Annotated in this window: 44 protein-coding genes, 1 tRNA gene and 2 pseudogenes (2 of these 47 only partly in view); 15 read left to right on the top strand and 32 right to left on the bottom strand. The window is 61.5% G+C overall.

Annotated elements, in window-relative coordinates; genetic code table 11:
- From ACEN2T_RS02655 to ACEN2T_RS02570, 18 genes and pseudogenes are all read right to left on the bottom strand, one after another.
- Nucleotides 1–614 carry the 5' portion of a glycosyltransferase gene (locus ACEN2T_RS02655; RefSeq protein ID WP_095184653.1) on the bottom strand. Its footprint begins 46 nt before the window's first position, so only the first 614 of its 660 coding nucleotides appear in the window; the start codon lies at nucleotides 612–614; its stop codon lies off the left edge, out of view.
- Nucleotides 611–1,210, bottom strand: a complete 600-nt coding sequence (locus ACEN2T_RS02650; protein ID WP_442116253.1) for an SAM-dependent methyltransferase — start codon at nucleotides 1,208–1,210, stop codon at nucleotides 611–613. Before ACEN2T_RS02650 ends, ACEN2T_RS02655 begins: the two co-directional genes overlap by 4 nt.
- Nucleotides 1,207–1,965 carry a PIG-L deacetylase family protein gene (locus tag ACEN2T_RS02645; protein WP_122753467.1) on the bottom strand — a complete coding sequence of 253 codons (759 nt, stop codon included), beginning with the start codon at nucleotides 1,963–1,965 and terminating at the stop codon, nucleotides 1,207–1,209. Before ACEN2T_RS02645 ends, ACEN2T_RS02650 begins: the two co-directional genes overlap by 4 nt.
- Nucleotides 1,962–2,960, bottom strand: a complete 999-nt coding sequence (locus ACEN2T_RS02640) for an acyl-CoA dehydrogenase family protein (protein WP_442116252.1) — start codon at nucleotides 2,958–2,960, stop codon at nucleotides 1,962–1,964. The genes ACEN2T_RS02645 and ACEN2T_RS02640 overlap by 4 nt, the downstream gene beginning before the upstream one ends.
- A gap of 1 nt (nucleotide 2,961) precedes the next feature.
- Nucleotides 2,962–5,121: a glycogen debranching protein GlgX gene (glgX, locus tag ACEN2T_RS02635; protein ID WP_032885261.1), complete on the bottom strand. Its 2,160-nt coding sequence runs from the start codon at nucleotides 5,119–5,121 to the stop codon at nucleotides 2,962–2,964.
- A 122-nt stretch (nucleotides 5,122–5,243) separates the two neighbouring features.
- On the bottom strand, nucleotides 5,244–5,513 hold the full coding sequence (locus ACEN2T_RS02630) for a DUF2934 domain-containing protein (protein ID WP_095184657.1): 270 nt from the start codon (nucleotides 5,511–5,513) through the stop codon (nucleotides 5,244–5,246).
- Nucleotides 5,514–5,537: 24 nt separating this feature from the next.
- The gene (locus ACEN2T_RS02625) at nucleotides 5,538–8,288 is read right to left on the bottom strand and encodes a malto-oligosyltrehalose synthase (protein WP_032885258.1); all 2,751 of its coding nucleotides are present in this window, start codon (nucleotides 8,286–8,288) and stop codon (nucleotides 5,538–5,540) included.
- Entirely contained in the window at nucleotides 8,285–10,369 is a 2,085-nt protein-coding gene (gene malQ, locus ACEN2T_RS02620) for a 4-alpha-glucanotransferase (RefSeq protein ID WP_032885256.1), read from the bottom strand. Before malQ ends, ACEN2T_RS02625 begins: the two co-directional genes overlap by 4 nt.
- A complete protein-coding gene (gene treZ / locus ACEN2T_RS02615; protein ID WP_442116251.1) occupies nucleotides 10,366–12,111 on the bottom strand; it encodes a malto-oligosyltrehalose trehalohydrolase in 1,746 nt (581 codons plus the stop codon). Before treZ ends, malQ begins: the two co-directional genes overlap by 4 nt.
- A gap of 19 nt (nucleotides 12,112–12,130) precedes the next feature.
- Complete coding sequence (glgA, locus tag ACEN2T_RS02610) at nucleotides 12,131–13,687, bottom strand: glycogen synthase GlgA (protein WP_081797612.1); 1,557 nt, start codon at nucleotides 13,685–13,687, stop codon at nucleotides 12,131–12,133.
- A 1,352-nt stretch (nucleotides 13,688–15,039) separates the two neighbouring features.
- The gene (locus ACEN2T_RS02605) at nucleotides 15,040–15,993 is read right to left on the bottom strand and encodes a D-2-hydroxyacid dehydrogenase family protein (protein ID WP_442116250.1); all 954 of its coding nucleotides are present in this window, start codon (nucleotides 15,991–15,993) and stop codon (nucleotides 15,040–15,042) included.
- 26 nt (nucleotides 15,994–16,019) lie between these two features.
- On the bottom strand, nucleotides 16,020–17,021 hold the full coding sequence (locus ACEN2T_RS02600) for an alpha/beta fold hydrolase (protein ID WP_122753460.1): 1,002 nt from the start codon (nucleotides 17,019–17,021) through the stop codon (nucleotides 16,020–16,022).
- A 44-nt stretch (nucleotides 17,022–17,065) separates the two neighbouring features.
- A complete protein-coding gene (locus ACEN2T_RS02595) occupies nucleotides 17,066–17,509 on the bottom strand; it encodes a YqaA family protein (RefSeq protein WP_179178922.1) in 444 nt (147 codons plus the stop codon).
- A 3-nt stretch (nucleotides 17,510–17,512) separates the two neighbouring features.
- Nucleotides 17,513–17,959, bottom strand: coding sequence for a DUF411 domain-containing protein (locus tag ACEN2T_RS02590; protein WP_442116249.1), 447 nt, complete (start codon nucleotides 17,957–17,959; stop codon nucleotides 17,513–17,515).
- Nucleotides 17,960–18,040: 81 nt separating this feature from the next.
- Nucleotides 18,041–18,499 (bottom strand): SRPBCC family protein, encoded by a 459-nt coding sequence (locus ACEN2T_RS02585; RefSeq protein WP_181639575.1) that lies wholly within the window; start codon nucleotides 18,497–18,499, stop codon nucleotides 18,041–18,043.
- A gap of 90 nt (nucleotides 18,500–18,589) precedes the next feature.
- Nucleotides 18,590–19,105: pseudogene (locus ACEN2T_RS02580) on the bottom strand (methyl-accepting chemotaxis protein); the annotation flags it as partial.
- 345 nt (nucleotides 19,106–19,450) lie between these two features.
- Nucleotides 19,451–20,575 (bottom strand): annotated as a pseudogene (locus ACEN2T_RS02575) (HAMP domain-containing protein); the annotation flags it as partial.
- 283 nt (nucleotides 20,576–20,858) lie between these two features.
- On the bottom strand, nucleotides 20,859–24,221 hold the full coding sequence (locus ACEN2T_RS02570) for a membrane-targeted effector domain-containing toxin (protein ID WP_442116248.1): 3,363 nt from the start codon (nucleotides 24,219–24,221) through the stop codon (nucleotides 20,859–20,861).
- Between the two features lie 537 nt (nucleotides 24,222–24,758).
- Between ACEN2T_RS02570 and ACEN2T_RS02565 the strand changes: the two genes are divergently transcribed.
- Nucleotides 24,759–24,947 carry a hypothetical protein gene (locus ACEN2T_RS02565; RefSeq protein WP_032885243.1) on the top strand — a complete coding sequence of 63 codons (189 nt, stop codon included), beginning with the start codon at nucleotides 24,759–24,761 and terminating at the stop codon, nucleotides 24,945–24,947.
- 30 nt (nucleotides 24,948–24,977) lie between these two features.
- Here the strand turns inward: ACEN2T_RS02565 and ACEN2T_RS02560 are convergent, their stop codons facing one another.
- Complete coding sequence (locus ACEN2T_RS02560; protein WP_032885241.1) at nucleotides 24,978–25,358, bottom strand: hypothetical protein; 381 nt, start codon at nucleotides 25,356–25,358, stop codon at nucleotides 24,978–24,980.
- Between the two features lie 237 nt (nucleotides 25,359–25,595).
- Here ACEN2T_RS02560 and pvdQ point away from each other — a divergent pair, with 237 nt between their 5' ends.
- The 3 genes from pvdQ to ACEN2T_RS02545 all read left to right on the top strand — a co-directional run bounded on the left by pvdQ (nucleotide 25,596) and on the right by ACEN2T_RS02545 (nucleotide 28,486).
- Nucleotides 25,596–27,884: a bifunctional acylase PvdQ gene (pvdQ, locus tag ACEN2T_RS02555; RefSeq protein WP_442116247.1), complete on the top strand. Its 2,289-nt coding sequence runs from the start codon at nucleotides 25,596–25,598 to the stop codon at nucleotides 27,882–27,884.
- A gap of 212 nt (nucleotides 27,885–28,096) precedes the next feature.
- Nucleotides 28,097–28,170 (top strand) — tRNA-Cys (locus ACEN2T_RS02550).
- Nucleotides 28,171–28,279: 109 nt separating this feature from the next.
- The gene (locus ACEN2T_RS02545; protein ID WP_442116246.1) at nucleotides 28,280–28,486 is read left to right on the top strand and encodes a hypothetical protein; all 207 of its coding nucleotides are present in this window, start codon (nucleotides 28,280–28,282) and stop codon (nucleotides 28,484–28,486) included.
- A 2-nt stretch (nucleotides 28,487–28,488) separates the two neighbouring features.
- Here the strand turns inward: ACEN2T_RS02545 and ACEN2T_RS02540 are convergent, their stop codons facing one another.
- On the bottom strand, nucleotides 28,489–28,734 hold the full coding sequence (locus tag ACEN2T_RS02540; RefSeq protein ID WP_032885235.1) for a hypothetical protein: 246 nt from the start codon (nucleotides 28,732–28,734) through the stop codon (nucleotides 28,489–28,491).
- Nucleotides 28,735–29,271, bottom strand: coding sequence for a GNAT family N-acetyltransferase (locus ACEN2T_RS02535; protein ID WP_442116245.1), 537 nt, complete (start codon nucleotides 29,269–29,271; stop codon nucleotides 28,735–28,737).
- Between the two features lie 153 nt (nucleotides 29,272–29,424).
- Here ACEN2T_RS02535 and ACEN2T_RS02530 point away from each other — a divergent pair, with 153 nt between their 5' ends.
- The 4 genes from ACEN2T_RS02530 to treS all read left to right on the top strand — a co-directional run bounded on the left by ACEN2T_RS02530 (nucleotide 29,425) and on the right by treS (nucleotide 33,992).
- Nucleotides 29,425–29,589 carry a hypothetical protein gene (locus ACEN2T_RS02530; RefSeq protein WP_163033204.1) on the top strand — a complete coding sequence of 55 codons (165 nt, stop codon included), beginning with the start codon at nucleotides 29,425–29,427 and terminating at the stop codon, nucleotides 29,587–29,589.
- Between the two features lie 257 nt (nucleotides 29,590–29,846).
- On the top strand, nucleotides 29,847–30,455 hold the full coding sequence (locus tag ACEN2T_RS02525; protein ID WP_032885232.1) for a LysE family translocator: 609 nt from the start codon (nucleotides 29,847–29,849) through the stop codon (nucleotides 30,453–30,455).
- 342 nt (nucleotides 30,456–30,797) lie between these two features.
- Nucleotides 30,798–31,778, top strand: coding sequence for a GlxA family transcriptional regulator (locus ACEN2T_RS02520; protein ID WP_442116282.1), 981 nt, complete (start codon nucleotides 30,798–30,800; stop codon nucleotides 31,776–31,778).
- 150 nt (nucleotides 31,779–31,928) lie between these two features.
- Nucleotides 31,929–33,992: a maltose alpha-D-glucosyltransferase gene (treS, locus tag ACEN2T_RS02515; RefSeq protein WP_442116244.1), complete on the top strand. Its 2,064-nt coding sequence runs from the start codon at nucleotides 31,929–31,931 to the stop codon at nucleotides 33,990–33,992.
- Between the two features lie 158 nt (nucleotides 33,993–34,150).
- Here the strand turns inward: treS and ACEN2T_RS02510 are convergent, their stop codons facing one another.
- Together ACEN2T_RS02510 and baeS are read right to left on the bottom strand one after the other, a co-directional pair.
- Nucleotides 34,151–34,846 (bottom strand): response regulator, encoded by a 696-nt coding sequence (locus ACEN2T_RS02510; protein WP_122753445.1) that lies wholly within the window; start codon nucleotides 34,844–34,846, stop codon nucleotides 34,151–34,153.
- Between the two features lie 3 nt (nucleotides 34,847–34,849).
- Nucleotides 34,850–36,235 (bottom strand): sensor histidine kinase efflux regulator BaeS, encoded by a 1,386-nt coding sequence (gene baeS, locus ACEN2T_RS02505; protein WP_339481476.1) that lies wholly within the window; start codon nucleotides 36,233–36,235, stop codon nucleotides 34,850–34,852.
- A 147-nt stretch (nucleotides 36,236–36,382) separates the two neighbouring features.
- Between baeS and ACEN2T_RS02500 the strand changes: the two genes are divergently transcribed.
- Genes ACEN2T_RS02500 through ACEN2T_RS02490 form a run of 3 tightly spaced genes read left to right on the top strand, consistent with a single transcriptional unit; the run spans nucleotide 36,383 to nucleotide 42,050 of the window.
- Entirely contained in the window at nucleotides 36,383–37,552 is a 1,170-nt protein-coding gene (locus tag ACEN2T_RS02500) for an efflux RND transporter periplasmic adaptor subunit (RefSeq protein ID WP_442116243.1), read from the top strand.
- 2 nt (nucleotides 37,553–37,554) lie between these two features.
- Nucleotides 37,555–40,668, top strand: a complete 3,114-nt coding sequence (locus ACEN2T_RS02495; protein WP_442116242.1) for an efflux RND transporter permease subunit — start codon at nucleotides 37,555–37,557, stop codon at nucleotides 40,666–40,668.
- Nucleotides 40,665–42,050: an efflux transporter outer membrane subunit gene (locus tag ACEN2T_RS02490; protein ID WP_442116241.1), complete on the top strand. Its 1,386-nt coding sequence runs from the start codon at nucleotides 40,665–40,667 to the stop codon at nucleotides 42,048–42,050. The genes ACEN2T_RS02495 and ACEN2T_RS02490 overlap by 4 nt, the downstream gene beginning before the upstream one ends.
- A 7-nt stretch (nucleotides 42,051–42,057) precedes the next feature.
- Here the strand turns inward: ACEN2T_RS02490 and ACEN2T_RS02485 are convergent, their stop codons facing one another.
- From ACEN2T_RS02485 to ACEN2T_RS02445, 9 genes are all read right to left on the bottom strand, one after another.
- Nucleotides 42,058–43,251 (bottom strand): dipeptidase, encoded by a 1,194-nt coding sequence (locus ACEN2T_RS02485; protein WP_442116240.1) that lies wholly within the window; start codon nucleotides 43,249–43,251, stop codon nucleotides 42,058–42,060.
- A gap of 2 nt (nucleotides 43,252–43,253) precedes the next feature.
- Nucleotides 43,254–45,542 carry a TonB-dependent receptor gene (locus ACEN2T_RS02480; protein WP_442116239.1) on the bottom strand — a complete coding sequence of 763 codons (2,289 nt, stop codon included), beginning with the start codon at nucleotides 45,540–45,542 and terminating at the stop codon, nucleotides 43,254–43,256.
- 21 nt (nucleotides 45,543–45,563) lie between these two features.
- Entirely contained in the window at nucleotides 45,564–46,598 is a 1,035-nt protein-coding gene (locus ACEN2T_RS02475; RefSeq protein WP_442116238.1) for an ABC transporter substrate-binding protein, read from the bottom strand.
- A complete protein-coding gene (metC, locus tag ACEN2T_RS02470) occupies nucleotides 46,595–47,809 on the bottom strand; it encodes a cystathionine beta-lyase (protein ID WP_241089473.1) in 1,215 nt (404 codons plus the stop codon). The genes ACEN2T_RS02475 and metC overlap by 4 nt, the downstream gene beginning before the upstream one ends.
- Nucleotides 47,806–48,483, bottom strand: coding sequence for an amino acid ABC transporter permease (locus ACEN2T_RS02465; protein WP_032885213.1), 678 nt, complete (start codon nucleotides 48,481–48,483; stop codon nucleotides 47,806–47,808). The genes metC and ACEN2T_RS02465 overlap by 4 nt, the downstream gene beginning before the upstream one ends.
- Complete coding sequence (locus ACEN2T_RS02460) at nucleotides 48,473–49,210, bottom strand: amino acid ABC transporter permease (RefSeq protein WP_442116237.1); 738 nt, start codon at nucleotides 49,208–49,210, stop codon at nucleotides 48,473–48,475. The genes ACEN2T_RS02465 and ACEN2T_RS02460 overlap by 11 nt, the downstream gene beginning before the upstream one ends.
- Nucleotides 49,203–49,994 (bottom strand): transporter substrate-binding domain-containing protein, encoded by a 792-nt coding sequence (locus tag ACEN2T_RS02455; RefSeq protein ID WP_339481465.1) that lies wholly within the window; start codon nucleotides 49,992–49,994, stop codon nucleotides 49,203–49,205. The genes ACEN2T_RS02460 and ACEN2T_RS02455 overlap by 8 nt, the downstream gene beginning before the upstream one ends.
- A gap of 329 nt (nucleotides 49,995–50,323) precedes the next feature.
- Nucleotides 50,324–50,983 carry a class II aldolase/adducin family protein gene (locus ACEN2T_RS02450; protein WP_095184690.1) on the bottom strand — a complete coding sequence of 220 codons (660 nt, stop codon included), beginning with the start codon at nucleotides 50,981–50,983 and terminating at the stop codon, nucleotides 50,324–50,326.
- Nucleotides 50,984–51,002: 19 nt separating this feature from the next.
- Complete coding sequence (locus ACEN2T_RS02445) at nucleotides 51,003–53,696, bottom strand: TonB-dependent receptor (RefSeq protein WP_260366789.1); 2,694 nt, start codon at nucleotides 53,694–53,696, stop codon at nucleotides 51,003–51,005.
- 277 nt (nucleotides 53,697–53,973) lie between these two features.
- Here ACEN2T_RS02445 and ACEN2T_RS02440 point away from each other — a divergent pair, with 277 nt between their 5' ends.
- The 4 genes in view from ACEN2T_RS02440 to ACEN2T_RS02425 are tightly spaced (at most 14 nt apart) and all read left to right on the top strand, a layout consistent with a single transcriptional unit that may run on beyond the window.
- Complete coding sequence (locus tag ACEN2T_RS02440; RefSeq protein WP_181643497.1) at nucleotides 53,974–55,011, top strand: ScbA/BarX family gamma-butyrolactone biosynthesis protein; 1,038 nt, start codon at nucleotides 53,974–53,976, stop codon at nucleotides 55,009–55,011.
- Nucleotides 55,008–55,685 (top strand): HAD family hydrolase, encoded by a 678-nt coding sequence (locus tag ACEN2T_RS02435; protein WP_032885206.1) that lies wholly within the window; start codon nucleotides 55,008–55,010, stop codon nucleotides 55,683–55,685. Before ACEN2T_RS02440 ends, ACEN2T_RS02435 begins: the two co-directional genes overlap by 4 nt.
- Nucleotides 55,685–56,902 (top strand): cytochrome P450, encoded by a 1,218-nt coding sequence (locus ACEN2T_RS02430; protein ID WP_095184694.1) that lies wholly within the window; start codon nucleotides 55,685–55,687, stop codon nucleotides 56,900–56,902. Before ACEN2T_RS02435 ends, ACEN2T_RS02430 begins: the two co-directional genes overlap by 1 nt.
- A 14-nt stretch (nucleotides 56,903–56,916) precedes the next feature.
- Nucleotides 56,917–57,671: the 5' portion of an MFS transporter gene (locus tag ACEN2T_RS02425; protein ID WP_442116236.1), read on the top strand. It continues 793 nt past the right edge of the window; the window shows 755 of its 1,548 coding nt (coding positions 1–755); its start codon is at nucleotides 56,917–56,919; its stop codon lies beyond the right edge, outside the window.

Below are 57,671 nucleotides of genomic sequence, written 5' to 3'. Positions count from 1 at the left end.
TGGGCGCGGGATTCCAGGCGCGCACTGGTGATCACCTGCGGGGTATTGCTCCAGGCGATAGAGGCGCCACAGCGTTCCAGGTTGCGCACCAATTGCACGTCCTCATGGCAGGCCAAGGGTTCGAAGCCGCCTGCGCGAATGTAAGCACCCGCGCTCACCCCCAGGTTGGCGCCGTGGATGTGCCGATGCCCGTCCTGCGCCTGATAGCCCTGGAGGTAGCGGATCTGCGCGGCCGGGTCGAAGCCCTCGCTCCACGCGTCCACCGTCACCGTGCCGCATACCGCATCGGCGTTCAGCGCCAACTGCGCTACCAGCCAATCAGGCGCGACGCGGCTGTCGGCGTCGGTGCAGGAGATCCAGCGTGCGCCCTGATTGAGCAGATGCCGCGCACCCAGCCCGCGCACATGCCCAACATTGCGCGCCTGTACTTCGAAGTGCTGCACCGGGTAGCTCTGGACGATGGCTGCGCTGTCATCGCTGCAACTGTCGAGCACCAGCAGGATCTGCACCGCTTCGCCTTGCAGGCCAGGGTGGCGGGCCGCGATCAACGCGGCGTCCAGGCAGTCGGGTAACAGCGCTTGTTCGTTATGCACCGGGATCAGAACGCCGATCATCGCAGGCCCTCATGGCGAGCAACCGAGGTGCCATCGCGGCACCACAGGTCGAGGAGAAAATCCTGTTCGTGGTAGCTGGCGATGCGCGGCATTGCCAGTCGTTCATGGAGCAGGGCATGCACCTGCTCAGCTGTCTGCGGACAGCCTTCAATCCGTACGCGCCAGTGGCACGCCAGCAGTTGGCCGTCGTCGGTCAGGCTGGCGAGGGCGCGGTCGATCACGCGACCTAAATCGTCTGCGTCGAGGTAGTAACACAGCTCGCTGAGCACGATCAGCTCGAAGCGCTCGGTCGGCCATTGTTCCGGCAGGCGGCTCTGTTGCACCTCGGCATGGGTGAACCCCAACAAACGGCTGCGCGCCAGGCTGACGGCGGCGGCGGCGGTGTCACAGCACAGCAGGCGATCACAGCGAGGCGCCAGTTCGAAACTCAGCTCGCCATTGGCACAGCCCGGCTCAAAAATGGCGGCATAGCGTGGACGCGTCAGCACTGCAAGGGTCAATGCTCGTTTGCGTCGCTCATACCAGCGTTGACGAAACGCCCAAGGGTCATCATTTTCGGCGAACAGTTGGTCGAAATACGGCGTAGCCACACTCATACGAATACCACTTCAAACGGTTGCAGCAAGCGCTCCACCACATAGGGCGCGAGCACCGGGGGCAGGCCGATCTGCGGGTCACCTTCCAATTGGCTGGCGAACGCGTGAATAGCGTGGCGCTTACGGGCCACCGACTCGCAGCTCAGAGGGATTTTGCGCGCGCGGTGCCACGGCACTTGGCTGTCTTCGGCGGTTGCCCAGTGCCACGTCCACACCGGCAGCTCGTACAGCGTAGCGCCCACCGCTAGGGCGGCCTTGGCACTGGCGCGGCCTACGGCTTCGTGGTCGCAGTGGCCGTCTTCTCGCCAGGTTGTAAACAGCACATCCGTGGGCTTGAGGTAGCGTTGGATAAAGGCGCTCAATTCGTCCTCTCGCGCCGCTACCTTGCTGTCGGTAAACCCGGCGCGCAGCCATTTCAAACTGTGCAATGGCAAACCCAGCCGATGCAGGGCTTGCGCTGATTCCTGGGGCCGCACCACGCTCAGGCGCTCAACCGGCCAGCGCCGAGAGCCGGGGTGACTGGCGCTGCCGTCGGTCACCGAAATCAGCTGTATGGGCCGACCGAGCGCCGCCAGACCTTGCAACAGACCACCACAGCCCAGCACTTCATCATCCGGATGGGGCGCGATGATCACGGCGCGATGCCCTTCAGGTACTAACTGTTCGACGCTGATCTGCGGCAACTCGGCCATCCGCGGCGAGGCCTGCCAGTGATGCAGTGGGGTGCCTTGGCCGACAATCGGGTTGGGTTTCATAACTGCCACCTCCCTGTGGGTTCGCCTGCGATCAGCTCACCCAGGCCGGCCAAGTCACGTTCGGCGTGACTCTGGCGCAGGTACACCGGCAAATCCGCCATCAACTGCGCAAAGTGCGGGTCCTTGCAATAGGGGCCTGCACCGACGGCACGCCCCACGTGGTGCATCACTTGCTCGACCGTGTCTTCAATGCAAGCCCGCGTCTGCTGGGCCAGCACTCGGGCATCAGCCTTAGGTTCAAGGTCGATGTGCTCGGCGCTGGCGCGCAGCACGCAGGCGGCTCCGTTCAGCGCACTGTCCACTGAACCCAAGTGGGCGAGGGCATGGGGTTCCGGGCGTTTGGCGCATTGCTCACGCAAGACTTCCGCCAGGCGTTGCGCGGCGCCATACCAGCACGCCGCAATACCAATCCCGCCTTGCCAGAAGCCGGGGCGGGTGAGGTACTCACCGGGGTGGCCGACGGCAATGCCGCGCACCCCCTCGAAGAGCACTTCAACGCTGCCCGTCGCCGCCATGCCGACCGCTTGCCAGCCGTCCTTCGTCACAGTTACGCCCGGCTGCTGCATCTCGACCGCGACCAGTTGCTGCCGCTCTTCTTCATCCCAGGCCGTCAGCAACCCATGGCTGACCACGGCCGCGCCGGAACACCAGGCTTTACGACCGTCCACCATCAGTCGATGGCCGTCGCGCCGCACGCGTACCTTGGCACTCGGCGGTTCGGCGGCCCACATGCCCCACGTGCTACCCAAGGGCGGCAGGGGGCTGTCCAGTTCTGCAATGATCGCCAACGCGTCGGTATGACCCTCAAACAACTTGCACAGGCGCAAGTCATGCCCGGCGACCTGGGCCAGGCGACTGAAGCGTGCCAAGGTCTGCCCGCTGCCGGGCAGCGGCAGTTGGTCAAGGCCTTCTTCCTGAAGCGCCTTCAGGGCATCCCCCAGGGCTTGCGTGTCCGCATAACCTCGGTAGCCTTGAAGGAATCCGTGCAAAGCCATCTCACACCTCGTCTTCGCGCTGCAGTTCGAACAACAACAGCGAGCGGCCGGTCACCGCGTATTCATGTTCAAAATCAAAGCGTTCCTGACCGCGTACTGCGGTGTCATTGGTATCGAGCATGCAGGTCCAGAACTCACCCTCGGGCACTGGCGGCAGGCGGAAATTGACCATGTCGTGGTGCGCGTTGACCACCAGCAACAAGGTCGCATCGGCACCGGCGCGACGAATCCCGGTTTCCTGGGCGCGGCCGTCCATCAACATGCCGAGGCAGCGACCGTGGCTGTCTTCCCACTGTTCGGTGGTCATTTCGTTGCCATCGGGTGCTAGCCAGGTTACGTCCTTCACGCCGATGTCTTCGTTATAGTCGCCCACCAGGAAGCGTCCACGCCGCAGGATCGGGTAGGCCAAGCGTAGCTTGATCAAGCGTTTAACGAACTTGAGCAGCGACTTGCCGTCATCGTCCAATTCCCAGTTGACCCAGCCGATCTCGCTGTCCTGGCAATAGGCATTGTTGTTGCCGTGCTGAGTGCGGGCGAATTCGTCACCGGCGACGATCATCGGCGTACCTTGGGCCAGCAGCAGGGTGGCGAAGAAGTTACGCATCTGGCGCAGGCGCAGCGCGTTGATTTCCGGATCGTCGGTGGGGCCTTCAACGCCGTGGTTCCAGGACAGGTTGTTGTTGCTGCCGTCCTGATTGTTCTCGTCGTTGTCTTCGTTGTGCTTGTCGTTGTACGACACGAGATCATGCAGGGTGAAACCGTCGTGGGCGGTGATGAAATTCACCGAGCTGTACGGGCGGCGACCGCGATGATTGAACATCTCGCCCGAGGCGGTCATGCGCCCGGCGAAGTCCGCGAGCTGGCCGTCGTCGCCTTTCCAGAATGCGCGCACGGTATCGCGGAAACGGTCGTTCCATTCCACCCAGCCCGGTGGGAAATTGCCCACTTGATAGCCGCCCGGGCCGCAGTCCCAAGGCTCGGCGATCAGTTTGAGCTGACGCAGTACCGGGTCCTGGCGGCAGGCCACGAGGAAACTGTGGCGCTCGTCGAAACCATCGCGATAGCGGCCAAGGATCGTTGCCAGGTCGAAGCGGAAACCGTCGACATGCATCTCGTTGGCCCAGTACCGCAATGAGTCAGTGACCATTTGCAGCACGCACGGGTGACTCAGGTCCAGGGTGTTACCGGTGCCGGAATCGTTGATGTAGAAGCGCTTGTCGTCAGGCATCAACCGGTAGTACGAGGCATTGTCGATGCCGCGCATGGACAGAGTCGGACCGCGCTCGTTGCCTTCGGCGGTGTGGTTGTAGACCACGTCGAGGATCACTTCCAGCTTCTGTTCGTGCAGGTGCGCGACCATCTCCTTGAACTCGGCGATCTTGCCGCTGGCCAGGTAGCGCGGGTCGGGGGCAAAGAACGCGATGCTGTTGTAGCCCCAGTAGTTGGTCATGCCTTTTTCCAGCAGGTGCTGGTCGTTGACGAAGGCGTGCACCGGCAGCAGCTCCACCGACGAGATACCCAACTGGCGAATGTGCTTGAGCACATCGTCTTCCATCAACCCGGCGCACGTGCCGCGCACGGATTCACCCACCGAGGGGTGACGCATGCTGATGCCGCGCAGGTGGGTTTCATAAATGATCGTACGGTCCCATGGCACCCGCACCGGCTGGTCGTTACCCCAGGTGTGTGCCGGATCGATGACCTTGCACTTAGGCACGAACGGCGCGCTGTCACGCTCGTCGAAACTGAGGTCGTCGTCGGGATGGCCGATGGTGTAGCCGAACAGCGCTTCGGACCATTTGAGCTCACCTACCAACTGTTTGGCGTAGGGGTCGATCAGCAATTTGTGGTGGTTGAAACGATGACCATTGGCCGGATCGTAGGCGCCGTATACCCGATAACCGTAAATCAGTCCTGGATGGGCATCGGGCAAGTAACCGTGGAAGATTTCGTCGGTGTATTCCGGCAGCTCGATGCGCTCCAGCTCTACTTCGCCAGCGTCGTCGAACAGGCACAGTTCCACCTTGGTGGCGTTGGCCGAAAACAGCGCAAAGTTGACACCCAGGCCGTCCCAGGTGGCACCGAGCGGGAAGGGCAAACCTTCGCGAATCCGCGACGGTTCATGTTCCTGCGTCGCTTGGTTTTTGTCGGGTTTGCTCATTCAAGTTGCTCCTGCAAGGGTCTTTTTTCAGGCCGAACGCCGCCAGGCTGACGAACGTTCAGCTCACAATCAGTGTGATGAAGTAACCGCCTGCCGAACGCGTCGGCAGGCGGTTGATAGGATTAAGGCTTTGGCTTTTTCGGAGCCGAGGGCTTTTTCGCCGCAGGAGGTGTCGGCTTGCTGGCAACCGGAGCCGGCGGTTTGGCTTTGGCGGGCGGCTTGGGCGCGGCCTTCGGCTTGGCGCCAGCCTTGGGTTTACTCGGCGTCAGCGCTTCGGCTTCGGCCAGCTTGCGCGCCATCTCCCAGTGGCGCGCATCTTCACCATGGGGCTTACCTTCAGACTCCCAGATCTGATGCGCCAGTTCGCGTATGCGTTTGTCTTCAGTACTCATCACAATGCTCCTCACAGAAAATTTTCAGCTTTCTTGATCATCAGGATTGATAAAGACATTGACCGGGAAATCCCCCAGGGCAGTGCTGATCAACAGCTCCTTGTCTGGTGTGACTGCGCCTGTATGAAAAAGTCCCTTCCAGTTTTGAGTTGGTGCGGCGAACGGTAATTTCAGCCGCGTATCGCCCCAAACCTGCGCATTGATCTGGGGATACACACCGTTCTCCAGCAAGTGATGTGACCAGCGTGGAACCACTACCAGCAGGCGTTTGCCCTGGTGTTCGCGACAGAATGCGACCACCCGCTCGGCATGCTGGCCGACCACTTCCAGCGGTGTGTAAGTACCGTTGCGAAACAGCTCAGGCTGGGCCTTGCGCAAGGCCAGCACCTGGGCAATCACCGCCTGTTTGATGCGCCCGTCACGCCAGTTGAACAACAGTTCGCCGATGTCCGTTGGGGTCTCGAGTGCCCGTTGTCGTGCACTGAAATCCACCGGACGACGGTTGTCCGGATCCACCAGGCTGAAGTCCCAGAACTCCGCGCCCTGGTATAGGTCTGGTACACCCGGCACAGTCATGCGAAGCAAGGATTGCGCCAGCCCGTTGAGCGCCCCGGCCGGGGCAATCGCCTGGGCAGCCGCCGCAATTGCGGTGCGCAACGTGCGACCTTCTTCACTGAGCAATAGACGCGACAGAAACGCTTCCACGCCTTGTTCGTAGGCGTCGTTGGGCGCACTCCAACTGCTGTTCAATTTGGCTTCGCGCAGGGCCTTTTGTTGCCACTGCCAGAGGCGTTGTTGATAGCCGTCGAAGTCATCACCCTGGTCCAGCGGCCAACTGCCCAGCAGCACTTGGTAGAGGATCAGCTCATCACCGGCCGACGGCGTGTCGGCATCGCTGCGTAACGGTGCTGCCAGGGTGCGCCACTGCTCAACCTGTTCCACGTACCAGTCGGCGCACTCGCTGAGCACTGCCAGTCGAGCGCGGGTGTCTTCGCCGCGTTTGTGGTCGTGGGTGGCGGTGGCCAGCAGGTTATCCGGGAAGGCTTCCAAGCGCTGTTGGTTGATCGAATGGAATTCGGTCAACGGTGCGCTGAACTGCTCAGTACTGAAGCCCACATCATTACGCGACAGCAGCACCGCTGAGCGATAGAACGCGGTGTCTTCCACGGCTTTGGCGGCCGCGGGCGAGGTCAGTTGCTGGAAGCGTACGCAGGCATGCTTGAGTATCTTGCGCTCACGGCCCACCGGACGTTGGCGCCAAGGCTGGCCGCCGAGGGATTTTTCGAGGTGATCCAGCACCGGCCAGTCGCCCTCACTCAAGGTGGTGCGGGCACCGTCCATGGCCTGCTGGAACACCGCGTCGTCGGCGGCGCTGCGGCCCAAGGCGCTGATGTAAGTGCGGTACACCGGGAAGTGCACGATCAGTTCCTGCAGGGCGCGGCGAATCGCACCCAGGGTCAGGTCGCGGGTCATCACATCGTCGCGGGCCACTTGCAGGAGCGCTTGGGCGACGCTTTCAAAGTCCCCGCCCAACGAGCCGTTGAGGATCTGCTGGCGGGCCAGACGGGCTTCTTCGATAAACGCTGAGGGCCGTTCGGTATGGCGTGTCCACAGCTCGGCCAGCGGTGCAAAGCCGTCCGGCTGGTGTTGCAGCAAGGACAGTTGGTCCATGAATTCATAGCCGGTGGTGCCGTCCACACACCAATCCTCACGCAGGGTTTCGCCTTCACCGAGGATCTTCTCGACAAAGATCGGCAAGTGCCGCCCAGGTGCCAGGGCGTCCACTCGGCGACGCAGCTTGCGGCAATAACCCCGCGGGTCGGCCAGGCCGTCGATATGGTCGATACGTAACCCATCCACCAAACCTTCGCTGATCAGTTCGAAAATCTTGCCGTGGGTGGCCTCAAACACCGCCGTGCGTTCTACGCGCAGGCCACCCAGCTCATTGACGTCGAAGAAGCGCCGCCAGTTGATATCGTCTGCCGCCGTGCGCCAGCTCGCCAGGCGGTAGGCCTGTTGTTCGAGCAACTGATGCAGGCGATTGAAACCCTCGGGTTGGCGCCCATCGAACTGGGTCAAGCGGTCTTCGATAGCCGCCAGGACTTCAGTCGCCCGCTCGGCCAGCGCCTGCTTGAGCCAGGCGGCTTCGGCGTAGGTGTCGTCCTGATAGGCGAGGGCGGCGAAACGGTCAGCCAGGGGTTTGAGCGTTTCATCGCTGCCCAGGATCAACGCGTAATCCCGTGGGCAGATCGGGAAGCGATGCTCGTAATGCTCGACATAAAATGCGCCGTGGACCGCATCGAAATGCAATGTCAGGGTGCCGGTCTGTAACGCTTCGCCGTAGTCGCTGCCCAGAAACGGCATCAACAGTTGGCCCTTGAGCAGCGGGTCGGGCGAGTGCCACTGGATGTCGAAGAACTCGCTGTACGGGCTCAGGCGGCCCCACTCCAGCAGGTCCAGCCACCACGGGTTATCGGCACCGCCAACGGCCATATGGTTGGAGACGATATCGAGGATCAGCCCCATGTCGTGTTCACGCAGGGCGGCGACCAGGCGGCGCAAGGCGGGTTCACCGCCCAGTTCCGGGTTGACGCGGGTCGGGTCGACCACGTCGTAACCGTGCATGGACCCGGCGCGGGCGCTGAGCAGGGGCGAGGCGTAAAGATGGCTGATGCCTAACTCGGCGAAATACGGCACCAGCGGCACCGCATCGTCCAACGTAAAGCCTTTATGAAATTGAAGGCGCTGGGTGGCGCGCAGGGGCAGTGTCTTCATCGGTCACGCTCATAGGCCTGGTTGCGCGCGACGGCCAATAGTTCAAGGCGGCGCGCGGCTCCGGCATTGTCCAGCAAACTTGAAGCCTCACCCGCCAGGCGTCGGCGCCAATTGGGATGGGTATCGGTGGTGCCGGGCAGGTTGGCTTGTTCTTCGACGCCCAGGGCGTCTTCCAGTGGCAACAGCACCAACGGCGCACGGGTATGGCCGAGGTAGCGCACGCTGGCGTCGATCATGTGGTCGGTTTCGTTACGGATCTCGTCAACGAAGTTCTGCGGGTCCTGGCTCAAGGCCTGGCGCAGGGCCTGGCGTTCGCGCAGGCGGTGTTCGCTCCATTGCTCCACGGTGGGCGCATCGATCAGGCCGAGTTGGATGTTCCAATCGATGTCGCGGCTGTGCCACCAACCATTGAGCGTGGGCAAATCGTGGGTGCTGGTAGTGGCCAGGGCGTTGTTCGGCCAGTCGAGAATCGGCGTGAACTGACCATCGTGGCCTTGCTCGAAGAGCAGCACACGCATCCCCAGAATAGAGCGGCTGCTGAGTTTTTCGCGCAGGCCGTCGGGCACAGTGCCGAGGTCTTCACCGAGGACGATGGCTTGATGGCGGTGAGATTCCAGCGCCAACAGACGCAACAGGTCGTCCACCGGGTAATACAGGTAAGCGCCTTCGCGAGGGGATGCGTCCATGGGGATGACCCACAGGCGTTGCAGGCCCATCACATGGTCGATGCGTAAACCACCGGCATGGGCGAAGTTGGCGCGCAGCATCTCGATAAATGCGCGGAACCCATTGCGCTGGAGGCCTTCCGGCGAGAACGCGGAAATGCCCCAGCCCTGGCCCGCACGGTTGAGGATGTCCGGCGGCGCGCCCACGGTCAGGTTGGCCAGCAGTTCATCCTGGCGGCTCCAGGCCTGGCTGCCACCGCCGTCAGCTCCCACCGCCAGGTCGGCGATCAAGCCAACGCCCATGCCACTGCCCTTGGCGGCTTGTTGCGCGCGCTCAAGGCAGCGGGCGATCAGCCATTGGGTGAAGGCGAAGTAGCCGATCTCTTCTCGGTTGTCCTCGGCAAACTTCGCCAGCGCCGGGCTCTGCGGGGTACGCCACTCCTGCGGCCAGTGGCGCCAGTCGAGCGCTTCGCCGGCAGCCGCGCGCACAGCTTGCACCGCTTCAAAGCGACAGTGATTTTCCAGGGCTTCACCGCCGGCCTGGCGGAAACTCAGGAAATCGGCATGTTGCGGATGCTGGCCGTGGCGGAAGTCTTCGTACAGCGCGCGCAACAGGCGTTGCTTGGCTTTGGCGGCGGCGGGCCAGTCGATCAGGGTGTGTTGCTCCAGTGCGTGCAGCTCATCCTCCAGACCAAGGGCGTCGATGGCGTTGCGCACTTCACGTTCGCCAAGGATGCAGCCGGGCGAGGCATACAAGCTGTTGAGGAACAAACGGCTGGACGGCGAATAGGGGCTGTAGCGCCCTGTGTCGGCGCTGAACATCGCGTGCATCGGGCTGATTGCCAGGGCATCGGCGCCGCGCTCGGCGGCAGAACGGGCGAGGTGTTCCAGGGCCAGGGTGTCGCCGAAGCCACCATCGCCCAGACGGCGCAGCGAGTACAGCTGCGCACTCAGGCCCCAGGCGCGGGCAGGCTGGCTGTCGACCGAGTCGGCGACGCTGTAGCAGTGAGTGGGGGCGACGGCCAGCGTGAAGGTCTGGTCGTTGATGTGCACCTGGTGGTAGCCCAGGGCGATGATGCCCGGCAGCACGGCGGCGCCGTCCAGGCGCAGGTCCAGGGTTTCGCCGTCTTCCAGGCTGACACGGCACAGGGTGTCGGGTTCGAAGTAGTGCGCCAAGTCAAGGCCGTCGCCGCTGTCGACCGTCATCAAGGGCGGCAGGTGTTTGTCTTGTTGCGCCCGCTCCAGTTCCAGCAGGCTGGTATTGATCTCTGCGTCGCTGTCGGCCGGGTGACCGAGGCCTTTGAGGACAGCGCGAAGGGCATCGGGTGTCACGCGTTGCGGGCGGCCGTTGGCGTCGATCCAATCGACGGCCAGGCCTGCGCGGCTGGCGAGGATTTCCAGGTTCGCTTCACTCAAGGGTGTTCTCCAACAGGGGAAAGGCTGACGCGCGCGCTGTACGGCGGCAGTTGCGCGCCTTGCTCAGCAGGCGTGGCAAAAAGTAGGTGCTCCGGCGCCGGATGATTCACGGGCGTGGCACTGAGGTTCAGGTCGATCTGCAACAGGCTGCCATTGCCCAATCGCCAGCGGGCTGTTACAGCGCCGTCCGCCAGCACTTGGGCGCCCAGCGCCACACTGCCGGGCAAGTGCGGCACGAGGTGGCGATGGCGCAGGCTCAGCAGTTGGCGGTAGAGCTGCGCCTGTTCGCTGTCGCTAAATGTCGGGTTTGATTGCTGGAAGGTAGGCAGGGCGTTGGGGTCAGGGATGCGTTCGCGTCGCTCGGGATCCTGGAACGCGGCGAAGTCGGCAAACTCGTTGCGCCGGCCTTCACGTACCGCTTCGGCCAGTTCGCCGTGGTGGTCGGTGAAGAATAGAAAGGGCTCTTTGGCGTTGACTTCATCGCCCATGAACATCAGCGGGATCATCGGCGACAGCAGCAGCAACGTGGTCGCGGCCTTGAGTGCCTGAGGCGAGCACAGTTGATGCAGGCGCTCGCCCAAGGCGCGGTTGCCGATCTGGTCGTGGTTCTGCAAAAACAGCACAAAGGCACTGGGTGGAAGGTGCGCGCTGGGTTCGCCACGGATGTGGCCATGGCGTGTGGTCTCGCCTTGGTAGATGAACCCTTCGCCCAGGCAGCGCGCCAGCTTGGCTGTGGTGTCTGCGGCGAAGTCGCTGTAATAGGCGTCGGTTTCACCGGTGAGCAGCACGTGCAGCGCGTTATGGCCGTCGTCATTCCACTGTGCATCGAAATCATGCTCCAGCAGGCTGGCCTGGTTGAATTCGTTCTCCAGCACCAGCCAAACGTGGCGACCGGTGTCGACCTGCTGGCGCACACGCTGCGCCAGTTGTTGCAGGAAACCGGGATTGTCGATGGCGTGCACGGCATCCAGGCGCAGGCCGTCGAAGCGGTACTCCATCAGCCACATCAGTGCGTTGTCGAGGAAAAAGTGGCGCACCTCGCGGCGCTCGAAATCGATCCCCGCGCCCCAGGGGGTGTGCACGTCTTCGCGAAAGAAGCCTTGGGCGTATTGACCCAAGTAGTTGCCGTCAGGACCGAAGTGGTTGTAGACCACGTCGAGGATCACCGCCAGGCCGTGCTCGTGAGCGCTGTCGATCAAGTGCTTGAGCTGCTCAGGCGTGCCGTACGAGGAATGGGGCGCGTAGGGTAGAACCCCGTCGTAGCCCCAGTTGCGTTCGCCGGGGAACTGCGCCAAGGGCATCAACTCAATGGCCGTGACGCCCAGCTCGGCCAGGCGTGGCAGGTGTTTCTCCACGCCGGCGTAGCCTCCCATTGCGCCGACATGCAGCTCGTAGATCACCGCCTCATGCCACGGGCGACCTTGCCATTGGCTGTGCCGCCATTTATAGGCGAGGGGGTCAACCACCCGGCTCCAACCGTGCACATCGCACGCTTGGGCCCGGGATGCGGGGTCGGGCACGTCTTTTTCCCCGTCGATGTTGTAGCGGTAGCGCGTGCCCGCCGGGCACTTTATTTCTACTTCAAACCAACCCTCTGCCTGCGGCAGCATGGCAACTGATTTGCCGTCTTCCAATTCAACGCTGACATAAAACGCGTCTGGCGCCCACAAGGCAAAACGCGTGTGTTGCGCGTCCAGCATGATTGCGCCGTGGGGCCAGGTTTCTAGAGTCCGTAACGGCATCTATAGAGGCCTCCCTTGATTACTTGACTGATTTCCCCAGGGCCTTGGCCACAAGTTGTTCGTAGAGTTCGGCGTAGGGTTCGACTGCCTGGCACCAATTGAACGGTTGGGTCATGGCACGGCAACGCATGGCGTTGAGCAGGCCTGGGAAAGCGAAGACCTTGAACGCGCGGCTCAGGGCTTCTTCATAACTTTCCACCGTGGATTCATTGAACAGGAACCCGGTGACGCCATTTTCGATAGTGTCTGCCAGCCCGCCGGTATTGCGTGCCACCGGCAGTGAGCCGAAGCGCTGGGCGTACATCTGGCTCAGGCCGCAGGGCTCGTAGCGCGATGGCATCAGCAGGAAGTCGCTGCCGGCAAACATACGGCGCGCGTCGGTTTCGTTGAAGCCGATGCGCACGCCGACTTGGCCCGGGAAGCGCAGGGCCAGTTCACGCATGGCCTGTTCTTCTTCCGGTTCGCCGCGCCCGATGATTGCGATCTGGCCGCCGTTCTCAACGATGAAGCCAGCCACCGCTTCGGTCAGGTCCAGGCCTTTTTGGTAGACAAGACGCGAGACCACGGCGAACAGCGGGCCGGTGGAATCGTGCAGACCGAACAATTCGCGCACGTGGGCGGCATTGATTGCCTTGCCTTCCCAGTCGCCGATATTGAAGTTGTGCGTCAGGTGCTCGTCGGTGGAGGTTTCCCAGCTTTCATCAATACCGTTGGGGATACCACTGAGCAGGCCTTGCTGGGTCTTGGCGGCGAGAAAACCGTCGAGGCCGCAGCCAAATTCCGGGGTGGTGATTTCCTGGGCGTAGGTGGCGCTCACCGTGGTGATATGGCTGGAATAAGCCATGCCGGCCTTGAGGAACGACATCTTGCCGTAGAACTCCATGCCTTCCTGCTGCAGGGCGTGGGGCGGGATACCCAGCTCTGGCGTCGAGGCCAGGCTGACCACACCTTGATAGGCCAAGTTATGAATGGTGAACAGGGTCGGCGTACGTGACCCACGCCAGTGCATATACGCCGGGGCCAGGCCAGCAGGCCAGTCGTGGGCGTGCACCAAGTCCGGGCACCAGTGGATCTGTGCGAGGTTGGCGGCGATGTCGGCGGCGGCCAGGCCCAGGCGGGCGAAGCGGATATGGTTGTCCGGCCAGTCGCGGCCGTTGTTGGCACCGTAAGGCGTGCCTTCACGCTCGTAGAGCTCGGGGCAGATCAACACATAAATGACAAGGCCGTCCTTGAGGTCCATACGCCCGATCTTGCATGGCGGCAGCGCGGCGTGGCCGCCCAGTTCACCGATGATGTGGATCGGGTTGTCGCTTTCCATGACCTGCGGGTAGCCGGGGATCAACACGCGCACATCATGCAGGTGAGCCATGGCACGGGGCAGGGCCGCGGAGACGTCGCCCAGGCCACCGGTTTTCACCAGGTCAGCAAACTCGGACGTGACAAACAGCACTTTCTTTCGATTCGGGTTGTGACTCACGATCGGCCGCACAGAGCTTGGCAGGTCGGCCAACGACGTAGGCCCCCCTGCAGGCTGACTGAAACGCTCTCCCTGAGTATCTACTGCGGCACTGATCATAATGCACTCCCATTTTGTTGGTCGGCTAATGGCCCGCTGCCACTAGCTCCGATTGGCCGCATCCTGCGGCCAGGCGCACAAGCACTGTACAAACTGGCAAGGCGTATGCCAGTTGCACGGATTGCGAAAAAAGATTGGATGGACGGGCATGTGCTGTGAAGCGTGTGTGCTCGCCTTACCTTAAAACTGGACCAATGGCAGAGTCGGAAAGTTTAGATTTTTTGCGGGGTTTTTATTTTGGAACGGACCCATCGGTCATCAGTCTAGGACAGATCCTCATAGCCTGTAGGGTTTCTGTGAAGATTTTGTAGGACAAAAAACTTTTAACCTGAGAGTCGGTGGTTATTAGCCAATTGTCTGTGGGGCAGTGGTGTATTTCGAGGTAATGCGGTTTGACCTGGGTTTTGTAGTGAGCAGGCTTGCCCTGCGCTGGGCTGCGAAGCGGCCCCATTAGGGGCACCGCTTATGTACCTGGTGCAGCAAGGTGAACCATTTGGGAGCGCTTCGCACTCCGTCGCAGGGCAAGCCTGCTCACCACAGGGGTTGTGGCGCCTGTGGGCAGGAGGTTGTGAGCTTATTTCTGAGCAAACCTCTCACCACAGCGTTGTTTGCGACTGTGGAGTGGGGCTGAGCCGTATTTTGTAGTGAGCAGGCTTGCCCTGCGCTGGGCTGCGAAGCAGCCCCATTGGGAGCACCGCCTATGTACCTGGTGCAACAAGGTGAACCATTTGGGAGCGCCTCGCACTCCGGCGCAGGGCAAGCCTGCTCACCACAGAGGTTGTGGCGCCCGTGGGCAGGAGGTTGTGAGCTTATTTCTGAGCAAACCTCTCACCACAGCGTTGTTTGCGACTGTGCAGTAGGGGCTGAGCTGCAATTTGTAGTGAGCAGGCTTGCCCTGCGCTGGGCTGCGAAGCGGCCCCATTAGGAGCACCGCCTATGTACCTGATGCAGCAAGGTGAACCATTTGGGAGCGCTTCGCACTCCGGCGCAGGGCAAGCCTGCTCACCACATAGGTCGTGGCGCCTGTGGCAGGAGGTTGTGAGCTTATTTCTGAGCAAACCTCTCACCAAAGGATTGTTTGCGACTGTGGAGTAGGGCTGAGCCGTATTTTGTAGTGAGCAGGCTTGCCCTGCGCTGGGCTGCGAAGCAGCCCCATTAGGGGCACCGCCCATGTACCTGATGCAGCAAGGTGAACCATTTGGGAGCGCTTCGCACTCCGTCGCAGGGCAAGCCTGCTCACCACAGAGGTTGTGGCGCCTGTCGCAGCAGGATGTGAGCTTATTTTCTGAGCAAACCTCTCACCACTGGGGCGGCGTGCGCCTCTGCGGTGAGAGGCGCCCTGTATTGGTGCGTCAGACGAGCGGGCGGATGGGCGCGTTGTTCGCCCAGGCTTGGATATCCTCGATCATCTGCTGGTAGAACTGCCGGTAATTCTGCTCGCTCACATAGCCTACATGGGGCGTGGCCAGCACATTGGGCAAGTGGCGGAACGGATGATCCAGCGGCAACGGCTCCTCGGCATACACATCCAGTGCAGCCCCCGCCAGGCGACCACGGCTCAATGCCTCAACCAATGCCTGCTCATCCACAATCGGCCCACGCGCGGTATTCACCAGACGCGCCGTCGGTTTCATCCAGCCCAGCGCCTCGGCATCCACCAGGCCGCGGGTGCGGTCGCTGAGTACCAGGTGGATGGTCAGGATATCGGCCTGTTTGAACAGGTCCTTCTTGCTGACCCAGGTCACACCGGCTTGCGTCGCACGCTCCGGCGTGAGGTTTTCACTCCAGGCAATCACGCGCATGCCGAAGACTTGGGCAAATTGCGCGACCTTCTGGCCGATGCTGCCCAGACCAAGGATGCCCAGCGTCTTCCCGTACAGGTCGCCGCCAAGGCCAACCTGCCAGTGCCCGGCGCGCACGGAGTTGGCCTCGGCCAGCAGGTTGCGGGTGGAGGCCATGATCAACGCCCACGTCAATTCCGGCGCTGCCTGTTTATAGCTGTCGGTGCCGCAGACGTGAATGCCCAGGGCCTTGGCGGCGGGAATATCGATGGCCGCGTTGCGCATGCCGCCGGTCACCAGCAACTTGAGGTTGGGCAGCCCCTGCAACAGCGCGGCGTCGAATGGGGTGCGTTCACGCATCACGCAAATCACTTCGAACGCTTGCAGACGTTCGATCATTACGGCGGTATCGGCCGGGTAATCGTGCAGGAAGTGCACCTGGCCGACCGACTCCAGCACCGACCAATCCACCACGTCACGGGCCACATTCTGCCAATCATCAATGACTGCGATCTGTACCGACATTCACGAGTGCCTCGAAAAAGGTTGGATTAAAGCGCGTTCAAACCCTGCAACAGCGCCTGGTGAAACTTCGCCGGTTCTTCCATCTGCGGCGCGTGGCCCAGGCCGGGAAACTCCACCAGCGTTGCGTGGGGGATCAGCTTGGCCACGGTTTTGCCCAACACCGCGTAGTTGCCGAGCTTAGCTTTGACCTCGGGCGGCGCGACGTCCTTGCCGATGGCGGTGTTGTCGGAGGTGCCGATCAGCAAGAGGGTAGGCATCTGCAGGTTCTTGAATTCGTAGTACACCGGCTGGGTGAAGATCATGTCGTAAATCAACGCCGAGTTCCATGCGACCCGCGTATGCCCCGGGCCGTTGCTCAGGCCGGCATACATATCCACCCACCGCTCGTATTCCGGCTTCCAACGGCCGACGTAGTACGTGTTGAGCTGGTATTGGCGAATCCCATCGGCGCTGACTTTCAGTTCACGGGCATACCACTGGTCGACGCTGAGCGCAGGCACGCCCAGGGCTTTCCAGTCTTCCAGGCCGATGGGGTTGACCAGCGCCAACTGCTCAGTCTGCTCGGGGTACATCAGCGCGTAACGCGTGGCGAGCATGCCGCCGGTGGAGTGGCCGAGCAGGGTGACCTTTTGAATGCCGAGCTTTTCCAGCAGTTGGTGGGTGTTGAGGGCCAACTGCTGGAAGCTGTACTGGTAGTGCTCGGGTTTGCTGGAGCTGCAAAAACCGACCTGGTCCGGTGCGATCACTCGGTAACCGGCATCACTCAGGGCCTTGATCGAGCTTTCCCACGTTGCACCACAGAAATTTTTGCCGTGCATCAGCACGACGGCGCGACCATTGGCGGTGCCTTTGGCCGGCACGTCCATGTAGCCCATTTGCAGGGATTCGCCTTGGGATTGGAATTGGAAATGTTCAAGGGGGTAGGGGTACTGGAAACCTTGCAGCTCAGGACCGTAGGTGGCCGCGAGCGCAGGCGCTGTGCTGGCCGTCAGCAGGCCGGCGATGCAAAAAGCGCGGAATAGAGGCATGGGCGGGGCTCCAGGAAGGGTGTCCGGATGCTCTTTGCAAGGGATTAAGTGGGGATTAACACCCATTGCAAGGTCACGGCGGCCAGCACGGCATAGCGCAGGCCTTTAGCCAGGGTCACCAGCAGCAGAAACCGCCACAAGGGCTCACGCATTACCCCGGCCACCAACGTCAGCGGGTCGCCAATGATCGGTACCCAACTGAGCAGCAGCGTCCAGTGTCCCCAGCGCTGGTAATGGGTGCGCGCTTTTTCCAGTTGCCTGTCGCTGACCGGAAACCAGCGCCGACCCTTGAAGTGCTCCACCCAGCGGCCCAGCCACCAGTTGACCAGCGACCCGAGAACATTGCCCAGGGTCGCGATACCCAGCAGCCACCACAGGCCGTAATGCCCGCTGACCAGCAGGCCTACCAGCACCGCTTCGGATTGCAATGGGAGTAAGGTCGCCGCACCAAAGGCGGCGAAGAACAGCCCGAGGTAACCCATCAGCATCGATCAGTGCGCCGGGTACTCAGCCACCACGACATCGTTGCCGTCCCGGGTCAGCCCGATGACTTGATAGGCCTCGCTGCGCCCGTCCATTTCCATGCCGGGCGAACCCATCGGCATGCCCGATGCGGCAATGCCCAGCAGGTCGTCGCGCTTGCGCAAAGCCAGCACTTGATCGGCGGGCACGTGGCCCTCGACGAATTTGCCGTCGATCACGGCGGTGTGGCAGGAGCCCAGGCGCGGGGCCACGCCCAGGCGTTGCTTGACGGCACTCATGTCGGCTTCGACATGGTCGTTGACCTTGAAGCCGTTGCTTTCCAGGTGGCTGATCCACTTTTTGCAGCAGCCGCAGTTAGCGTCACGGTGCACGTCGATGGGGATGGGGTCAGCGGCCTGGGCCAGGGTAGTGGTGAAGAGGGCTGAAAGCAGGGCCAATCGCAATGGGGTTTTCATCAGGTTTTCGTCCAAGACCAGGCAGTAAGCCGGGCATTCTCCGCGCTTTTTTGAAGGGGGCGCCGTTGTAATGTTTCAAAGTTATACAAGGTTGGCGTTTTCCAGGCGGTGCCTGAGCTGGTCCAGCGCAATCGCTGATAGTTCGATCATGCGTTCGTGCAGGCTGGCCAACTGCAATTCGGTTTCATAGGTCAGCACACGCTTGAACAGCGTGCCGTCGTGAAAGGGCAGCAGGAAATAGTGGATGGAACCATCGACGGCGAGGGATGTGAACACCGTCTTGAACTCGTCGGGACGATGGGCGATCTGCACGCGGTAGCTCATGGGCACGCGTACACCCAGCAGGTCGATCATTTCGGTAAAGCGTGCACCGGCGGGGAGCGATCCGGTGGTGCCGGTGTCGGCCCCGAGGGATGTGGGGTGCCATTCATGCCAGCGATCCGGTTGGGTCACGTAGTCGTAAACAGCGTCAATGGGGGCTTGGATAAAGCGTTCCTGACTGATCCGCTCCAAGCGGAACGACTGCTCGACAGCGCGCATGGCACACCTCCTGTGTGGCGGGGCTTAACACTTGGAACTGTCAGAATAGTCCGACTCCCGCGCTTTGCACGGGAGCCTTCAGAGAATTGATCAGCGCACTTTAAAGCGGCCCATCAAGGCGATCACCCGGCCATTGGCATCCAGCAGGCTCTGGGTATTGGTTTCGGTGGCATGGCCGCTTTGTACCAACTCTTCGACCATGTGTCGGATTTGCACCATGCTGCGGTTGATCTCCTCGGTCACCGCGCTTTGCTGCTCGGCGGCTGTGGCGATCTGCGTGCTGAGGTTGTTGATATGGCTCACGGAACCCGCCATTTCATCCAACCCGGTGTTGACCCGCGCCGTTGCATCCGCTGCCGATTGGCAGCTGGCCTGGGTATTTTCCATGGCCGCGACCGAGGAACTCACCCCGGCAGTCAGGCGTGCCAGCATCTCGTTGATCTGCGAGGTGCTTGCCTGAGTGCGCGCAGCCAAGGCGCGCACTTCGTCGGCAACCACTGCAAAGCCTCGACCTTGCTCACCGGCCCGCGCGGCTTCAATGGCGGCGTTGAGGGCCAACAGGTTGGTCTGGCCAGCAATGGCGCCGATCACCCCGAGGGTCTCGGTGATGCGTGCGGCGTCCTGGCGCATGTTTTCCACGGTGTGGGTGGCGCTGGCAACTTCGCCGATCAAGGCGCTGACACTGGTGGATGCTTCCCCAACGACCACGCGGGAGCGATCGGCGTGCTCATTGGCGCGCTGAGTGAACGAGGCGGTTTCGGCCGCGTTTTGCGCGACGTTGTCGGCGGTGGAGCTCATCTCGGTGATGGCGGTGACGGTCTGGTCGGTTTCCGAGGCGTGACGCACCAGGATCTGGTTGGTGTGGGCCGAGGTCCGTTGCAATTGCTCAAGGCCTGACGACATCGCGCCAGTGGCCTGGGTGACTTCGCCGATCATGTTTTGCAGGTAGACGATGAAATGGTTCACCGAGTGACCGATGGCGCCGAGTTCGTCTTCGGCGCGGATGGTGATACGTCGCGTGAGGTCGGCATCGCCAGCGGACAGCGCGTCGATATTGGTTTTGAGGATCTTCATGCGCTGCACCAGTTGGCGGATCGCATACGCCGCCAGCAGCACCAGCAGCAACACCATTGGGATCTGCAACAGCGCCAGACTGCCGAGCACGTCATCGCGTTGGGCAGTGATCAGTGAAGTGGGCAGGGCGGTGGCGAGGAACCATGGCGTGCCTTCGATGGGGCGCAGATAGAAGGTGCTGGCCACGCCGCCATTGTCGAACTCGCTGCGTTGCAGTGCCTGGTCGCGATGGGCCAGGGCTTTGCTGACCTGGGTGGCAAATGCCGAGGTGGAGGTCAGTTCGCTGATGTTCTTCAACACCACGGGGCTGCTCAGGCGCGAGCTGTTGCTGATGATCTTGCCATCGCCCTCGACGATCAGCATTTGCCCGCCGATGTCTTTTTCCTTGCTGGCCACCAGGTCATTGAAGAAACCCAGGGTCACGTCGATGGTGGCCACGCCATAGGCGGCGCCGTCACGCTGTATCGCCATGGCGCAGTTGGTGCGCGGCTCCTGGCTGGCGTCGTCTTTGTAGGCAGCCGCCCAGGCGCATTGCCCGCGCGGCGAAGCGAGGCCGCCTTTGTACCAGCTCTGGTCGTAATAGTTGGGCGCGGGGTCGCTGTTCCAGAACGTGTTCACCGCCAGCTTGCCCGACGCATCGCGGTGCCAGAACGTGCTGTGCTTGTTGCGGCCCGGCGTGCGCTGGTTGGGCAGCGGCCAGATACCACCACCAAATACCTTCAGTTCACCATATTGGTCGACCAGGCCTGGCAGGACCTTGTCGATGGCATCGCTGTCGAGCAGTGGAATAGTTTGGGTGATGGTGCGTTGCTGGGCCTGAACCTTGTTCAGTTCGCCCTGAATTTGTTCTGCCACCTCACTGATGCGGTTGAGCACCACCTGTTCTTCGGTCTGTCGCAGCTTGGGTGCGACCAACTGGCCGATACCCACGACGGTCAACACGAATAGCACCAGGACGAACAGCACCAGAAACAGGGTATAGCGGGCTTGGATAGAGCGCATTGGGGGCATGGGGTCGTCCTTACGAAGCGTTTATTATCGACGCGGCTTTTTTAGAGCTTCGTTGGGCTATCGGCTTGGCAACGCTTAGCTTTAGGTACGCTCGTGCAAATAAAGTGAAGGGCTAAACGGTTGGGATTGGCAATTCAACTGGGAGCCCATGGACAGTTGTCTCGGTAAACCGTGCCGATAATGGGTTGAGCGGCGCGCCCCACCTGGCACGGGGTTGCAGCGCTAGGGGTCGGCCATGCGCTGTGACCGCTAGTGTGCCGGGTGGGATTTGGGTTTACGGCTTGATGTAAATCTGGAGATCGCCGGGGATACCGCCGCTGCCGACCGGTTTGGTGGGATCCTGTGGATGGCCCAGGACTCTGGTTCCGAAATGGTTCGTGGCGCTGGGCCTGTCAAACACACCAATGCCGATGCTGCCGGTCAACTCAGCGAGGCCGGGCACACCTTCGGAGGTGTTCATATGTGAATGCCCAACCAATGCAGCCCACTTATCAGCACCTGAGGTGGCCTGGATGGTTTCAGCGGCGTAATAGTTGAACTCTTCAAGCCGCGTGATCGACGCGGAGCCAGTAGTGGTCGGCTTCTTTAAGCCGCGTAGGTCTTTGTGGCGGGTGAGGTAGTAGTGATCAAGAGGCAAGACCTCTATGCCGTTATCCTCCAGCTTTTTGCGTAACTCTTGGAATGTCGGGCCGCTTCGAAGCTGCTTGCTTTGACCAAGGGTGCCAATTCCGTCGTCGACAAGCCCTTGGGGCATATCTATCAACCCTTCGAAGTAAACTCTTTTAACGCCCTCGTTCTTTAGTGTGGCGACGTTATCGAACAGCGCCCGGAAGCTTGCCATCTGCTTGTGGGATTCTCCAAATACCACGCCTTGCGAGGCTTTCAACGCTGTTTCGATCAGGTCAGGGACAGGGACGTTGCCGGCGATGTGCGGGATGGTCGGTCGCGTCGGGAGGCCCGCCTGCTGGATGGCGTCAAAATAGTCCTTCATTTCATCTTTGAACTTTTGAATGGTCACCATCTTGGTGTCGGGTTTGAAATGATCCGGTTCCAGTTTCCCGCGCATACTTTCTGCGTAGTCGCCGACGGGCAACGGCTTTCTGACTCGCACTGGGCGCGCGATGGAGGCCATAGGGTTGTATCGATGACGCTGCTGTGCAGGGGACGGGGAGTGGGTATGGGGGGAGCCGGGCGCCAAGGTGTCGAGCGGGTTGAAGTTTGCCAAAGGCGTGCCGTAGGGCTTCATCGCCGCGGGGTCGTAGGCATACCGTTGGCCGTTGGATAGGATGGTGTCGGCCCGGAAGGTCTGGTCGGCGATCTTGAAGGTGCCGTGAGTAATGGGCCCATGCTCGTTGGCGATGACCCTTGCCATATTAAAGGCCCCACTGGTTTTCTTGATGGTGTCGATGCCTTTGCCGATCAGCTTGGCGCCTCCCTTCACCAGATCACCCAGCCCGCTCGCTGGGTTGAGCTCACCGATGAGCGTGGTTCCCAGAATTTTTGCCACCCGAACCGCCTTGGTTGTCGCGCTGAAGCCCTTGACCGCGACGTTCCCAATTTTCGCTGCTGCGCCTGCGCCGGCCGTGACGAATCCGAAAATATCCATCCCCAGATCGACAACACCGTCCAGGACGTTGCCGTTCTTGAAGTTGACGATGGCCGATCTCAAGGGAATCAGGTCGAGAAAGAAATCCGCCAGTTTCTCCTCGACGTCCATCTGTTGATCGTAGGTGGTGGTTCCCCTGGCCTGCTTGACCACGTCCTTGTTATCAATATCCAGGTGTTCGATAAACGCATCGGCAATGGATTGCGTTCGGTTGCTTGAAAAGCTGTCGGGAACTGGCAGTGGATTCCCCGCAGTGTTGTTTGGCTGCCAAACGGTGTCATCGGCGTTGGTTGGGAGGAACTGCTCTATTGGATAGACGAGGTTCGACTCGCGATCACGCTCTTTGGTCAATACGGTGCCTGGGACCGTGGTGATGGAACCCTGCTTAAGGTCGATCGCGTAAACCGTTTCGCCGCTGCCCCCGGTGGCTTTAACCAGCAGTTGTTCGTTTTTCTCTACAAGGGTTCTGCCAGTGAACCCCATACCCAACTGGTACGTATTGTTTTGATAGAACTCCAGCTTCCCATATTCCAGGTTTTGCCTGTCTGCCAGTGGTAGCTGAGCGATCAAGTGTTTGACCGTCGTACCAATGCCTTGTTTGCGTGAGTTGATCGCTTGGGAAAGTTGAGAGTTAAAGACGGCGTTTACATCGAATGCCAGGGACTTACCTTCCAGTGCATCAAGGATGCGCGGGTCTTTGGTTTCCCACGAAAACTGATCCAGCCCGCTCATGGCGATATCCAAGAGCGAATGGTGGCCTGCTGGCGCTCGATTGGGGTCGTAGAGCGGTTGCGCGTAGGGTTGGCTGGTGTCCTTGACCGTTAGCAGCTTCTCTTCAAACGGGACATCCTCGCCAAAACGTTCTTTTAGTTTGGCCAACGCGATGTCTTTACGGCTGGGCATGTCGGTTTGGATCTGGCTGGTGGCTTCTAGCCGTAAATTCGCTTGTTGATTGAAAGCGGTTTTGACCTTGTCGATGTCGGCACCGTTGTACCGATCGGCTTCGGCCTGGCTGATAACGCCGTTTACGACGCCCCAGACCCGCAGGGCCGCACTCTGCGCTTTTTGGGTGATGGACAGGTCTTGCAGGCTGGCGCCTTCAGCGGCCGACATGACCTGGGCAAAGGTCATGTTCGGCACCTTTCCCGGTGTTTGCGCTTCTATCGTCGCGGCGGCGATCGACAGGTTGAGCCACGCGGTGCTGCCATACGTCACGCTGGCAGGCAGGTCCTTGATCAGTAATTCGGGGGCTTTCCTTGCCAGAAGCACGTACGCGCCAACGCTGGCCATTGCGGCGGATGTTTTGCGTTTTTTTATCAGGTGTTGGCTCAGGCTGGTCACCACGGCCGAGGCGGGTTTGCCCCAGTGTGCGTCCTGTGCGAGGTTGAAACTGGCGATTGCGCTGGGGTGGGCGTGGTCAATCGATTCTGGATCCAGCGCCAGGTTGATAGCGGTCAGCGTGTATTCGTTGACGCTGGTGTCAGTTGCAACGCCGTTCAATTTGGTCTGAATGGCTTGCCCCAGCGCCTGTGCCCGTGGGGTGGTCAGGATAGCGACCAAGGCTTTCGCCGGATCGGTGGCGGCTTCGCCGGAAGGTGGCTGGTTGCTGTTCAGGTATTCCAAAACGCCAAGGCTTACGCCTATCTGCGCTGGGTTCGGATGCTGCGCCACGTAGTGCCTCAGCGTACCAAGTAGCGCCTCTTCGTTGCGCATGCTCATTGGTATCGGCCAGGACAGCCCACCGCCTAAATTGCCCAGTGGATGCTTTAACGCCCGGTTGGAGACGGCGTCTGCCAAGGCAATCAGGCCGAAATGGTTATTGGGGAGCATCAGGTTGTTGGACGTGATGTAGGCGTCGAGCGTGACGGCCTCGTCTGCTTCTATCGGGTAGGACGAACCCGGTTGAATATCCATCGGCGTCGCCTTCAACGCGGCGAGGATCGCTTGCGGTGTGGCATTCACACCTAAGCGTGTTGCCGTTTCGCTGAGTTTTTGTCCTAGGCTCCTGAGGTTCTGGTTGTCCGCCATCATCTGTTTCAAGCCAGTGCTGGCACGTGAGAGGCGGGGGGAGGACGCAGCGGTTTGGAGGTTTGCTGAAGGATTGCTGGCGTGTAAACCAGGCGATTGATTATTGATAGGCGGGGGCGGTAGGTGAGGCTGAGATGGGGTTTGAGTGGGTGTGTGAACATTCAACATGGGGTGGGCACCTTTTCAGACAAGCTGTAATAAGCGTCTTTCATGAGGAGGTTCCCTTTTCCTCAGACGTCCCCGATTGGGTGTAGAAAACACCCTGCGAGGTTCCTTGCGGAAATACTGAGGTCTGTAAAATTAAGTGTTGGCAACGGCGTGAAAAGTCTTTTATGAAACCGGTAAATCAGCCCTGTGTCTCGATGTGATGGCTCAGATTGCCGTAAGGCGTTTGCAGGTCAATCCGGCGCAGGGCGAGCCAAAGCTTTTCATCGCCTGTAATATGAGCGCCTGTCGGCCCGGCCTATGCCTGCCCCAGGGCCGGTGTTGGCAGGGAAGGCTTCAAACAATGGATACACTCTTCAAGTTCAGGAACTTGTCATGACCCAAAAGCAACGTTTGAAATATTCACTTCTGATTGCCCTGGCTGTATTGGGGACGATGTTTGGCCTGTCCTACTTGCAGAACACCGGGGTCATCAGTGAGAAAACGTTCCAGACCATCGCCATTGCCGTCGCGGTGATCGTGGTGGTGATCAACGGCGTCATGCGTCGCAAGGTCAAGCTCTGAGCGTGAAGGCATGGGCATGAAGCTCTGACTTCAGGCGCGTCCTTCGAGCACCTTGGCAGCCTCTTCGTGGAGGCTGTAACTCTTATCGGCATTGAGGGTGATCACGCCCTCGCTGCACAGACGCTTGAGCACTTCGCGCACGCTGAGAAACGACAGCGGGATGCCAAGGTTCAGCAAGTGGCTGTGCACGCCGCGCACCCCGAGGGTGCGCTGGCTGTCGGCAGCCGTGAGCAGCGCGTCGATGACCTTCAGCCGAATCAGGCTGGTGCGCAAACCGAAACACTTAAGTAAGTGGCGAATACGCTGGTTGCCATGCTGTTCGGGCGCTTTGCCGAACACTTGCGTGCCGCCGCCAAAGTTGGCATCGGCAACCGATGAATGTCCGTCCGTGGGCACTTGCGGGTTGTACATGCAAAAAACTCCTTATCAGAGCCTGATCAGGAAAATGATGGCGCTCTTACTAATAAGACGAACGAGCGAGCGAAATCATGAAGTGTTGGATGTAGAAATTTCGTCAGTGTCGGTTTTGTCACAACCAGCGTCCTTCAGATAAAGCGGCCGCGTCGCTAAATTTCTCCCGGTTTTGTGCGTTCTTACGGTGGGGTAACTGCCCCCGGTGAGGGTGTTCAATTTGACTGTGGAGTCTGCGTGATTATTTCCAACGGGTTGTCCAGGATGGGTGTGGCAGGGCTATTGCTGGGGTTGAGCCTGGCCGCATCGGCGCGCGAGCAGGTGGCGCAGGCGTCGGCAGATATCCGCCGTACCAGTTATGGGGTGCCGCATATTCGTGCCAACGATGAGCGTGGCCTGGGGTTCGGCATTGGTTATGCCTATGCCCAGGACAACCTGTGCCTGCTGGCCAATGAGGTGGTCACGGTAAATGGCGAGCGGGCAAAGTTTTTCGGCCCCGATCAGTCAACCCTGGAAGAGCGCAACAATCTGGCCAGTGATGTGTTTTTTTCCTGGCTGAATACGCCAGAGACGGTGGCGGCCTTTTGGACAGCCCAGAGCCCCGAGATAAAAGACCGTATCGAAGGTTACGTCGCTGGCTACAACCGTTACTTGAAAGAGCAGGGTGCTCCCGCGCAGTGTCAGGCGGCCTGGGTACGCCCGTTGGTCGCTGAAGACGTGGTGAAATTGACCCGCAGGCTGCTGGTGGAAGGCGGTGTCGGCCAATTCGCCGAAGCGCTGGTTGGCGCGGCGCCGCCTCAAGCCACTGCCAGCGTGCAGCCCAGCGCCAGGGCATTTGAATTGGCTGCGGCCAACCAGCAGCGTTTCACCCTTGATCGTGGCAGCAACGCGGTGGCTGTGGGCCGTGAGCGCTCGTTCAATGGGCGTGGGATGTTGCTGGCCAACCCGCACTTTCCGTGGGTGGGTGGCATGCGCTTTTATGAGATGCACCTGACCATTCCAGGCCAATTGGACGTGATGGGCGCCGCGTTGCCGGGCTTGCCAGTGGTCAACATTGGCTTTAACCAGCATGTGGCATGGACCCATACGGTCGACACGTCCAAGCATTTCACCTTGTACCGCCTCACCCTGGATCCGAAGGACTCGACGCGCTACATGCTCGATGGCAAGTCCGTCCCCCTGGAAAAAACCTCGGTAACGGTGCAGGTCAAGCAAGCGGACGGCAGTGTTAAACCCGTGGTTCATCCGGTCTATAGCTCTCAGTTCGGCCCCGTCGTGCAATGGCCTGGCAAACTGGACTGGGACAGCCATTACGCGTTCAGCCTGCGCGACGCCAACCTCGGCAACGATCGCGTCCTGCAACAGTGGTACGCGATGAACCGCGCCGGCAGCCTCAACGAGCTGCAAACTTCGGTGCACACCCTGCAAGGCATCCCATGGGTCAACACCCTGGCCGCCGACGATCAGGGTCAGAGCCTGTACATGAACCTCTCGGTGGTGCCCAACGTCAGCGCGGCCAAGCTTGCCCAGTGCAGCGATCCACGTGCCGGCCTGCAAATGATCATGCTCGACGGCGCCCACAGCGCCTGCGCCTGGGACGTCGACCCACGCTCAGCCCAGCCCGGCATCTTTCCGGCTGATCAACTGCCGCAACTGCAGCGCACTGACTATGTGCAGCACTCCAACGATTCGGCCTGGATGGTCAACCCCAAGGCGCCGCTGGCAGGTTTCTCACCGGTGATCAGCCAGGACAACATCGGCCTGGGCCCGCGAGCGCGGTTTGCCCTGCAGCGCCTGCAATCCCTGGATAAGCAACCGATCAGCGTTGCCGACTTGCAAAACATGGTGATGGACAACGAGGTGTACCTGGCCGGCCAGGTCATGCCGGATTTGCTGGCGTTCTGCGCCAAACAACTCGGCACCGATGCGGCTGCACTGAAGCCGCTGTGCACCAGCCTTAAAGACTGGGACCGGCACGCCAACCTCGACAGCGGCCTGGGTCTGGTGCACTTCATCAACCTGGTGGAACAGCTGGAGCAAATCCCTGATGCCTGGCGCGTTGCCTTCGACCCGGTCCAACCGCTGACCACACCGCGCGGCCTGGCCATCGACCGTGCACCGGTCGCCAAGGCCCTGCGCGAAGCCATGCTGGCCTCTGCCGCAGACGTCGCCAAGCTCGGCCTCAAGCCCGGCAGTAAATGGGGCGATGTCCAAGTCTCCGGCCAAACCCCGATCCACGGCGGCCCGCAGGAACTGGGGATCTACAACGCCATGCAAACCGTGCCCCGTGCCGATGGCAAGCGCGAAGTAGTCAGCGGCAGCAGCTACCTGCAAATCGTCACCTTCGACGACCAAGGCCCACACGCCCAGGGCGTACTGGCGTTCTCCCTGTCCAGCAACCCCGCATCGAAATACGCCAAGGACCAGACCCGCGCGTTCTCCGAGAAAAAACTGCGCTCACTGCCGTTCACCGACGCCCAGATCAAGGCCGACCCGCAATACCAGTCGCAGCGCATCAAGGAGTAGGGCAGGCACGCAACCCCTTGATGCCAATGCGAAATATTTTTGAAATCAAGGGGTTGCAGGCATTGGCAAATGAGTACATAATGGCGCCCATCGAACGCAACGAAGCATTAAAAATTTCAATGTATTCAATGAGTTAGAGTAGAGGCATGGCTTTGTAGCCCACTCAAGTTTTTATGCGGTGAATGTTAGCAACCAGGGCATTGATCGTTTGAGGCCGAGTAGCAAAATGGTTATGCAGTGGATTGCAAATCCACCTACGCCGGTTCGATTCCGACCTCGGCCTCCACTCTTGAAAACCCCGTAGATTAACGTCTACGGGGTTTTTTATTGTCTGGTGAAAAGTTGGAGTCGTTCACTCGGTTAGAATCATTCTTTGCCCAGTCAGGAGTCTTCTTATGAAATGGATCAGATACTTCAACAGCGCCGCTGAGCGATACGGCAGCAGATTTTCAAACCTGCAAATCCGCCTCTTGGCTGCACTCCTGCTGGTCGTTCACTGTTTGATGCTTTGGGCTATTCCCAGCTACACCTCGACGTTTCTCGGCGCGTTTGCAGTCACGCTTGGCGCGCTGACGGTGTTCCGGCCAGACCCGCCGCGTTGAATTCACGACCGGTTGATGCGCAGCCCCTTAACCTCATCCGCATACGCCGCTAGTTTTGCCTGTTGATTTGCCAACAGTGCGCACATTCTCATCAATGCTGCCGCCTCATCCGGCGTTCTACCTTTGGACGCCAGGGTGGTCAACTCCATGACTGACCATCCAATAACAGCCGCGGCATCTTCAAGGTCGTAGAACAATTCCTGCTGGGCGGTTCTGGGCCCGTCGAGGCCCTGTATCAAGTCTTCCATTTATTTCTCCGTTTGGTGCCGATTCAGCTCAAGGCCCATGACTACCATCCCGACTTCCGCCAAATCCGTATCGAAGGGGATTTCACCGATCTGCCGGAACCCAAACGCTTCGTAAAACCGTCGGGCGTTTGAATTGCTCTTGAGCACATCCAGCCACAGTAAGTGCTCTCCACGCTGCACTGCCTGATCGCAGATAAACTGCAAAAGTTGCTTGCCGTAGCCAAGTCCGGCCGCGGTTTTGAGGAAATAGATCTTTTGCAGCTCTGCGCCCAGCTCACCGGTTATTGGCGTTGGTGTTGACCAGTTGACCTTGGAAAACCCAATGGGTGTGCCCCGTTCATCTGAGGCGATAAGCCATGACTGACGCTTGGGCAGGTCGAGTGATCGGCTCAACGCGTCGCGTGAGAAATCCTTATCCAGGAAATCCCGCATGCCATCAGGGGACCACAAGGTCGAGAAATGCTGTTGATAGGTCTCGCAGCCCAATGCTCGTAGGCTATCGAGATCGGCTTCAGTCGCTGCACGAATATTGATCATCTAAATCGCCCCGGTTAACTCAAACCCACTGCTCATACGTGTATCCACTACAACACAAACCCTACCAAGACGTTACACGAAAGCCGTGACGGACTTCATTTACAGCGGTCTTACTTTACGTACACCAAACCTTGTAAAGCAGAGAGCGTTGTCATGAAGTTGAATTACCTTACCAAGGCGGCTGTTGTTGTCGCGCTGTTGTCTACCTTGTCGGGCTGCTGGATGTTTATGCCTCCGGGCGGTGGTGGTGGCGGCGGCCATGGCGGTGGTGGTCATGGTCAAGGCGGCGGCCCTGGCGGCGGTGGTGGTCAGCGTTAACCGTTAGTCAACGAGAGCAGGTCATGAACAATGACCTGCCTTTTTTTTGCCTGGAATAAATCGCGGACAAAGAAAAGCCCGCGATGGGGAGTGCGGGCTAAAAGGGATGTTCATTAGGAGCTGGGTCTACCCTATTCGGTCGTCTGTGAAAGGTTTGTGAAAAGTGTACGCCTCAATCCGCGCATGGCTGTATGGGGCAGTGGAGGCAATAACCCACTACTGTCGCTGGCATACAACCCCTGTTTGGATGCTGCCTCATGTTCATGTCCACCAGCCTGCTCTCAGCCTTTGTGCTGTTCGCTTTCGTGTCCTCGATCACCCCTGGGCCCAATAACACCATGTTGCTCGCCTCGGGGGTTAACTTCGGGTTTCGCCGCTCGATGCCCCATGCGCTGGGGATCAGTATCGGCTTCATGCTGCTGGTGATTTCGGTCGGCCTGGGATTGGGCGAAGTGTTCAAGGTGTTTCCTTGGGCCTACACCGTATTGCGCTATGTCGGCGCCGCGTACCTATTGTACCTGGCGTGGAAGATTGCGACGGCAGGCGGCATGTCCGACAGCAATGACGAACACGGCAAGCCCATGACATTCCTCGGCGCCGCTGCGTTTCAGTGGGTGAACCCCAAGGCGTGGATCATGGCGCTGGGAGCCATCACCACGTACACGCCGGCCGAGGGTTATGTCACCAATGTGCTGGTGATTGCGTTGGTGTTTGCGGTAGTGAACCTGCCCAGCGTGTGCGTGTGGGTGGGCTGTGGTAGCGGCCTGCGCAATGTGTTGCGTGAGCCGCGTTGGCTGAGGCTGTTCAACTGGTCCATGGCCGCGTTGCTGGTGCTGTCGCTGTACCCGATGTTGTTTGCCAGTTAAGCGCTAGACCGGTGAGATCGTCGCCAGCAGGCCGATGCCGATGGTCAGCACTAAAAAACCGAACAGGAAAATCGCCATCTTGGTCATAAGGCCTCCGAAGGGAAGGGAATAAGGATTGGGGATATTGTCCGCCTTGAGCGCATTTCAATACAGGCGCAGATAACAAAGAAAAAACCGTATCAGATGGGCCTTGTACTGTTCTGCCACGGGCTTCCGGGGGCTGTGCTTTTTACAAGATCAGCGCCTGAGACAGCCAACGCATTTCCCCCTAAGATGGCGCCCACGGCATCAACAATAACAGTGGGCCAACCCTCGATGGAAAGACGTCAATTCAGCGGCGGCATGAAAGGCAAGAACCTGCGCTACCTCGATGAAACCCCGCAACCGGCATCGGTCACCCGTGTCGGCTTCCTGTTGCTCGAACACTTCTCCCTGCCGGCATTCACTCAGACCCTCGACACCTTCGTCACCGCCAACCTGCTGCGTCCCGATCTGTTCGCTTCGCGCACGTTTGGTTGGGGCGACGGCGAAGTGATCAGCGACCTGGGCCTGGTCATCCGCCCCGATGCGTGCCTTGATGCTGCTGCGCTGCATGATTTGGACTTGCTGGTGATCTGCGGCGGTTTTCGCACTGAACTCAAGGCCGGCGAGGATTTCATCCAACTGCTGCGCAGCGCCTGCGAGCGCGGCGTGCACCTCGCGGGGTTGTGGAACGGCGCTTGGTTTCTTGGCCGCGCAGGGCTGTTGCAGGGCTACCGTTGCGCCATCCACCCCGAACACCGCCCGGCGCTGGCGGAAGTGTCCAAAGCCACCGACGTCACCAGTGAACCCTACGTGATCGACCGCGACCGCCTGACCGCCTCCAGCCCTTCAGGCGCGTTCCATATGGCCCTGGACTGGATCAAGAGCCTGCACGGCAAGGCTTTGGTCGAAGGTATCGAAGACATCCTGGCGTTCGAGGAGTCCCGCTACCGGCGTATCAAACCCACTGAAAATGTCAGCGTCAGCGCGCCGTTGCGTGAAGTGGTAAAGCTGATGGACGCCAACCTTGAAGAGCCTTTGGAACTGGACCAGCTCGCCGTCTACGCGGGTCGTTCCCGCCGCCAGCTTGAGCGGTTGTTCAAGGAACAGCTGGGCACCACGCCGCAGCGCTACTACATGGAATTGCGAGTGACGGAAGCGCGTCGGTTGTTGCAACACACCGAGTTGTCACAAGTGGAAGTGCTGGTGGCGTGCGGATTTGTGTCGCCGAGCCATTTCAGCAAGTGCTACAGCTCGTATTTCGGCTATCGCCCCTCGAAGGAGAAGCGGTTGGTCAAATAGCCGACGCCGATCCGTTGTGGGAGCGGTCGCTCTGTTCAGAATCGATCCTGTCGCTCCACGGCGTAATGACGGCCATTGCAATGCAACGAATGGGCTCCGTACCCCTCATATGTCTACGAGTAACGTTTCACGACGACAGGTACCGAGCTTATGACCGCTGCTGAAAACAACCATGTGAACTGGCTGGTAGAACAATCGATGCTGCATGCGGCCCGCCAGCGCGCCAAGCTCTATTCGGGGCAAGGCCGGTTGTGGCAGCAGCCCTTTGCACAGACACGGCCGCGGGACGCCACGGCGCTCTCGTCAGTGTGGTTCACCGCCTATCCGGCCTCGATCGTGACCCGCGAGGGCGGTACGGTGCTGGAGGCGCTGGGGGATGAAACCCTATGGCATACCTTGTCGAAGATCGGCATCCAAGGCATTCATAACGGCCCGCTGAAAAAGTCCGGTGGCCTGAGCGGCACACGGCACACGCCGACCATCGACGGCAACTTCGACCGCATCAGCTTCGAGATCGACCCGCAGTTGGGCACTGAGGCGCAGTTGCAGGCGTTGACGCGCATGGCGGCGGCGCACAACGCGGTGATCATTGACGATGTGATCCCGTCCCACACCGGCAAGGGCGCGGATTTCCGCCTGGCCGAAATGGCGTACGAGGATTACCCCGGCCTCTACCACATGGTGGAAATTCGTGAGGAAGACTGGCCGTTGCTGCCCGACGTGGCCGAGGGCCGCGATGCGCATAACCTCAGCCCGCTGCAAGTGGACGCCCTGCGCGACAAGCACTACATCGTCGGCCAGTTGCAGCGGGTGATCTTCTTTGAGCCTGGCGTGAAGGAAACCGACTGGAGCACCACGCCCGTGGTCATCGGCGTGGATGGCAAGCCGCGTCGCTGGGTGTACCTGCATTACTTCAAGGAAGGTCAGCCGTCACTCAACTGGCTGGACCCGACCTTCGCCGCGCAGCAGATGATCATCGGCGACGCCCTGCACGCCATCGACGTGATGGGTGCCAAGATCCTGCGCCTGGACGCCAACGGCTTCCTTGGTGTGGAACGAAAGCTCGATGGCACGGCCTGGTCGGAGAGCCATCCCCTGTCGATCACCGGCAACCAACTGCTCGGCGGGGCGATTCGCAAGGCGGGAGGGTTCAGTTTTCAGGAACTGAACCTCACCGTCGATGATATCGCCTCCATGTCCCACGGCGGCGCCGACCTGTCCTATGACTTCATCACCCGTCCCGCGTACCAGCATGCACTGCTGATGGGCGATGCCGAGTTCCTGCGCCTGATGCTGCGTGAAATGCACCGTCAAGGCATCGACCCTGGCTCGCTGATCCATGCCTTGCAGAATCACGACGAGTTGACCCTTGAACTGGTGCATTTCTGGACCCTGCACGCCAACGACAGCTTCCTTTACCAAGGCCAGACCTTCCCGGGCAATATCCTGCGCGAGCACATTCGCGAACAGATGTACGAACGCCTGACGGGCGAGCATGCGCCGTACAACCTTAAGTTCGTCACCAATGGCGTGTCCTGCACCACGGCGAGCATCATCACGGCGGCGCTGGGCATTCGTGACCTGGACGCGATTACGCCTGCGGATATCGAACAGATCCGCCAGATCCATTTACTGCTGGTGATGTACAACGCCATGCAGCCAGGGGTGTTTGCCCTGTCCGGCTGGGATTTGGTCGGGGCGCTGCCGTTGGCGGCCGACGACGTTGAGCACTTGATGCAGGACGGCGACACCCGCTGGATTCATCGCGGCGCCTACGACCTGGTAGACCTGAACCCGGACGCCGAACTGTCTGCCGGCCAGATGCCGCGCTCGAAAAGCCTGTACGGCAGCCTGAACAGCCAGTTGTTGGACCCCGAATCATTTGCCTCGCAGCTGCAAAAAATCTTAGCCGTACGCCGCGCCTACGACATCGCCGCCAGCCGTCAGATCCTGGTGCCAGACGTGGAAAACCCGGCGCTGCTGATCATGGTTCACGACTTGCCGGCCGGTAAGGGCACGCAAATCACCGCGCTGAACTTCGGCGCGACGCCGATCACCGAAACCCTCAACCTGCCGGGTATCGCGGCGGGGATGGTGGTGGACATCATCAACGAACGGGTTGAAGGGGACCTGACGGCGGAGGGTGAGTTCACCATTACCCTGGATGCGTACGAGGGCCTGGCGTTGCGGGTTATCAGCAGCACGCCGATGTAACCCCAATCCTCCAAGCACCAAATGTGGGAGGGGGCTTGCCCCCGACCCCCGACCCCCGATAGCAGTGGGTCAGTTAATAAATCAGTGACTGACACACCGCTATCGGGGGCAAGTCGAATCGTCGCACCGCCCCTCCCACATTTGAACCCGCAGTGTTTTCAGGCATGTGGCCGCTTTTCAGCCAACTGAAACCGATACCCCACCCCATACAACGACTCTATCGGCGTTTCCCCAGGGCACACCTGTTCCAGCTTTCGCCGCAGGTTGCGGATATGGCTGTCCACCGTGCGGTCGGTCACCACGCGGTGGTCGGAATAGATGTGATCCAACAATTGGTCGCGGGAAAATACGCGGCCGGCGGCGCGGGCGAAGGTGTTGAGCAGGCGCAATTCAAGGGGCGTGAGGTCCAGCGTGATGCCGTCCAGCGAGGCCTGGTAGCGAGCCTCGTCGATCAGCAGGCGTGGCGCGCTGGTGTCCAGTAACTGCGGGCTGCGGCGCAGGATGGCCTTGACCCGGGCCACCACTTCACGGGGGCTGAAGGGCTTGCAGATGTAATCGTCGGCGCCCAGTTCCAGGCCGAGCAGGCGGTCCACTTCTTCGACGCGGGCGGTGATCATGATGATCGGGACCGCGCTGAAACCACGCAGGTCCTGGCACAGCTGCATGCCGTCACGGCCGGGCAGCATCAGGTCGAGCAGGACCAATCTGGGTTCGTGGGCGCGCACGGCGGGCACCACGTGCAGGCCATTGTCCAGGCACAGGGTGGTGTAGCCGGCTGCCTCGAGGTAGTCCCGCATCAGGGCGGCGAGCTTGGGTTCGTCTTCGACGATCAGGATCGGCTGTTCATCGCTCATGGTTCACAGGCTCCGGGGCAGGCGCAGGATCAGCCACAGGCCGCCATAGGGCGAGTGGTCGGCAACCAGGCTGCCATCGTGGGCGTTGGCGATGCTGCGGCAGATTGCCAGGCCCAGGCCAGCGCCGCCATGCTCGCGGTTGCGCGATGACTCGCCGCGATAGAACCGCTCGAACAAGCGCGGCAACTGGTCTGCGGACACGCCCGGCCCGGAGTCGAGAAAGTCGATACGCACCGTGTCGCGGTCGACACCGACACTGATGCGCAACGTGCCGTTGACGTCGGTGTAGCGCACGGCATTTTCCAGCAGGTTGGAAAACAATTGCTGCAAGCGACTGGCATCCGCCAGCAACTCCACGGGCTGGCGCGGCAACTCCAGGTCGATCTGCAACTGGCGGGCGGTGAAGCGGTCCCGGTACATCGCCAGGCTGTTTTCGAGCAGGTCGTTCAGCAGGCATGGGGCCTTGCGGTAGGTCAGGGCACCTACGTCCGCCAGTGACAGTTCATAGAGGTCATCCACCAGCTTGCTGAGCATGCTGACTTCGCCTTGCAGCGACTTCATTGAGCTTTGGTCAAGGCTGCGCACACCGTCCTCGATCGCCTCCAGTTCGCCACGCAGTACCGACAGCGGGGTGCGCAGTTCATGGGAGACATCGGCCATAAATTCTCGGCGCATTTTCTCGTTGCGCTCCAGGGTGTAGGCCAATTGGTTGAAGTCGCGGGACAGTTGGCCGACTTCGTCGTCGGAAGCCACGGCCACGCGACTGCTGTAGTCGCCGCTGGCCAGACGGTGGGTGGCGGCGGCCACGCGCTTGACCGGCTCCAGCAGTGTGCGGGCGATCCACCAGGCTATCAGCATCGCCAGCAGCAACGAGAACACGCCCATCACCAGGCTGGTGCGCAGTTGGTACTGCTGGAAGCGTTCGCCGCCGGCTTCGGTCACGCTCTGGAATGGCGTGACGGCCAGCCAGCCGACGGTTTCACTGTTCACCACCACGGGCTGTACCAGCGCATCTTCGCCAATGGCTGGGTAACCGGTGACGCGTTTCTTGTCTTTATCGAGGAGGGCGATGCGAAACAGTGCACCGGTCAAGTCCGAGGCCAGCGGGGGGCGCAAATCATCCGTCGCACGCGCGGCATCCGGGTCGGGCCGCATGACGTCAAACCAGCGATCCGGCCGATTGCGCAGAAAGTCCCAATTGCCCTCACGTTGGTAAGCCGTGGCCAGGCGCGGCACCACCTGGGCCATGCGCTCCATTGCCTGCTCATTGATAAAGCCCAGGAACCCGCGACCAAAACTCCAACTGGTGGCCAGGCCCATGCTCAGGATGACCAGCAACACACCGGCCAGCACCGCGACAAACAACTTGGTGGAGATACTCAACTTCATGAATGGGGGCCGTAACAAAAGGGACGCGTCCATTTAGGCCCCCACGGACGAAAGATTCAACCCAGGTCGGCAATCTTCAATTTTCCTGCACATTTGCCTTGCAGCATGAGGGTAAGGCTTGCACTACCCCGTCTTGCAGAGGCAACTATGTCGACCAAATTCTTCGCCAAATACCTGGTAACCGCCGCGGTTCTCCTGTCCCTCATCATTATGGTGCTGCTCGGCGGCTGCTCGGCTGGCGACCCCGCGCCCGAAGTCGCTGCCCCCAAAGTCTCGGTGATAACCGTGGAACCCAAGAGCCAGGTGCGAACCACTGAACTGGCCGGGCGTACCCAGGCCTTTATGGTCGCCGAGATTCGCCCGCAGGTCGGCGGGATCGTGCAACAGCGCCTGTTTGTCGAAGGCGCCGAGGTGAAAGCCGGGCAGGCGCTGTACCAACTGGATGCGGCACCGTACAAGGCGGCGCTGGCTGAGGCCCAGGCGAGCCTGGCCAAGGCGCGCGCCACGTTGAAGTCGGCACAGACCACCGCTGCGCGTAACGCCCAGCTGGTGAAGATCGACGCCATCAGCCAGCAAACCAACGAAGACTCACAGGCCACCCTGCTGACCGCCGCCGCTGACGTGCAGGTGGCCCAGGCCGACCTCGACACCGCCCGCATCAACCTGGCCTATACCCGCATCACGTCGCCGGTCGCGGGGCGCATCGAAACGTCTACCGTGACACCCGGTGCGCTGGTGGTGGCCAACCAGGACACCGCACTCACGACCGTGCAGCAACTCGACCCGATCTATGTGGATGTGACCCAGTCCACCACCGAATTGCTGGCCCTCAAGCGCGACCTGGCTAGTGGCGTGTTGCAGGCCAACGGTGACGGCGAGGCCCGCATCAGCCTCAAGCTGGATGACGGCAGCGCCTACAACCACGACGGCTGCCTCAAGTTCAGCGGGGTCAGTGTCAACCAGGGCACCGGCACCGTGACCTTGCGCGCGGTATTCGATAACCCGGAGCATTTGCTGATGCCCGGCATGTACGTGCGCGGCGTGTTGGAGCAGGCCCGCGATGACCAGGCGATCCTGATCCCGCAAAAAGCCGTGAGCCGCAGCGCCAGCGGCGTGACCTCGGTGTTGCTGGTGGTTGACGGCAAGGTCGAGCAACGCGTGCTCACCGTTGACCGCGCCGTGGGCAACCAGTGGTGGGTGACCGCCGGTTTGAAGGCCGGTGACCAGGTGATCGTCGAGGGTGGGCAAAAAGTCCGCATCGGCGCCGTGGTCCAGACCCAGGCCGCAGATGCCGGCGCCCTGGCGCAGGAGGGTTGAACATGGCGCGTTTCTTTATTGATCGACCGATTTTCGCCTGGGTCATCGCCATCGTCATCATGCTCGGCGGTGCGTTATCCATCAGCCAGTTGCCGCTGGAGCAGTACCCGGACATCGCGCCGCCCACCGTGCGTATTTCCGCCACCTACACCGGCGCGTCGGCCAAGACCGTCGAAGACTCGGTGACCCAGGTCATCGAGCAGCAAATGAAAGACCTGGACAATCTGACCTACATGTCCGCCTCCAGCAGTTCGGCGGGCAGCGCCAGTATCAGCCTGACCTTTGGCGCCGGCACCGACCCGGATGTGGCGCAGATGCAGGTGCAGAACAAGCTGCAACAGGCCGAGTCGCGCTTGCCGCAGTCGGTGCAGAGCGAAGGCCTGACCGTGACCAAGGGCGGTTCGGACTTTTTGATGATTGCCGCCCTGGCCTCGGATAATCCCAGCGTCACCGGGACCCAGATTGGTGACTACATCTCCAGCACCTTGCTCGATTCCATCAGCCGTATCGACGGCGTGGGCGACGTACAGACCCTCGGTTCTGGCTACGCCATGCGCATCTGGCTGGACCCGGCGCTACTGGAAAAATACGCGCTGATGCCCTCGGATGTGAGCTCTGCGCTGGAGGCGCAAAACACCGAAGTGTCAGCCGGCCAACTCGGCGCACTGCCGGCGGTGAAGGGGCAGCAACTCAATGCCACCATCAGCGCGCGCAGCAAACTGCAAACGGCCGAAGCGTTCCGCAACGTGGTGATCAAGTCCAGCAGCGACGGCGCGGTAGTGCTGCTCGGCGACGTGGCGACCGTGGAGTTGGGCAGCGAGAGCTATGACATCAACTCGGCCCTCAACGGCAAGCCGGCCGCCGCCATGGGCGTGCAACTGGCGGCGGGCGCCAATGCGCTGGACGTGGGCGAGGCAGTCAAGGCCAAGCTCAAGGAGCTGGCGCCGTTCTACCCCACTGAAATGCAATTGAAGAACGTGATCGCCTACGACACCACGCCCTTTGTGAGCCTGTCCATCGAGGAAGTGGTCAAGTCCCTGGGCGAGGCCATCGTGCTGGTGGTGCTGATCATGTTCCTGTTCCTGCAAAACCTGCGCGCTACGCTGATCCCGGCGATCACGGTGCCGGTGGTTCTGTTGGGCACGTTTGGCGTATTGGCGTTGTTCGGGTACTCGATCAATACCCTGACCATGTTTGCCATGGTCCTGGCCATTGGGTTGCTGGTCGACGATGCGATTGTGGTGGTGGAAAACGTCGAACGGGTGATGGCCGAGCAGGGCTTGTCGGCCCTGGCGGCCACGCGGCAATCGATGGATGAAATCACCAGCGCGCTGGTCGGCATCGCCCTGGTGTTGAGTGCGGTGTTTATTCCCATGGCGTTTTTTGGGGGCTCCACCGGGATTATCTATCGGCAGTTTTCGGTGACCATCGTCTCGGCCATGGTGCTTTCGGTGGTGGTCGCGATGACCCTCACGCCAGCACTGTGCGCCACGCTGCTCAAGCCAGGGCACGCCGTTCAACGGGGCTTTTTCGGCTGGTTCAATCGTTCCTTTGATCGTTGCTCCCGCGCGTATGAAGCGTTGGTTGGCGGTGTCCTGCAACGCTCACGCCGCAGCCTGGTGGTGTACGCGCTGATCGCCGCAGCCATGGCGGCGGGTTACGCCAGCTTGCCCACCTCGTTCCTGCCGGATGAGGATCAGGGCATTCTCATGGCGCAAATCCAGCTGCCGGTGGGGGCCACCGACAGCCGTACCCAGGCGGTGTTGCACCAGTTCGAGCAGTACATGCTCAAGCAGCCGGAAGTCGAGGCGATGATCAGCATCAGCGGGCTGGGCATGGGCGGCAACAGCCAGAACACCGCGCGCGCGTTTATTCGCTTGAAGGACTGGAGTGAGCGCTCAGACGATGCCGCCACGATTGCCCAACGCGCCACGTTGGCACTGGCAAGCATTGGCGATGCCGATGTGTTCGTGATGCAACCGCCCGCCGTGCGCGGCCTGGGCCAGAGTTCAGGGTTTGATTTGCAGCTCAAGGACCTCGCCGGTCTTGGCCACGATGCGTTGGTGGCGGCGCGCGAGCAGTTTATTGCGCTGGCCAGGCAAGACCCGCGCCTGCTGGGCGTACGCAGCAATGGCCTGGACGACGCACCGCAACTCAAAATCAGTATCGATGACCGCAAGGCGGGGGCCTTGAGTCTGAGCACCAGCGACATCAACAGCACCTTGTCCACGGCGTTGGGCGGCACGTATGTGAACGACTTCCTCAACCAGGGCCGCGTGAAGAAGGTCTACGTGCAGGGCGACGCCAGCACCCGCATGCAAGCGGCGGATCTGGATCACTGGTTCGTGCGCAACAGCAACGGTGAAATGGTGCCGTTTTCGTCATTTGCCAGCAGTGCCTGGAGCTATGGCTCGCCTTTGCTGGAACGCTACAACGGCACATCCTCCCTGGAAGTGGTCGGCGACCCGGCGCCCGGCGTGAGCTCCGGCGCTGCGATGGACGCGGTGGAAGCGATTGCTCGGCAACTGCCCGATGGCATCGGCTACGAGTGGACCGGCCAGTCCTACCAACTGCGTCTTTCCGGATCCCAGGCGCCGTTGCTGTATGCGGTGTCCATCCTGTTTGTATTCCTGTGCCTGGCCGCGCTGTACGAGAGCTGGTCGGTGCCGTTCTCGGTGATTCTGGTGGTGCCGCTGGGCATCGTCGGCGCGGTGTTGGCCACGCGATTGACCGGGTTGAGCAATGACGTGTACTTCCAGGTCGGCTTGCTGACCACCGTTGGGCTGGCGGCGAAAAACGCGATCCTGATCGTCGAGTTTGCCAAGCACCTGCAAGAGCAAGGCAACAGCCTGCGCGAGGCGACGCTGATCGCCGTGCGCCAGCGCTTGCGGCCGATCCTGATGACCTCCCTGGCCTTCATGTTCGGCGTGCTGCCCCTGGCCGTGAGCAGTGGCGCAGGTTCCGCCGGGCGTCGGGCCATCGGTACCGGTGTGCTGGGCGGCATGTTCAGCGCCACGGTGCTGGGGATCTTCTTTGTACCGCTGTTTTTTGTGTTGATCCGCCGCCGCTTTGGCCGTGTCAGCACGACGCCCACTGTCGAAAAAGGTGACGCATGATCCGCTTTCTCTGGCCGTTAGTGGCCGCCTTGGCCCTGAGCGGCTGCATCAACCTAGCGCCGCAGTATCAACAGCCTGAAGCCCCGGTGCCTGGCGAATGGCAAGCGGGCGTGCAGGGTGAGGTGCCGGCCGACATCCAGTGGCAGCAGTTCTTTACCGACCGCCGCTTGGCACAACTGCAAACCCTGGCGCTGGCCAATAACCGCGACCTGCGCCTGGCCAGCCTGAATATCGAGAAGGCCCAGGCGCAATACCGCATCCAGCGCGCCGCGGCGTTCCCGACCATCGACGCCAGCGTCAGCGGTACTCACAGCCGCACGCCGGGTTCGCTGTCCAGCAGCGGCACGGCCGTCACCAGCCACGACTACAGTGCCCAACTGGGGCTGAGCAACTATGAAGTCGACGTGTTCGGCCGCGTGCAGAACCTGCAGGACGAAGCGCTGGAAGACTACCTGGCGCTGACCGAAACCCGGCGCAGCACGCAAATCAGCCTGGTGGCCGAAGTGGCCACCGCCTGGCTGACCCTGGCCGCCGACAACGAGCACCTGCAACTGGCCGAGGAGACCCTGGCCAGCCAGCAGTCCACCTACGAACTGACCCAGCGCAGCCACACCTTGGGTGGTTCGACGGCGTTGGCCGTGGCCCAGGCGCAAACCACCGTCGAGTCAGCGCGGGTCGATGTGGCCGAGTATCAGAGCCAGATTCTCCAGGACCGCAACGCCTTGCGCCTGCTGGTTGGCAGCGACATTCCCGACGCCCTGCTGCCCGACACCCATCTGCAATCGGCGGCGGCGTTGGTGCAGGTGCCGGCCGAGCTGCCATCGAGCCTGTTGCAGCGACGCCCCGATGTACTCGCGGCGGAGCACAGCCTCAAGTCCGCGAATATCGACATTGGCGCGGCCCGTGCGGCGTTTTTCCCCAGCATCAGCCTCACCGCGAATGCGGGCTCCGCCAGTGCGTCACTGTCCAGCCTGTTCAAGGCCGGCAGCGGCGCCTGGACCTTCGCCCCTAGCATCAGCGTGCCAATCTTCGATGCCGGCAGTAACCGCGCGACCCTGGATGCGGCCAAGGTCGAGAAAGAGATCCAGGTGCAGACCTATCAGCAAACCCTGCAAACCGCATTCAAGGAAGTCGCCGATGCCCTGGCCGTGCGCAGCACCCTGGACCAACGCCTCACCGCCCAGCAAGCGCTGACCGATGCCAGCCAGAAGAGCTACGACCTGTCCGACGCGCTCTACCGCGCCGGCTCGCAAAGCTACCTCGAAGCCCTGGACTCCCAGCGATCGCTGTACAGCGCCCAGCAGGACCTGATCACCCTGCGCCTGGCGGAGCAGAGTAATCGGGTGAGTTTGTATAAGGTGATGGGGGGAGGGTGGCAGTAGGTTAAGGCTACAGGGCGGCGGATTGCGCCGCCTGCAACACCCGCAACAAATTCCCACTCCAGATATTCGCGATCTGCGCCTCGCTATACCCGGCATCCAACAACCGCTGGGTAATCACCGGCAACTGGCTGACATCTTCCAGCCCGGTCACGCCACCGCCGCCATCCCAGTCGGCGCCTATGCCGACGTGATCGGGGCCCGCCACTTCGAGCAAATGCAGCAGGTGCTTCATGAACACATCGAGGCTCGCCTTGGGTTGGGCGAAGCGTTGGTTGAGGGTGTCGCGTTCTTGGTAGAGCGTCTTGATCTGTTCTGGACTCAGGGCGGCAAGGTTGTGAAAGCGTGCACCGAGGGCGGCCATGGCTTTGTTGCGTTCCGGGTTGGGCGTGAGGGGGATCAGGTAGTCGCTGTAGGCGTTGACCTGGATGACACCGCCCTTGGCCGCCAGTTTGCGCACGCGGTTGTCGTCGAGGTTGCGCGGGTGCGGGTTGACCGCGCGGCTGCTTGAGTGGGAGGCGATCAGTGGGGCGCTGGACAACGCCAGCATCTGGTCGAACACCGCGTCGCTGGCGTGGGACACGTCCAGCAGGATGCCCAAGCGGTTGGCTCGCTGCACCAGGTCGCGGCCCTTGGGGCTCAGGCCTTTCCATTCCGGCAGGGCGGTGGCCGAGTCGGCCAGGTCGTTGTTCATGAAATGCACCAGGCCGAGCATGCGCAGGCCTTGGCGGTAGTAGGTGTTGAGCAAATCGGGATCGGAGCTCAGCGGGTCGGCGTTTTCCATGCTGATAAACACCACGCGCTTGCCTTGGGCGGCGATGTGTCGGGCGTCGTCGGCGGTGAGGGCCAGGGCAAAGCTGTCGGGGTTGCGGTCGATGACGTCGCGGATGCGCGTGAGGGTGGCCAGGCCATACGCGCTGGCGTAGGCGCGGCCTTCCTCGGTGCGTGGGCCCTGAGGGGTGTAGACCGCAAAAAAACCACCATCCAGGCCGCCTTCGCGCATGCGCGGCAGGTCGACCTGGCTGCCGTCCTGTTCGTAGTCGTGGCGCTCCAGGATGTTCCAACCGGGGCGGGTCAGGGTCAGCGGTGTGTCGAGGTGGCTGTCCAGCACCAGCAGGCGCTGGTGCAGGGCGAGGGTCGTGGGACTCACTTGCGCGTGGGCCAGAAACGGCAACAAGGCGAGGATCAGCAGGCGCTTGGTCATGTTCAAAACTCCATGCTCAAGGTGCTTTGGAAGGTGCGCGGCGAACCCGGTCGGAACACGGCGGGGCCGCTGGTGCTGGTGAGGATGTAGCCCAGGTAGTCCTTGTCGAACAGGTTGTCGACGTTAAAGCGCAACTTGACGTTTTTCAGCGGGCCGTAATGCACGCGCTCGCCGCCCAGGTCCAGGTAGGCGTTGTACAGGGTGTAACCGGGCACCGATTCACTGTTGGTGAAGTTGCTGTAGCGCTCGCCGATGTAGCGCGCCGAAAAGTTAAGCAACGCCCACGGTGCCAGCTCGTAAGTAACCCCGGCCTGTGCCAGCCAGCGGGGGCTGTCGGGCACGTCATTGTCACGGATCGACAGGCCGGCGGCATCGTTCTGGAAGGTGGATTTGTTGTAGGTCAGGTTGCCGTTGAGCACTACCTTGTCGGCCAGGATCGGTGGTTTCCATTGACCGCTCAGCTCCGTGCCGTAGGCCTGCACCTTGCCGACGTTCTGGTAGTAGGTTTCCACCTGGCTGCTGCCGGGCACCGCTGAGGCAAAGGCTTGCAGGCGGTTGTCGAAGTCGGTGCGGTACAGCGCCCAGGCGGCGTTGAAGGTCGGACGGTTGATGCGATAACCCACCTCGTAGTTCTTCGCCCGTTCGGCATCCGGCGGCGGTGCGCTGGGGCTGGCAGCGCGGAAAATGTCGTCGGCGCCACGGGGCAGGGCCATGTTTTCCGAGTAAGAGGCGAACACTTGGGTGTCGTCGGTGAGGTTGTAGACCAGCCCGGCCTGGGGCAGGAAGGCGTCGTTCCATTGGGTACTGAGGCGCGGTTGGCGATTGTTGATGTAGTCACCGGCGTTGCGATAGCCCTCGATGCGGTACTTAAGGTTCAAGCTCTTGAAGCCGAATTGCAGGCGCAGGCGATCATCGAGCAGGGTCCAGGTGTCCTTGAGGTGGTACTGCAACGAATTGCGCGTGGAGCTGAAATCCCCTTGCAGGTGCACCGGTTCATTGAACAGCGGCTCGCCAGCCGGGCTGCCATCGGTGAGGTTGTAGCGGCCTTGCTGGCGGTTGAACACATCGGTCTCGGCCCACAGCCCGGTGTCGACCTGGTGTTGACCCACTTCCCATTGCAGCCCGGTACGCCCCCCGAACCGGTGCCCGCTCAGGGACGACAGCCCGTATTGCACGCCTTTGGGGGCGAACAGACCGTCCACATTGCTTTCGGCATTGTGCAGCGCCAGGGAGGTGGCGTAGGCCTCGGGCGACACGCCAAAGCCCTTCTTGGCTTCGTAGTACAGGGTGGTGTAGTTGAGCAGGTCCGGGCGGATCTCGAACTGGCCGCCGAGGCTGTACAAGGTGTCGCGCCGCTGGTTCACCGCCTGTTTGTAGAACTGGTTGTAGCCGGTGTTGCTGTAGCGCACACCCGGCACGCTTTCGGGTAGATCGGGAAGGCTGTCCAGGTAGGCGAAGTAACGGCCCGAACGCCCGAAGGGGTCGTTGGCGCTGCCGTCGTACTGGGCGATGCTGACGTAGGGCGAGTCATAGTCGTAGAACGAGTTGTGCACCGCGCGCAGCCACACTTCATCGCGATCACCGAAGCGATAACGCACTTTGGCCTCCAAGTGTTCGCGATCGATGGTACCGGGGCCGCGCCACAGGTCGCCGTCGATTTTTGAACGGCTGAAATACGCTGACAGGCCTTGGTATTCGCCGCTTTGCAACTTGACGAAACTGCGCCGCAGACTGTCGCTGCCCAAGGTATAGGACAGGCTCACGCCAGGCTCCACCGTGGGGTTGCTGGTCTGGTAATCCACATACGGACCCAGTGACGCATAGCCCGATTGCGACACATCCCCGGCCCCGGTAGAGGCCGTGACCCGTTCGGTGTTTTCGTTGTCGACGTAGCGATAGATCGGGCTGCCGCCAAACTGGTCGGTACGGCCCAACGGCACGCCGTCGATGGAAAAACCGATCTGCTGCAAGTTGAACGCCCGCACGAACACCGAGTTGCCGAACTCATACAAGCCCAGCGCATCGTTGACCTGCACGTTGAAGCCCGGTAGCGCTTCGAGCATTTTCAGCCCCGAGGTGCCCGCCGGCGCCGACAGCAGCGCCTGGTGCGAGATGCTCAGGGTGTTGCTGATCTTATCTTCGCCGATGGCGGCGCTGGCTTCGGTGACGCGTGCGCCGACCACCTCGACCTTGCTCAGTTGCGGTTCGGTGGAGCTGGCGGTTTGCGCGGCCCACGTGGAGTCGGCCAGCAGCAGGCTGGCGAGCAGGGTTTTACGGTACTGAGCAATCATTGTTCGTCCTTGGTTGGAATGTTAGAGCCCGGCGTGGGCCTGGGCGAGGAAGTCGGGCCGGGCCCACTCATGCACGCTGAAGTCGTTCTGCAAGAAACCGCGCTGCACCAGGAAATCCTTTTTCAGCTCCAGCGCGGCGAGGTTCTGCGGGCCCAGTTGCGGTACAAAATCCAGCTCGGCGATGGCCTGGCGGATAAACCCGGCATCCGGCAGGAACGTCACGCGGGTGAACACCTCAGCGGCGGCCTCGCGGTGCTGGTTGATCCAGCGCCCCGCGCGGATCGCCGCACGCAGGAACGCCACGACTACCTGGGGGTGTTGTTCGGCAAAGGCACGGTTGACGGTGGTGGCGTAGGGGCCGTTGTGGTTTTTCAGGGTCCAGTCGGGGTAGCGCTCCAGGTCTTCGATCACGGTGAATTCACCGCTGGCGAGCAACGCCGGCACATGCCCGGCGGCGATATGCACCGCCTCCACACGGCCTTCAGCCAATGCACGGACTTCCTGGCCCGGCTTGCCGTGCAGGCCGTGCAATTGCGCCCAGAACGCCGATGGCCGCGCGGCAGGCTGCAAAGTGTGGGGATCGCCTTCATCCTCCAGCTCGATCAGCCGCACCTGGGACGGTTCCAGTCCGGCCAGTTGCAGCGCATTGAACAGGCCATGCTCGGCGAGCGCCTTGAGCACATCCACCCGCGCCTTGTTACGGCTGACCGGGACGCCGATGCGTTTGCCGAATAGGTCCGCGACCTGGCGGATACGCCCGTCGGCGCGTACCAGAATCTGCCCGGCGCGTTGGCTCGCGGTGGTGGCCACCAGCAGCGTGTCGGCCTGGTCCGTACGGGCCCACAGGGCGGGCACGGCGCCGCCGTCACGAATCAACCGCGACTCGCCATGGGTGAAGTGCGGCAGCCAACCCTGGTTATCGGGCAGCGAGCGCAGGTAGATCGCTTCGGCACCGACGCGCTGGTATTCCTCATCCAGCCAGCCGAGTTCCACGGCGATGTTGGACGCGACCAGCAGCGGGCAAATGCTGTAGTGGGTGGGCAGTGTTTGGCTCATGGCAGACTCCTTGGGGCAGGTGGGGTGACAGTCAGGCGTTCAAGGCCTTGTTGCAGGTCGGCGATCAGGTCTTCGACGGCTTCAAGGCCCACGTGCAGGCGCAGCAACACGCCGGGTTCAATCTGGGCCGAAGGGTGGCGTTGCTGCTGGCGGATCAGGCTTTCGAAACCGCCCCAACTGGCGCCCATGGCGAACAGCCGAAGGCTTTCCAGAAAGCTTTTGGTTTGCGGTTCTGAGATGGGTTTGAGCACCACGCCGAACAGGCCGGTGGAGCCGAGAAAGTCGCGTTTGAACACGTCGTGTCCCGTCGCGCCCGGTAATGCCGGATGCAGCACTTGGGCGACTTGCGGACGCTGTAGCAACCACTGCGCAACGGTCAGTGCCGAGCGCTCGTGCTGGCGCAGGCGCACGCCGAGGGTGCGCAGGCCCCGCAGGCCCAGGTAGGCGTCGTCGGCACTGGCGATATAGCCCAGCTGACGCACGGTTTCGCGCACGCCGGGGTAAAGCGCTTGCGTGGTGACGATCACGCCGAGCATCGCGTCGCTGTGGCCCACCAGGTACTTGGTGGCGGCATGGATCGAGATATCCACGCCGTGTTCAAACGCCTTGAAAAACAGCGGCGTGGCCCAGGTGTTATCGAGCATCAGCAGCGCGCCATGGGCGTGGGCCGCGTGGGCGAGGGCGGGAATATCCTGCACTTCGAACGTGCTTGAACCGGGCGCTTCGGCATACACCAGGCGTGTATTCGGGCGCAGCAAACCGGCGATATCCGCGCCGAGCATCGGCGCGAAATAGCTGGCCTGGATGCCATAGCGCGGCAGGATTTGGTCGAACACCTGGCGCGCATGCCAGTAGCAGTTGTCGGTGACCAGAATATGGTCGCCGGCCCGCGCCACGGCCAACACCGCACCGACAATCGCCGCCAGGCCGCTGGGCATGATCAGCCCCCGAAAACCACCCTCCAATTCGGCCACGGCGTCTTCGAACGCGGCGGTGGTGGGGTTGCCGTTGCGTCCGTAGATATGCCCGCGGTAGTGCGGGTCGTCGGCCTGCTGGAGGTGGTTTGTCAGGGTGCTGGTGTCGGGCCAGATAAAGGTCGAGCTGCGATACACCGGGGTGTTGACGGTACCGGCATGGTTGGCCGGATCACGGCCGAGGTGGGTCAACAGGGTGTCGTCGCGCATGGTCGTGGTACTCGTCGAAAGGCTCATCGGCGTTCCAGCCGTTTGGCCCAGCGTGAAAGGGGATAGATGTAGAGAAAGAACGCGATAAACACCACGCCATAGGCGGGCAGCAGCAGGTCGCTGCGCAATTGGCTGGAGAGGTGCGATTGCAGGGTGGTCATCAGCTCTTCCACCCCCAGCAGATTGGCCAGGGAAGTGGACATGGTCACCGCGCAATACAGGTTCATCCACGGCGCTACCAGGCTTGGCAGGGTCTGCGGAATGATCACGTAGCGCAGGGCCTGGCCGTGGCGTAGCCCCAAGGCCTGGGCGGCCTCCCACTGGCCCGACGGCACCGCGTACACGCCTCCGCGCACAATCTCCGAGACGTAGCCGATGGCGGGCAACGCCAGGCCCAGCGCGACTTTCAGCCAGTCCGGCAACTGCCACCAGCGCCCGGCCCACTGCACTTCGTAAGGCAGCAAGTAGGCCACGTAAAACATCACCACCAGCCAGGGCAGGTTGCGCAGCAAACGGCTCAGATGTCCTGCACCACGGCGCAGAGCCGGGCGAGCACTGACTTGCAGGCTGCCAAGCAGGACGCCGAAGACCGTCGCCACCAACATGGCGGTGACGCCCATCAGGATATTCAGGCCAAAGCCTTGCAGCAGCGCCGGGGCCCACTGCCACAGCAGCATCAGTGGCGAAGGTTCAGGCAGCATTCGGCAACTCCTGGCCCGGCAGGCGCAGGTGATACTCCAGTCGGCGCAACAGCCAACTGCTGAGGCCGATCAACAACAGCCAGACCAGCAACAGCACTTGCATCATCTCGGCGACGTTGAAGTTATCCGACCAGATTCGGTTGCTCGCATAGAGCAACTCCGGCACCGCGATCGCATAGGCGATGGAGGTGGACTTGATGGTCTGCACCACCGTATTGCCCATCGCCGGCAGGCTATTGCGCAGCGCCAGCGGCAGCACGATATGGCGCAGCACGGTGCGCTCCTGCATACCCAGGGCGGCGGCCGCCTGGAGGGTGGCGCGTGGCACCCCATCAATCCCGGCGCGCAGGTTCACTGCCTGGAACGCGCCGCTGTGCAGGGCGATCACAATGATCGCCCACTGCGTGCCGTTGAGCAGGCGCACCCCGTCCACCAACGGCAGTAACGCACCGACGCCGAAGTAGAAAAAGAACAACTGCACCAACAGCGGCGTGTTGCGAAACAACGCCACGTACGCGCCGCTGATCCCGCGCCACAGACCTTGGCGCGAACCCAGGCCGGCGGCGCCGACGACACCGATCAACAGCGACAGCGCGATACTTGCCAGTGACAACAGCAAGGTCAGGCCCAGGCCCAGCAGAAAACGCTGACGGTCCATCGGGTCCCAGACGATGCTCAGCGACAGGCCGTGCTGCTCCAGCCACAGGCGCAGGCTGACCTCACTCATGGCGTGCCTGCGCATGCTGCTGCGCGACCCAGGCATTCGGCGCCAGACCGTAACGCCGCTCCAAGGCGATGATCAGACCTTTGGCATGCCAGCCTTCGACAATGTTCGACACCGCCGCCAACAACTCCGGCTGGCCCTTGCGCAGGGCAATCCCCCACGGCGCCGGTGCCTGCCCCGGCAGCTTGACCTCGTAGTCGGCCCACTCAGGTTGACGGGCGAGGGCGCTGTACAACGCATCATCCCCCATCGCCCCCAGGCAACGACTGTCAGCCACCGCTTTGCGCACCTCGGCGGTGCCGTTAAACGACGCGAACTGCACGCCGTAGCGGCTTTCGAATGGCCGCACCCACACACTTGTCGCCGGCGCGCAGAGCGTCTTGCCGCGCAGACTTTCCCAATCGGGCACCGCCGTACTTTTGGGCGCAAACACCGTGGCCGCCGAGCTATAAAACCCCGGACTGGCAAAATCCACTTCCCGACGCCGGGCTGGCGTGTCCAACAAGGACGTCACCAACACTTCGCAACGTCCCTGATCGAGAAACAACAAACGATTGAGCGGATTGACCTGCACCAACGACAACTTCAACGGTTGACCGACCCGAGCAGACAACTGCTGCTGCAGATCAACAATCAAATCCATGATCAACCCACTGGGCTTGCCCTGGGCATCCAGCATCTTGAACGGAGGAAACTCATCACTGGTGCAGACATTGAGCGTGCCACGGGATTGAGCCCGTTCGAGCAAAACCTCGGCGTGAGCCGAAAGCACACTGAAAGCAAGCACCGCCGCAACCATCACTCCGGCCGGCCGAAAGCCCGCAAAGCGATGCTTTTGATCCGGCTTTTGATCTGGCTTTTGATCTACAGCGCCCCGTCGACCACGCTGGCCGGAGTGAGGGCATGCCGAGCCTAGGCGAGGCACCGAGTGGTGTGGCGAGAGCCTTTTGCTTACTTTTGGGCTCTTCCAAAAGTGAGCCGCTGTAAGAGCGGAACCCAAAGCCGCCGTTACCGCAGCAACGGAAATGCACACCGATAACCCACGACCGAAAGCCAGTCGAATCGTCGCACCACCCCTCCCAAACCCAGACCGTGCCGTGTCAGTCGCAACACCGCTCATGTCGCACTCCACCCCAACCGCGACCGCTGCGCCGCGCCACTGGGAAACGGCTGCGGAGTACCGAGCTGCTGCGCCAAAAACGTCAAATACGCCGCCTCCTCCAAATTGATCAACAACCGCGTAACCGCCAACACCCCCCGCTCGGACCAGGCAAACGGACCATGATTAGCCAGCAACGCCGCCGGCGCCCGCGGATGCTCACGCAACGCCGCCACCACCGGCTCCGGCGCATACCGAGGCCCCCACGCCGTCAGTGGCACCTCCTGATCCTCATCCAGAATCCCCAACAACTGAGAGGCATGGGCCCGCAACGGCCGGCCCGCAATCGCAAACGCCGTCAGATACGGCGAGTGCGTATGAATCACCGCATTCACCTGGCCCCGCTCGCGATAAATCGCCACATGCAGTGCCGCCACCTCCTTGAGGTTGTCAGTCAGGCTGCCCTGGCTGCGCTGCAACTCGAAATCCACAATCGCCGCCACACCGCTGTCAGCCCCGCTCAACGAGGCAATCACCAGCCGCTCCTCGCCGGGAACACGCAGGCTGATATTTCCCGCCTCATTGCCCGACAGCACCTGATGCTTGATCAGCAACTGCTTGGCCAGTGCAAAGTCATGCTCGAACTCTTGGGTAAAACGCACAGGATCAAAGCTCATGTGAACTCCTTAATGAGGGTCAGAAGCGGTAGTCGGCTTTCACGTAGTAGAAGGCGCCTTCGGCACCGGCCGGGGAGATGCTCTGGTAGGCCACGCGCCCACCGACAAAGCGGTTGGCCACGTCGATCTTGTCGGGGTAGCTGTCAAAAATGTTGTTGCCGCCCAGGGTCAGAGTGAGGGCCTGGCTGATGTCGTAGGACACGCTGGCATTGCTTACCCACTGCGCGGAAAACGTCTGGTCGCGGGCTTCGCCGAGGTTGGAATCGAGGGTGTAGGTGCCATAGCGGATCGTGTTGAAACTCGCCTGCCACGCGCCTTTACGCCAGTCGGCCCCCAGGATCAGCTTGGTATTGGGCGAGGCACTTTCCACGTAGCTGAGGGCTTCGCGGTTGATTAACGTGATGCCGGTGCCGGCGAGGGGGCCGGGGTTGTCCTTGATATCGGTGACCTGGGTCTTGCTGTAGTTGAACGCGCCGTTGAGGGTCAGTTGGCTGGCGTCGTCCAGGTCCAGACGATAGTGGGCGGCCACATCGACGCCGCTGGTCTTGGTGTCCAGGGCGTTGGTGAAAAAGCTCACGCCGGAGTAGTTGCCATAGCCTTGGCTGGCGAGGATCTGGCTGACCTGGGTGCCACTGAGCGTTTCCGACAGGGCGATACGGTCCTGAATGCGTATGTGATACGCGTCGACGCTGACGCTCGCGCGCTCCAGCGGCTGCCACACCACACCAAGGGACAGGCTGGTGGATTTTTCCGGCTTCAGGTCACTGGCGCCCAACGCCCGGGCTACCGGCGTGTTCACGCTGACGGTGCCGACCTGATAGGCCGTGGGGTCGCCGGCCTTGAATTCGGTCTGGGTCGCCGAGGTGCCGATCTGGCCCAACGTCGGCGCGCGGTAACCGCTGCTTACCGTCGAGCGCAGGCCCCACTGCGGGGTGAGGTCGTAGCGTACGGAAAACTTGCCGGTGGTCGTGGTGCCAAAATCATCGTAGTGCTCGCTGCGCCCGGCCAGGCCCAGTTGCAGTTTGTCGGTGACCTGCTGCTCCAGGCCCAGGTAGCCGCCGAACACATGGCGTGCATAACGGCCTTCGTCACTGTCCTGGGTGCCGGGAAAACCCTGGGCGCCGCCGGCACGGGTGGGCAGGGCCGTGCCATGGGTCCAGGATGCAAGGTCGCCGGCGATCACTTCATAGGCTTCGTTACGCCACGCCAGACCACTGGAAAACACCAGTGGACCCGCGCCCCAGCCCACCTTGAATTCCTTCACATGGTCCAGACCGACGTTGGTTTGCTCGTTGATCAACGCGCCGGCGTTGAAGCTGGTGGGACTGGCAGGTCCGAGGCTGGCGTTAAGCGAATCACTGAGGTGGTAGTCGATGCGATTGCGGCCGTAGTTGGCGCTGAGATCGAAGCTGCCCAGGCTGTCATCGCGGAGTTTCACCCCGCCAGTGACCGACGCATCCCGCGAACGTACATCGAGCAGGGGCAGGAATCCGTTGGGGTACACGGCCACCAGGTTGTTGGCGTCGATAGGCCGGCGAAAGGTGGCCTGGGATTCACCGGTGCGGTCCTGGTAAGTGGCGAAACCATAGAGGTCGACCGCATCGTTGAGTGACAGGCCGGTGTTGAGCGCCAGGTTCCAATCCTCAAGCCCCGGAGAACCGTAGCGCCAATGACGGTCGGCATCCGCTTCGCGGGCATCTGCAGTTGGGTAGAACTGCCGGCCATCGGTGCCGCCGGTGGAAGTGCGCTCGCTGCGCAGGCCCTCGCCGCTGAGGGTGAGGAAGCCGTCGCCGGGCAAGGTGAAACCGGTCCAGCCACCGACCGAGCGGCGAAAACCATCGCCCTTGGTGTATTGGCCAAAGGTGCTTTGCACCGCGCCGCCGTGATCCTGCTCCTTGAGCACGATATTGATCACCCCGGCAATTGCGTCGGAGCCGTATTGGGCCGAGGCGCCATCGCGCAGCACTTCGATATGGTCGACGGCGCTGACTGGAATCGTCGACAAGTCCACCGCCTGGGAACCCCGGCCCAAGGTGGCCTTGGTGTTGACGAATGCCGAGGCGTGTCGACGCTTGCCATTGACCAGCACCAGCACTTGATCAGACGCCAAGCCGCGCAGCGACACCGGCCGCTGCGACGACACGCCATCGGTGCCGTTGACTTGCGGGTAGTTCACTGACGGCACCAGGGTTTCCAGGGCCTTAGCCAGGTTATCGGTGCCGCTGCGCTCCAGTTGTTCGTTGCTGATCACATCCACCGGTGCCGCACTTTGCAGGGCGGTGACATCGCTACGGCGGGTGCCGATCACTTCAACCGACTTAAGGCGTGGCGCGGCCGGTTCGCTGCTGATCGCGGCTGCAGGTGTACTGGTGTCCGTCAGGCGATGGATCAACACGGCGCCACTGGCGGTCTGGCTGAAGCCCAGTTGTGAACCACTCAAGGCGATCCCCAGCGCCTGCTCCTGGCTCAAGCGGCCCTGGATCGAACGACTTGCGCGGCCTTCAACCAGCGGCGGATCAAAAGCGATGGAATGGCCGCTTTGCTGGGAAATGCTCAGCAGCACTTCATCCAGGGGCCCGGCGGGAATATTGAACTCAATGACCTTGTGTACGGCGGCCGCATCGTTTTGCGCCAGCACCAGGCTTGGCAGCGCCAGGCCGCCCAGGGCCAATGCGCACGCCAGGGGCGCCAGGGTGAATCCTGTTTTCAACATGCCAATCTGCTCCGGGTCGTGATGTTCTTTACGACCTTGAGCAACTTCGTGGGCTTTTTTTCACTGCTAAGTTAGAACACTTAGTTCGGTCTCTAGATCATTTAGTTGCGCTTATAAGCTTCGATCAAACTGATCTAAGTGTGCAGTGAAAATATAAGGGAGTATCTGCACAAGGGTACTGACAGCCAGATCGGGTTGTCCGCGCAAAGCTCACAAGTCATGGACTTGTACAGCGGTCTGCACGCTTACGGAAAAGCTCATCAGGAGACAGATGCCCATGTCTGAATTGTCCGTTCTAAATCCAGCCAGCCCAGCGCCGGCGATCCATTGCGAAAACACTGTGCCGCGTAGCATGGTGCACCGTGCTGCTGTCAGCGAAGTCTTCCTGACGGGCGCGGAGTTGGTAAAAGAGGGTCACTTCCGCTGCAGCGCCCAACTACCGCGTACCCACAGTTACTTCAGTGAACATACGCATCGTTCGGCACACTACGACATGTTGTTATTGCTGGAAGTGTTCCGCCAGGCGTCGATCTATATCTCTCATGCGTTCTTGGATGTGAGTGCCCAGGACAAGTTTATTTACCTGGACAGTGTCACTCGCGTCACCGAGCGCAGTTTGCTGGTGGTGGGGGATCGCCCGGCGTCGGCACAGATCGATGTGTTTGTGGTGGACGAATACCTGCGCCATGGCGAGCGCAGTGGCGTGACCCTGAACATGTCCCTGAGCATCAATGGCGAAGTCGCCGCACGGCATGAGCGCATGAGCATCCGTTGGATGAGCGGCGCTTCGTGGAACAAGATGCGCGCCCGTGGCCTGGCGGCGATTCCCGCCGACGCGGACCCGTTGGCGCAACTGCCGCCACCGTTGAGCCCGTCGGCGGTAGGGCGCCATTGGCTGAACAACGTGGTGCTGGGCAAGGACGTGGAGCAGGGCGCCGACCGCCTGGTGGCGCCGCTGATTGTGGACCTTAACAACCCGGCGATCTTCGACCATCCCCTCGACCATATCCCCGGCATGCTGCTGCTCGAAGGTTTCCGGCAAGCGGCCTTGGTGGTGGCGGATCGGCAATTGCAGGCCGCCCCTGATCAGTGGCTGTTGTCCAGTTGCCATGTGGTGTTCACCCGCTTCGGCGAGTTCGGTTTGCCGACACGGGTGCGTGCCGATCTCAATGCCCTGGCAATCGATGAACACGGGCGCATCACTCTGGCCCTGGACGTGGAGCAGGGCGGCGTGGTGATTGCTACAGCCGAGCTTGAGTTGTTGCCCGTGGCGGCCAGCCAGCCGTTGGCCCTGGTTGCGGGGGGTGTGCGATGAGCGATTTGAAGTTTATCTGGTTCGATTTCGGGGGCGTGCTGTCGCCGCCGATCCCCGCGTTGTTCGAGCAGTATCAGGTCAAGACCGGCTTGGCCCCGCGCGTGCTGCAACAGGCCATGAGTGATGTGGCCGAGGAACTGGGCGTGCCGATGCTGGCGCCGGTGGAGAGCGCTTTGCTCACCGAAAAGGAGTGGGGCCAACGCCTGGAATTGGCATTGCGGCGCCGCGACCCGCAGATTGATTTGTCCCGTGCGCGCCTGCAAACCTTTGGCGAGCATTGGTTCGCCGGAGTGCCGGCCAATGCGCCGTTGGTGGCCGCGGTGCGTGCGCTCAAGCGTGCTGGATTGCGTGTGGGCATCCTCACCAACAACGTGGTGGAGTGGGAGCAGCACTGGCGGGCGATGGTGGGTTTGGACGAGGTGGTCGACCTGATCGTCGATTCCAGCCGGGAAGGCACCCGCAAGCCGGAAGCGGCGTTCTTCGAGGTCGCCACCGCACGTTCAGGCGTCAGCGCGGCTGACAGTTTGTTGATCGATGACGTGGCCGAAAACATCGACGCCGCCGCCGCGCTGGGCTGGCAAGTGCTGCACTTTATCGACAACCACCAGGCCCTTACCCAGTTGCAGCGCCTGACTGGTGTGAACCTGGTGCAACCTGTCGGGGAGCCTGCCTGATGAATATCGCCGTCGTCACCACCCCGCCAGTCACCGTGGCGCGCATCCCCAACCTGGATGCGCCGCCAGCCTATCAACCCGCCAGCCCCGCCAATGGCTTGCCCAGGATCCTCTTGCCCAGCGGCCACTTGGCGTATCACCTGACCCGCTATGAACACGTGCAGGCGTTGCTGCTGGACAACCGCGCCATTCGCGCTCCGTGCAACGAAGAAGACGGTGCGAGTTTTCTGCCCACCATCACGCCGCCAGAGTTACTGCTTAACAACGACATTCCCGATCACGGCCGCCTGCGTAAAGTGGTCGCGCGGGATTTCAGCCCCAGTGGGGTGGCGTTGCTGGCGGAAAAAGTGCAGCAGGCGACCCATGAGCGCCTGGATGTATTACAGCGCCAGGCCCCCGGTGCAGACCTGTTTGCCCAGGTGCTTGATCACATTCCTGCGACGGTGGACTGCCAACTCCTCGGCATTCCCCTGAGTGACCGTGAATACTATCGGCCGCTCAGCCATACGGTGCAGGTCGCGTCGGACGCGGATGTGCCGGAGCTGCTGAACCAATTCTGGGGCGTCTACAACTACCTCACCGACCTGGTGACGGGCGCGCGCCCTACCTATCCCGATGGGCTGATCCAGCGTTTCGTCGCCACCCGCAACGACAGTGAACCGCCACTCAACGACAAGGAGTTGGTGGGCATCCTGCTCGGCGTGCTGATCGGCGGCGACCAGAACATTCTTACCGTGCTCACCAAGGCGGTGTACACCCTGTTGGCCGCGCCCGAGCTGTGGCAGCAGTTGGTGGACGACCCTGCGCTGATCCCGAATGCTGTCGAAGAGCTGCTGCGCGTGATCCCCCTGGGCACCATCTCGACCTTCCCGCGCCTGGCCAGTGTCGACCTTGACGGGCCGTGGGGGTTGATCCCAGAGGGCAGCATCATCTACGCCGATGCATTCGCAGCCAACCGTGACCCAGCGGTGTTTCCTGAACCCTTGGCGATTCGCTTGGACCGTAACGACGCGCGGCATTTGCAGTTCGGCTACGGCATGCACAACTGCATGGGCGCGGCCCTCGCGCGCCTGGAAATCACCACGGTGTTGCAGATTCTGGTGCAGCGCTTTCCCAACTTGCGCCTGGCGGTGCCGGCGGACCAGGTGCCCTGGGTCGACGGCATCATCCTGCGCCGACCGGTGCGTTTGCCGGTGCACGGTTTCACTTCAACCTGACCCTGGAAGGACCCATGAAAAACTCGTTTGCCGACACGGCTCTACTCTCGATCATCCTGCTGGCGATCTTCGTTGTGCCCAGCTCCATCTCCGGCACGGCCCTCGCGTTGCCGGCCATCGGCGCCGATATCCAGGCGCCGTTGACCAGCCTGCAATGGGTGGTCAACGCCTTCAACCTGGCGTTTGCCTGCTTCACCCTGGCCTGGGGCGCGCTGGCTGATCGGCTCGGGCGCAAGCGCTGTTTTGTCGCCGGTGCGTCGCTGTATGTGGTGGCCTCGGTGCTGTCTGCGGTGGCCGACAGCGCGTGGTTGCTGGACGCGGCACGGGGGCTGGCGGGGATTGGTGCGGCGGCGATTTTCTCGTGCGGCATTGCCATCCTCTCCACCCACTTCAGTGGGCCGGCGCGGTTACGTGCATTTGCCTTGTTCGGCACCGTTGCGGGGCTGGGTGTGAGCCTGGGGCCGACCTTGTCCGGCTTACTGCTGGACAGCGTCGGCTGGCGCGCGATTTTCTGGGCGCACGCAGTCACCTTGGTCATTGTGCTGTTGGGCACCCCGTTGATCACGCGGGACGGCGAACTGGCAGAACGCACTGCACGCTTTGATGTGCCGGGCGCGACGTTATTTGTGTTGGCCTTGTTGGCGCTGATGGTTGCCATTGTGCAGGGCTCGCAGTGGGGCTGGATCAGCCCCGGCGTGCTGGGCCTGGTCGCGGTCGCGGCGGTGTTGCTGGCGGTATTTACCTGGCAGGAACGCCGCCATCGCCAGCC

It is taken from the genome of Pseudomonas sp. W22_MBD1_FP4 (assembly GCF_052113765.1).
In the GTDB taxonomy this organism is placed as follows: Bacteria; Pseudomonadota; Gammaproteobacteria; order Pseudomonadales; family Pseudomonadaceae; genus Aquipseudomonas; species Aquipseudomonas sivasensis.
Note: the sequence above shows the minus strand (reverse complement) of the source record. Positions and strands in the feature narration are given on the sequence as shown.

Bases quoted from the DNA above. Each gene is read 5' to 3' on its own strand.
- ACEN2T_RS02430 (WP_095184694.1), top strand. From the start codon at position 55,685: ATGAATATCGCCGTCGTCACCACCCCGCCAGTCACCGTGGCGCGCATC.
- ACEN2T_RS02605 (WP_442116250.1), bottom strand. From the start codon at position 15,993: ATGTCGGTACAGATCGCAGTCATTGATGATTGGCAGAATGTGGCCCGT.
- ACEN2T_RS02450 (WP_095184690.1), bottom strand. From the start codon at position 50,983: ATGAGCTTTGATCCTGTGCGTTTTACCCAAGAGTTCGAGCATGACTTT.
- treS (WP_442116244.1), top strand. From the start codon at position 31,929: ATGACCGCTGCTGAAAACAACCATGTGAACTGGCTGGTAGAACAATCG.
- baeS (WP_339481476.1), bottom strand. From the start codon at position 36,235: ATGAAGTTGAGTATCTCCACCAAGTTGTTTGTCGCGGTGCTGGCCGGT.
- ACEN2T_RS02465 (WP_032885213.1), bottom strand. From the start codon at position 48,483: ATGCTGCCTGAACCTTCGCCACTGATGCTGCTGTGGCAGTGGGCCCCG.
- ACEN2T_RS02500 (WP_442116243.1), top strand. From the start codon at position 36,383: ATGTCGACCAAATTCTTCGCCAAATACCTGGTAACCGCCGCGGTTCTC.
- ACEN2T_RS02495 (WP_442116242.1), top strand. From the start codon at position 37,555: ATGGCGCGTTTCTTTATTGATCGACCGATTTTCGCCTGGGTCATCGCC.
- metC (WP_241089473.1), bottom strand. From the start codon at position 47,809: ATGAGCCTTTCGACGAGTACCACGACCATGCGCGACGACACCCTGTTG.
- ACEN2T_RS02640 (WP_442116252.1), bottom strand. From the start codon at position 2,960: ATGGCTTTGCACGGATTCCTTCAAGGCTACCGAGGTTATGCGGACACG.
- ACEN2T_RS02440 (WP_181643497.1), top strand. From the start codon at position 53,974: ATGTCTGAATTGTCCGTTCTAAATCCAGCCAGCCCAGCGCCGGCGATC.
- ACEN2T_RS02525 (WP_032885232.1), top strand. From the start codon at position 29,847: ATGTTCATGTCCACCAGCCTGCTCTCAGCCTTTGTGCTGTTCGCTTTC.
- ACEN2T_RS02545 (WP_442116246.1), top strand. From the start codon at position 28,280: ATGAAATGGATCAGATACTTCAACAGCGCCGCTGAGCGATACGGCAGC.
- ACEN2T_RS02480 (WP_442116239.1), bottom strand. From the start codon at position 45,542: ATGATTGCTCAGTACCGTAAAACCCTGCTCGCCAGCCTGCTGCTGGCC.
- glgX (WP_032885261.1), bottom strand. From the start codon at position 5,121: ATGAGCAAACCCGACAAAAACCAAGCGACGCAGGAACATGAACCGTCG.
- ACEN2T_RS02460 (WP_442116237.1), bottom strand. From the start codon at position 49,210: ATGAGTGAGGTCAGCCTGCGCCTGTGGCTGGAGCAGCACGGCCTGTCG.
- ACEN2T_RS02530 (WP_163033204.1), top strand. From the start codon at position 29,425: ATGAAGTTGAATTACCTTACCAAGGCGGCTGTTGTTGTCGCGCTGTTG.
- ACEN2T_RS02560 (WP_032885241.1), bottom strand. From the start codon at position 25,358: ATGTACAACCCGCAAGTGCCCACGGACGGACATTCATCGGTTGCCGAT.
- ACEN2T_RS02650 (WP_442116253.1), bottom strand. From the start codon at position 1,210: ATGAGTGTGGCTACGCCGTATTTCGACCAACTGTTCGCCGAAAATGAT.
- ACEN2T_RS02590 (WP_442116249.1), bottom strand. From the start codon at position 17,959: ATGAAAACCCCATTGCGATTGGCCCTGCTTTCAGCCCTCTTCACCACT.
- treZ (WP_442116251.1), bottom strand. From the start codon at position 12,111: ATGCCGTTACGGACTCTAGAAACCTGGCCCCACGGCGCAATCATGCTG.
- ACEN2T_RS02565 (WP_032885243.1), top strand. From the start codon at position 24,759: ATGACCCAAAAGCAACGTTTGAAATATTCACTTCTGATTGCCCTGGCT.
- ACEN2T_RS02585 (WP_181639575.1), bottom strand. From the start codon at position 18,499: ATGCGCGCTGTCGAGCAGTCGTTCCGCTTGGAGCGGATCAGTCAGGAA.
- ACEN2T_RS02600 (WP_122753460.1), bottom strand. From the start codon at position 17,021: ATGCCTCTATTCCGCGCTTTTTGCATCGCCGGCCTGCTGACGGCCAGC.
- ACEN2T_RS02540 (WP_032885235.1), bottom strand. From the start codon at position 28,734: ATGGAAGACTTGATACAGGGCCTCGACGGGCCCAGAACCGCCCAGCAG.
- ACEN2T_RS02595 (WP_179178922.1), bottom strand. From the start codon at position 17,509: ATGCTGATGGGTTACCTCGGGCTGTTCTTCGCCGCCTTTGGTGCGGCG.
- ACEN2T_RS02570 (WP_442116248.1), bottom strand. From the start codon at position 24,221: ATGATGGCGGACAACCAGAACCTCAGGAGCCTAGGACAAAAACTCAGC.
- ACEN2T_RS02630 (WP_095184657.1), bottom strand. From the start codon at position 5,513: ATGAGTACTGAAGACAAACGCATACGCGAACTGGCGCATCAGATCTGG.
- ACEN2T_RS02645 (WP_122753467.1), bottom strand. From the start codon at position 1,965: ATGAAACCCAACCCGATTGTCGGCCAAGGCACCCCACTGCATCACTGG.
- ACEN2T_RS02485 (WP_442116240.1), bottom strand. From the start codon at position 43,251: ATGACCAAGCGCCTGCTGATCCTCGCCTTGTTGCCGTTTCTGGCCCAC.
- ACEN2T_RS02475 (WP_442116238.1), bottom strand. From the start codon at position 46,598: ATGAGCCAAACACTGCCCACCCACTACAGCATTTGCCCGCTGCTGGTC.
- ACEN2T_RS02535 (WP_442116245.1), bottom strand. From the start codon at position 29,271: ATGATCAATATTCGTGCAGCGACTGAAGCCGATCTCGATAGCCTACGA.
- glgA (WP_081797612.1), bottom strand. From the start codon at position 13,687: ATGATCAGTGCCGCAGTAGATACTCAGGGAGAGCGTTTCAGTCAGCCT.
- ACEN2T_RS02625 (WP_032885258.1), bottom strand. From the start codon at position 8,288: ATGAAGACACTGCCCCTGCGCGCCACCCAGCGCCTTCAATTTCATAAA.
- ACEN2T_RS02435 (WP_032885206.1), top strand. From the start codon at position 55,008: ATGAGCGATTTGAAGTTTATCTGGTTCGATTTCGGGGGCGTGCTGTCG.
- ACEN2T_RS02520 (WP_442116282.1), top strand. From the start codon at position 30,798: ATGAAAGGCAAGAACCTGCGCTACCTCGATGAAACCCCGCAACCGGCA.
- ACEN2T_RS02445 (WP_260366789.1), bottom strand. From the start codon at position 53,696: ATGTTGAAAACAGGATTCACCCTGGCGCCCCTGGCGTGCGCATTGGCC.
- ACEN2T_RS02490 (WP_442116241.1), top strand. From the start codon at position 40,665: ATGATCCGCTTTCTCTGGCCGTTAGTGGCCGCCTTGGCCCTGAGCGGC.
- ACEN2T_RS02510 (WP_122753445.1), bottom strand. From the start codon at position 34,846: ATGAGCGATGAACAGCCGATCCTGATCGTCGAAGACGAACCCAAGCTC.